Origin of the sequence: Halobacteriovorax sp. HFRX-2_2 (genome assembly GCF_043196705.1) — a bacterium.
In the GTDB taxonomy this organism is placed as follows: Bacteria; Bdellovibrionota; Bacteriovoracia; order Bacteriovoracales; family Bacteriovoracaceae; genus Halobacteriovorax_A.
Genome location: NZ_JBEBMT010000003.1, coordinates 387767 through 445437 on the forward strand (window position 1 = coordinate 387767; position 57671 = coordinate 445437).

Annotated in this window: 52 protein-coding genes and 1 pseudogene (1 of these 53 cut by a window edge); 30 read left to right on the top strand and 23 right to left on the bottom strand. The window is 37.9% G+C overall.

Features of this window, described 5'->3' with window-relative positions; all coding sequences use genetic code 11:
• Positions 1 to 250 precede the first annotated feature (250 nt).
• Entirely contained in the window at positions 251 to 1864 is a 1614-nt protein-coding gene (locus ABMA79_RS12320) for a YiiX/YebB-like N1pC/P60 family cysteine hydrolase (RefSeq protein ID WP_393092985.1), read from the top strand.
• Here ABMA79_RS12320 and ABMA79_RS12325 read toward each other — a convergent pair.
• Together ABMA79_RS12325 and ABMA79_RS12330 are read right to left on the bottom strand one after the other, a co-directional pair.
• Positions 1859 to 2347, bottom strand: a complete 489-nt coding sequence (locus ABMA79_RS12325) for a dihydrofolate reductase (protein WP_392860780.1) — start codon at positions 2345 to 2347, stop codon at positions 1859 to 1861. The two genes, ABMA79_RS12320 and ABMA79_RS12325, sit on opposite strands and share 6 nt — an antisense overlap.
• A complete protein-coding gene (locus ABMA79_RS12330) occupies positions 2344 to 3141 on the bottom strand; it encodes a thymidylate synthase (RefSeq protein ID WP_393092987.1) in 798 nt (265 codons plus the stop codon). Before ABMA79_RS12330 ends, ABMA79_RS12325 begins: the two co-directional genes overlap by 4 nt.
• Before the next feature lie 134 nt (positions 3142 to 3275).
• On the opposite strand from ABMA79_RS12330, the gene ABMA79_RS12335 reads away from it, so the two are divergent.
• Positions 3276 to 4460: an exo-beta-N-acetylmuramidase NamZ domain-containing protein gene (locus ABMA79_RS12335; protein ID WP_393092990.1), complete on the top strand. Its 1185-nt coding sequence runs from the start codon at positions 3276 to 3278 to the stop codon at positions 4458 to 4460.
• A gap of 43 nt (positions 4461 to 4503) precedes the next feature.
• Here ABMA79_RS12335 and ABMA79_RS12340 read toward each other — a convergent pair whose 3' ends face one another.
• Complete coding sequence (locus ABMA79_RS12340; RefSeq protein WP_393092993.1) at positions 4504 to 6027, bottom strand: alanine/glycine:cation symporter family protein; 1524 nt, start codon at positions 6025 to 6027, stop codon at positions 4504 to 4506.
• A 166-nt stretch (positions 6028 to 6193) separates the two neighbouring features.
• Here ABMA79_RS12340 and ABMA79_RS12345 point away from each other — a divergent pair, with 166 nt between their 5' ends.
• Together ABMA79_RS12345 and ABMA79_RS12350 are read left to right on the top strand one after the other, a co-directional pair.
• Positions 6194 to 6403 (top strand): hypothetical protein, encoded by a 210-nt coding sequence (locus tag ABMA79_RS12345; RefSeq protein WP_392860784.1) that lies wholly within the window; start codon positions 6194 to 6196, stop codon positions 6401 to 6403.
• A gap of 145 nt (positions 6404 to 6548) precedes the next feature.
• Positions 6549 to 6881, top strand: coding sequence for a hypothetical protein (locus ABMA79_RS12350; RefSeq protein WP_393092995.1), 333 nt, complete (start codon positions 6549 to 6551; stop codon positions 6879 to 6881).
• A gap of 55 nt (positions 6882 to 6936) precedes the next feature.
• On the opposite strand, the gene ABMA79_RS12355 is transcribed toward ABMA79_RS12350, so the two are convergent.
• Both ABMA79_RS12355 and ABMA79_RS12360 read right to left on the bottom strand, forming a co-directional pair.
• Entirely contained in the window at positions 6937 to 7647 is a 711-nt protein-coding gene (locus ABMA79_RS12355) for a hypothetical protein (protein ID WP_393092998.1), read from the bottom strand.
• An 83-nt stretch (positions 7648 to 7730) separates the two neighbouring features.
• Positions 7731 to 7952, bottom strand: coding sequence for a hypothetical protein (locus ABMA79_RS12360; protein ID WP_392860788.1), 222 nt, complete (start codon positions 7950 to 7952; stop codon positions 7731 to 7733).
• A 115-nt stretch (positions 7953 to 8067) separates the two neighbouring features.
• On the opposite strand from ABMA79_RS12360, the gene lysS reads away from it, so the two are divergent.
• Entirely contained in the window at positions 8068 to 9645 is a 1578-nt protein-coding gene (gene lysS, locus ABMA79_RS12365) for a lysine--tRNA ligase (protein ID WP_392860789.1), read from the top strand.
• Positions 9646 to 9664: 19 nt separating this feature from the next.
• On the opposite strand, the gene ABMA79_RS12370 is transcribed toward lysS, so the two are convergent.
• Positions 9665 to 10177, bottom strand: a complete 513-nt coding sequence (locus ABMA79_RS12370) for a hypothetical protein (protein WP_392860790.1) — start codon at positions 10175 to 10177, stop codon at positions 9665 to 9667.
• A gap of 263 nt (positions 10178 to 10440) precedes the next feature.
• Between ABMA79_RS12370 and ABMA79_RS12375 the strand changes: the two genes are divergently transcribed.
• The 3 genes from ABMA79_RS12375 (at position 10441) to ABMA79_RS12385 (ending at position 13717) form a co-directional block, all read left to right on the top strand.
• Entirely contained in the window at positions 10441 to 11100 is a 660-nt protein-coding gene (locus tag ABMA79_RS12375; protein ID WP_393093001.1) for a hypothetical protein, read from the top strand.
• A gap of 131 nt (positions 11101 to 11231) precedes the next feature.
• Positions 11232 to 12566, top strand: coding sequence for an aminopeptidase P N-terminal domain-containing protein (locus ABMA79_RS12380; RefSeq protein ID WP_392860794.1), 1335 nt, complete (start codon positions 11232 to 11234; stop codon positions 12564 to 12566).
• The gene (locus ABMA79_RS12385; RefSeq protein ID WP_392860795.1) at positions 12566 to 13717 is read left to right on the top strand and encodes a hypothetical protein; all 1152 of its coding nucleotides are present in this window, start codon (positions 12566 to 12568) and stop codon (positions 13715 to 13717) included. The genes ABMA79_RS12380 and ABMA79_RS12385 overlap by 1 nt, the downstream gene beginning before the upstream one ends.
• 16 nt (positions 13718 to 13733) lie before the next feature.
• Here ABMA79_RS12385 and ABMA79_RS12390 read toward each other — a convergent pair whose 3' ends face one another.
• A complete protein-coding gene (locus ABMA79_RS12390; protein ID WP_393093004.1) occupies positions 13734 to 14714 on the bottom strand; it encodes a polyprenyl synthetase family protein in 981 nt (326 codons plus the stop codon).
• A 108-nt stretch (positions 14715 to 14822) separates the two neighbouring features.
• Here ABMA79_RS12390 and ubiE point away from each other — a divergent pair, with 108 nt between their 5' ends.
• The 10 genes from ubiE to ABMA79_RS12440 all read left to right on the top strand — a co-directional run bounded on the left by ubiE (position 14823) and on the right by ABMA79_RS12440 (position 23276).
• Positions 14823 to 15536, top strand: coding sequence for a bifunctional demethylmenaquinone methyltransferase/2-methoxy-6-polyprenyl-1,4-benzoquinol methylase UbiE (ubiE, locus tag ABMA79_RS12395; RefSeq protein WP_392860797.1), 714 nt, complete (start codon positions 14823 to 14825; stop codon positions 15534 to 15536).
• On the top strand, positions 15537 to 16910 hold the full coding sequence (locus tag ABMA79_RS12400) for an isochorismate synthase MenF (protein ID WP_393093006.1): 1374 nt from the start codon (positions 15537 to 15539) through the stop codon (positions 16908 to 16910).
• Positions 16892 to 18613 (top strand): 2-succinyl-5-enolpyruvyl-6-hydroxy-3-cyclohexene-1-carboxylic-acid synthase, encoded by a 1722-nt coding sequence (gene menD / locus ABMA79_RS12405; RefSeq protein WP_393093009.1) that lies wholly within the window; start codon positions 16892 to 16894, stop codon positions 18611 to 18613. The genes ABMA79_RS12400 and menD overlap by 19 nt, the downstream gene beginning before the upstream one ends.
• Positions 18614 to 18617: 4 nt before the next feature.
• Positions 18618 to 19526, top strand: coding sequence for a 1,4-dihydroxy-2-naphthoate octaprenyltransferase (gene menA, locus ABMA79_RS12410; RefSeq protein ID WP_393093012.1), 909 nt, complete (start codon positions 18618 to 18620; stop codon positions 19524 to 19526).
• A complete protein-coding gene (locus tag ABMA79_RS12415; protein ID WP_393093014.1) occupies positions 19514 to 20482 on the top strand; it encodes a hypothetical protein in 969 nt (322 codons plus the stop codon). The genes menA and ABMA79_RS12415 overlap by 13 nt, the downstream gene beginning before the upstream one ends.
• A 41-nt stretch (positions 20483 to 20523) precedes the next feature.
• Positions 20524 to 20721: a hypothetical protein gene (locus ABMA79_RS12420; RefSeq protein WP_392860805.1), complete on the top strand. Its 198-nt coding sequence runs from the start codon at positions 20524 to 20526 to the stop codon at positions 20719 to 20721.
• Positions 20722 to 20822: 101 nt separating this feature from the next.
• Positions 20823 to 20993, top strand: a complete 171-nt coding sequence (locus tag ABMA79_RS12425; protein WP_393093016.1) for a hypothetical protein — start codon at positions 20823 to 20825, stop codon at positions 20991 to 20993.
• A 137-nt stretch (positions 20994 to 21130) separates the two neighbouring features.
• On the top strand, positions 21131 to 22297 hold the full coding sequence (locus ABMA79_RS12430; protein ID WP_393093017.1) for a hypothetical protein: 1167 nt from the start codon (positions 21131 to 21133) through the stop codon (positions 22295 to 22297).
• A gap of 100 nt (positions 22298 to 22397) precedes the next feature.
• Entirely contained in the window at positions 22398 to 22649 is a 252-nt protein-coding gene (locus tag ABMA79_RS12435; protein WP_021266560.1) for a GlsB/YeaQ/YmgE family stress response membrane protein, read from the top strand.
• A gap of 66 nt (positions 22650 to 22715) precedes the next feature.
• Positions 22716 to 23276: a hypothetical protein gene (locus tag ABMA79_RS12440; protein ID WP_392990121.1), complete on the top strand. Its 561-nt coding sequence runs from the start codon at positions 22716 to 22718 to the stop codon at positions 23274 to 23276.
• A gap of 7 nt (positions 23277 to 23283) precedes the next feature.
• On the opposite strand, the gene ABMA79_RS12445 is transcribed toward ABMA79_RS12440, so the two are convergent.
• The 7 genes and pseudogenes from ABMA79_RS12445 to ABMA79_RS12475 form a co-directional block, all read right to left on the bottom strand.
• A complete protein-coding gene (locus ABMA79_RS12445; protein WP_392860812.1) occupies positions 23284 to 23856 on the bottom strand; it encodes a 2Fe-2S iron-sulfur cluster-binding protein in 573 nt (190 codons plus the stop codon).
• 40 nt (positions 23857 to 23896) lie between these two features.
• Positions 23897 to 24181: a hypothetical protein gene (locus ABMA79_RS12450; RefSeq protein ID WP_392860814.1), complete on the bottom strand. Its 285-nt coding sequence runs from the start codon at positions 24179 to 24181 to the stop codon at positions 23897 to 23899.
• Between the two features lie 27 nt (positions 24182 to 24208).
• The gene (dut, locus tag ABMA79_RS12455; protein WP_392860816.1) at positions 24209 to 24676 is read right to left on the bottom strand and encodes a dUTP diphosphatase; all 468 of its coding nucleotides are present in this window, start codon (positions 24674 to 24676) and stop codon (positions 24209 to 24211) included.
• A gap of 188 nt (positions 24677 to 24864) precedes the next feature.
• Positions 24865 to 26952, bottom strand: a pseudogene (gene pnp / locus ABMA79_RS12460) (polyribonucleotide nucleotidyltransferase); the annotation flags it as partial.
• 230 nt (positions 26953 to 27182) lie between these two features.
• Complete coding sequence (rpsO, locus tag ABMA79_RS12465) at positions 27183 to 27452, bottom strand: 30S ribosomal protein S15 (protein WP_393093094.1); 270 nt, start codon at positions 27450 to 27452, stop codon at positions 27183 to 27185.
• Between the two features lie 77 nt (positions 27453 to 27529).
• Positions 27530 to 28567 carry an RNA polymerase factor sigma-32 gene (locus tag ABMA79_RS12470; protein WP_392860818.1) on the bottom strand — a complete coding sequence of 346 codons (1038 nt, stop codon included), beginning with the start codon at positions 28565 to 28567 and terminating at the stop codon, positions 27530 to 27532.
• 12 nt (positions 28568 to 28579) lie between these two features.
• Positions 28580 to 30280, bottom strand: a complete 1701-nt coding sequence (locus tag ABMA79_RS12475) for a hypothetical protein (protein WP_393093020.1) — start codon at positions 30278 to 30280, stop codon at positions 28580 to 28582.
• A gap of 80 nt (positions 30281 to 30360) precedes the next feature.
• Here ABMA79_RS12475 and ABMA79_RS12480 point away from each other — a divergent pair, with 80 nt between their 5' ends.
• Positions 30361 to 31791, top strand: coding sequence for a hypothetical protein (locus ABMA79_RS12480; protein WP_393093023.1), 1431 nt, complete (start codon positions 30361 to 30363; stop codon positions 31789 to 31791).
• Between the two features lie 5 nt (positions 31792 to 31796).
• Here ABMA79_RS12480 and ABMA79_RS12485 read toward each other — a convergent pair whose 3' ends face one another.
• The 4 genes from ABMA79_RS12485 to ABMA79_RS12500 all read right to left on the bottom strand — a co-directional run bounded on the left by ABMA79_RS12485 (position 31797) and on the right by ABMA79_RS12500 (position 38450).
• Positions 31797 to 33623: a hypothetical protein gene (locus ABMA79_RS12485; RefSeq protein ID WP_393093025.1), complete on the bottom strand. Its 1827-nt coding sequence runs from the start codon at positions 33621 to 33623 to the stop codon at positions 31797 to 31799.
• Positions 33624 to 33738: 115 nt separating this feature from the next.
• Positions 33739 to 35220 carry a SpoVR family protein gene (locus ABMA79_RS12490; RefSeq protein WP_392860824.1) on the bottom strand — a complete coding sequence of 494 codons (1482 nt, stop codon included), beginning with the start codon at positions 35218 to 35220 and terminating at the stop codon, positions 33739 to 33741.
• Between the two features lie 24 nt (positions 35221 to 35244).
• The gene (locus ABMA79_RS12495) at positions 35245 to 36366 is read right to left on the bottom strand and encodes a DUF444 family protein (protein WP_392860825.1); all 1122 of its coding nucleotides are present in this window, start codon (positions 36364 to 36366) and stop codon (positions 35245 to 35247) included.
• A 29-nt stretch (positions 36367 to 36395) separates the two neighbouring features.
• Positions 36396 to 38450 carry a PrkA family serine protein kinase gene (locus tag ABMA79_RS12500; RefSeq protein ID WP_393093028.1) on the bottom strand — a complete coding sequence of 685 codons (2055 nt, stop codon included), beginning with the start codon at positions 38448 to 38450 and terminating at the stop codon, positions 36396 to 36398.
• 265 nt (positions 38451 to 38715) lie between these two features.
• Between ABMA79_RS12500 and ABMA79_RS12505 the strand changes: the two genes are divergently transcribed.
• From ABMA79_RS12505 to ABMA79_RS12525, 5 genes are all read left to right on the top strand, one after another.
• Positions 38716 to 39465, top strand: coding sequence for a Stp1/IreP family PP2C-type Ser/Thr phosphatase (locus ABMA79_RS12505; protein WP_393055786.1), 750 nt, complete (start codon positions 38716 to 38718; stop codon positions 39463 to 39465).
• Between the two features lie 123 nt (positions 39466 to 39588).
• Positions 39589 to 40713: a M23 family metallopeptidase gene (locus ABMA79_RS12510; protein WP_392860829.1), complete on the top strand. Its 1125-nt coding sequence runs from the start codon at positions 39589 to 39591 to the stop codon at positions 40711 to 40713.
• Between the two features lie 15 nt (positions 40714 to 40728).
• On the top strand, positions 40729 to 43293 hold the full coding sequence (gene secA, locus ABMA79_RS12515) for a preprotein translocase subunit SecA (protein WP_393093031.1): 2565 nt from the start codon (positions 40729 to 40731) through the stop codon (positions 43291 to 43293).
• Positions 43294 to 43298: 5 nt separating this feature from the next.
• Positions 43299 to 44690, top strand: coding sequence for a hypothetical protein (locus ABMA79_RS12520; RefSeq protein ID WP_393093034.1), 1392 nt, complete (start codon positions 43299 to 43301; stop codon positions 44688 to 44690).
• A 13-nt stretch (positions 44691 to 44703) separates the two neighbouring features.
• Positions 44704 to 46017, top strand: coding sequence for a glycerol-3-phosphate dehydrogenase/oxidase (locus ABMA79_RS12525; protein ID WP_393055795.1), 1314 nt, complete (start codon positions 44704 to 44706; stop codon positions 46015 to 46017).
• A 28-nt stretch (positions 46018 to 46045) separates the two neighbouring features.
• Here the strand turns inward: ABMA79_RS12525 and ABMA79_RS12530 are convergent, their stop codons facing one another.
• Together ABMA79_RS12530 and ABMA79_RS12535 are read right to left on the bottom strand one after the other, a co-directional pair.
• Positions 46046 to 47167, bottom strand: a complete 1122-nt coding sequence (locus ABMA79_RS12530; protein ID WP_393093036.1) for a hypothetical protein — start codon at positions 47165 to 47167, stop codon at positions 46046 to 46048.
• Positions 47168 to 47176: 9 nt separating this feature from the next.
• Complete coding sequence (locus tag ABMA79_RS12535; protein ID WP_393093039.1) at positions 47177 to 48691, bottom strand: hypothetical protein; 1515 nt, start codon at positions 48689 to 48691, stop codon at positions 47177 to 47179.
• 150 nt (positions 48692 to 48841) lie between these two features.
• Here ABMA79_RS12535 and ABMA79_RS12540 point away from each other — a divergent pair, with 150 nt between their 5' ends.
• Positions 48842 to 49027 carry a hypothetical protein gene (locus ABMA79_RS12540; protein WP_392860838.1) on the top strand — a complete coding sequence of 62 codons (186 nt, stop codon included), beginning with the start codon at positions 48842 to 48844 and terminating at the stop codon, positions 49025 to 49027.
• Between the two features lie 26 nt (positions 49028 to 49053).
• Positions 49054 to 49983, top strand: coding sequence for a thioredoxin-disulfide reductase (gene trxB, locus ABMA79_RS12545; RefSeq protein WP_392860840.1), 930 nt, complete (start codon positions 49054 to 49056; stop codon positions 49981 to 49983).
• Positions 49984 to 50013: 30 nt separating this feature from the next.
• Here the strand turns inward: trxB and ABMA79_RS12550 are convergent, their stop codons facing one another.
• Positions 50014 to 51936, bottom strand: a complete 1923-nt coding sequence (locus ABMA79_RS12550) for a hypothetical protein (RefSeq protein WP_392860842.1) — start codon at positions 51934 to 51936, stop codon at positions 50014 to 50016.
• 113 nt (positions 51937 to 52049) lie between these two features.
• Between ABMA79_RS12550 and ABMA79_RS12555 the strand changes: the two genes are divergently transcribed.
• From ABMA79_RS12555 to ABMA79_RS12570, 4 genes are all read left to right on the top strand, one after another.
• Positions 52050 to 53774 (top strand): hypothetical protein, encoded by a 1725-nt coding sequence (locus ABMA79_RS12555; RefSeq protein ID WP_393093042.1) that lies wholly within the window; start codon positions 52050 to 52052, stop codon positions 53772 to 53774.
• Positions 53775 to 53900: 126 nt separating this feature from the next.
• Positions 53901 to 54716, top strand: a complete 816-nt coding sequence (locus ABMA79_RS12560; protein WP_392860846.1) for an enoyl-CoA hydratase/isomerase family protein — start codon at positions 53901 to 53903, stop codon at positions 54714 to 54716.
• Positions 54717 to 54890: 174 nt separating this feature from the next.
• On the top strand, positions 54891 to 55277 hold the full coding sequence (locus ABMA79_RS12565) for a hypothetical protein (protein ID WP_392860848.1): 387 nt from the start codon (positions 54891 to 54893) through the stop codon (positions 55275 to 55277).
• A gap of 29 nt (positions 55278 to 55306) precedes the next feature.
• A complete protein-coding gene (locus ABMA79_RS12570) occupies positions 55307 to 55696 on the top strand; it encodes a hypothetical protein (protein ID WP_392860850.1) in 390 nt (129 codons plus the stop codon).
• Positions 55697 to 55732: 36 nt separating this feature from the next.
• Here ABMA79_RS12570 and ABMA79_RS12575 read toward each other — a convergent pair whose 3' ends face one another.
• Both ABMA79_RS12575 and mvaD read right to left on the bottom strand, forming a co-directional pair.
• On the bottom strand, positions 55733 to 56635 hold the full coding sequence (locus ABMA79_RS12575) for a mevalonate kinase (RefSeq protein ID WP_392860852.1): 903 nt from the start codon (positions 56633 to 56635) through the stop codon (positions 55733 to 55735).
• A protein-coding gene (gene mvaD, locus ABMA79_RS12580) for a diphosphomevalonate decarboxylase (protein ID WP_393093044.1) crosses the window boundary here: on the bottom strand, positions 56635 to 57671 show its 3' portion. 49 nt of this gene lie beyond the right edge of the window; only the last 1037 of its 1086 coding nucleotides appear in the window; its start codon lies beyond the right edge, outside the window; it ends in the stop codon at positions 56635 to 56637. Before mvaD ends, ABMA79_RS12575 begins: the two co-directional genes overlap by 1 nt.

Here is a 57671-nt window from a genome sequence, read left to right on the forward strand (position 1 = left end):
ATAAGCCTCTATGGAGCTGTGGTGCTTACAAGTTAGAGACACTAGGAATCGCTCTTTTTGATACTGTCGAGTGTCCTGATCATTCATCGATTATTGGCCTGCCACTGATCTCACTTTCAAAAATCTTAGAAGAATTTGGGATAAGAGTATTATAAGTTATTGAAAAAGCTCAGAATTACAATATCAGACTAAACAACTCCTCTAAAGGTGCCGATAAATAATCGATATCTATTAATGTGAGGGAGTTATCATGATGAGAAAAAGCGCCATAGTTGTCGTTATGGCAACCAGCTTAATTGTTTCAAGCTGTACCAAAGACTATGCGAATATCAATAGTAGGAAGATCTCCTCTGTGAGCCTCTACGGCCCAGAAGTTGAAACCTATTATGATCATGAAGAATTAGAAAACTACCAAAATAGAATTGAAGAGATTCTTGTCTGGCGACATAAGGCCATTGACTTTATTATAGATATCCAAGAACAGAAAGTATTAAGAAGTGATCAAATCACTACGATGCATGAAGAAGGAACCGAAACATATAAAAGCTTCAGAGACGCAGTCTGGCCTAAAGTAGAAGAAACAATGTGGGTTGTTGATAAGTACAATGAAATCACTATCACTTCAAACAAAGCTTCTCAAGTTTTAGAAAAGAAGAAAAAAGTAAAAAGGCCAGGGGCCCCTCATAAGAATGAATCGAATAATTACCGATGGGTAAAGTACAAAGAAATAACAATCAACCCTAATGATGAATTAGGAAAGACTCTTATCTATGACATGAAAATGGCCATCGCCACTTCCCTTGTTATGTATGACAATTACATGATCGTTCTTTCACAGATCCAAGAAATGAAAAAGATCCGCCACCTTATCAATTACGACAACGCCGAACTTAAAAATCAGCTAGCTAAGATTACCTATAGCTATAATAAATATGATAACTATAATCGTATTGAAAGAGGGCTAGGCCTATATCACGATCTATTAAAATTCAATCATGACAATAAAGTCGTAGTTGACCGTGCAAATTACTATCTTGATTCACTCATCCAATCATCACAAAGTTTTGAGAAGCTAAATAAAGAATTTAAGAGAGGAATTTTTGGTCGCAAGCTATCAATGATCTGGCGCTATATTGGTGACTACTTCAAAGAAAGTAAGAATAACGTTACTCACGTTGTTTCTAAAGGTTTTGGAAATACAGCAGGGCTTGTTCAAACAAGACGTGGAAAACTTTATGATCCAACACCTGAAAGAATTCAGGAGCTTGAATCACAACTTGAGCCTCTTGATGTTTTACTAGAAAAGACTCCATTTAGACTTACGGATAAATTTATTCCAGGACACTGGGGACACGTTGCTATTTGGACGGGAAATAAGGCCCAGCTACAAGAGCTAGGAATCTGGGATCACCCAGAAGTTGAGCCATTCCACGATGAGATTGAAAATAAAGGAAAGAGAATTATTGAAGCGCTTAGACCTGGCGTTCAATACAACACCCTTCACCACTTTATGGATATTGATGACCTTGCAGCAGTTCGCTACCAAAGAGAACTTACTCGCGAGCAAAAACAAGATTACTTAATCAATGCTTTTAAACAAGTTGGAAAGGTATATGACTTTAACTTTGATGTTGAGACAGATGAGAGAATCGTTTGCTCGGAACTTGCCTACGTAACATTTGATGATATGGAGTGGCCAGTGGCCAAGGCCGCTGGACGTTATACCATTTCACCAGACAACGTTGGAGAGAAAGTCGGCGACGACTTAGACTTTAAAACAGTTGTTCTTATACACGATGGAAAAGAAGTCATTGGCGACTTAAATGCAGGCTTTAGAAAACTTATGAAAGACAGTAGTCTATAATCGATTTAAGACAGAGAATTTCCAAGCTGGGGAATTCTCTGTTTCTTCAAAGAATGCCTCATCACTTACTCGAAATTCACTTCGGTCAAATTTAGGAAAGAAAACATCGGCCTCTCCTTCATATTCGACTTCTGATAAATAAATACGATCAACCTTTGGAAGATAGTATTCATAGATAAACGATCCACCAATAACCACGGCCTCTTCAACGCCTGATTCTTTGAGATCTTTTAAAACAACTTCGGGATCCGTGAAAACATCACAACCTTCAATTTTAAGTGAAGGGTCGCGAGAGATAACAATATTGCGTCTCTTAGGCAGAGGTCTGCCGATTGAATCATAAGTCTTTCGTCCCATGATAATCGGCTTACCACTTGTTATTTTTTTGAAATTTTTAAGGTCTTCGCTAATATGCCAAAGCAAATCATTGCCCTTACCTATTTCGCGATTCTTTCCTATTCCAACAATTAAAGAGAGAATCAAACTGATACCTCACCTTTAATATGTGGATGGGCCTCATAATTTTCTAAAGTGAAGTCTTCATATTTAAAATCAAATATCGACTTAACTTCAGGATTGATCTTCATTGTCGGTAGCGCATGTGGCTCGCGAGTCAGTTGAAGCTCAGCTTGTTCGATATGGTTTAAATAAAGGTGAGCATCCCCCATTGTGTGAACGAAATCACCAAGCTTTAAGTCACAAACTTGAGCAAGCATCATTGTCATTAGTGCATATGAAGCAATATTAAATGGAACACCTAAGAAGATATCGGCAGATCTTTGATAGAGCTGACAAGATAATTTCATATCAGGTGATACATAGAATTGAATAAATGAGTGACATGGAGGAAGGGCCATATTATCAACATCGGCCGGATTCCATGCTGTTAGGATGTGACGACGAGAAAATGGGTTTTCACGTAGACCTTTAACAAGATTCGCAACTTGATCAACCTCTTCTCCACTTGGAGTTTTCCAGTGACGCCACTGATAACCATAAACTGGCCCTAGGTCACCATTTTCATCTGCCCATTCATCCCAGATACGAACTTTATTTTCTTTAAGGTAAGCAATATTTGTATCACCTTTTAAGAACCAAAGAAGTTCATGAATAATTGAACGAAGGTGACACTTCTTAGTTGTCACTAAAGGAAACCCTTCTTCTAAATTATAACGAGCTTGATATCCAAAAACTGAAATTGTCCCCGTACCTGTACGGTCTTCTTTCTTCTGACCATTTTCAAGCACGTGTTTCATTAGATCTAAGTATTGTCTCATCCGTGTGTCTCCCTAGCTATGTGTGTAATTTGGTGTGTTTTGTCTAAAGTTTATTATACAGAATCAAGCACAGTTTTAATAGCTTGCAACTCGTCAAAAAGGCCCATAAAATATTACAAATAAGGGAATATATTATGATAAAAATTGGACTAGAGCGTCTAAGAGATGACGCAACTTTACAAAATAAAATAACAGGTAATATCGCACTACTGTGTCACAGCGCAAGTGTTGATTCAAAATTCAAAGTCGCCCCAATTATTTTCAAGGAAATTTTTGGAGATCGATTCAAGAAACTCTTTGGGCCACAGCATGGCTTTGTTAGTGACGTTCAAGACAATATGGTTGAGACAGATCACTACACTCACCCATTCTTCGGTGTCCCTGTTTACTCACTTTATAGTGAAACAAGAAAGCCGACTCCTGAGATGCTTGAAGGAATAGATACTTTTGTTGTTGATCTTCAAGATGTGGGAACACGAGTTTATACTTACATCACAACAGTGACTTATCTTTTAGAAGAATGTGCCAAGAATGGTATCAAGGTAGTTATTCTCGATCGCCCAAATCCAGTAGGATTAGAAAAGATCGAGGGAAATATTCTAGAGACAGAATTTAAATCTTTTGTTGGTGCACTTGAAATCCCACAGCGCCACGGCCTTTCAATGGGAGAATACGCCCTTCTTGCTAAGAAGAAACTAAGTATTGATGTCGAACTTGAGATTATCGAAGTCGAAGGACTTACGCGATCAATGTTTTGGAAAGACACTGGACTTGCTTGGGTTAACCCATCACCAAATCTTCCGACACCAGAAAGCTCGCTTACTTTTTGCGGAACTGTTCTTTACGAAGGAACAAATTTAAGTGAAGGACGTGGGACGACACGTTCCCTTGAAGTTGTGGGCCACCCTGCAATTGAGGCCTACTCGTTTGTCGACTCACTAAAAGAAAGCCTAAAAGAAATCGATAATGGAAGTTTCATTTTACGTCCAGTTAACTTCATGCCGACATTTAATAAGCATGCTGGTAGTGCTTGCGGAGGTGTTCATATTCACGTCACAAATAAAAAAGAGTTTAACTCTTGGCAAGTCTCTCAATATCTTTGCCGTGAATTTAAACGCGCCTTAGGAGACAAGTTTGAATGGGATGCCAAGGATTATGAGTACGCCTTTGGCAAGCTTGCCATTGATCTTATTAATGGATGTGAGTTTGTAAAAGACTGGGCCAATCGACTTGGCAGCATGAGTGAGCTACGTGAATTTGAAACGAGGGGCCATGCTGAATACTTAAAAGAAATCGAATCAATTAAAATTTATAAATAAAACAAAGGCCCGACTTTTAATTTTATGTCGGGCCTTTTTATTTTTAGTTATAAGTTTTCATTTGTCCTGAATTAAAGCGTGCTAGATAGTCATTTACTTTTGCTTTAAGTAGATTAGAAAAACAAATCATCCCAATAATATTAGGGAAAGCAATTGAAAGCAGCATTAAGTCAGCGAAGTCTAGGACGTGACCAATCTTAAGAACAGGCCCTAGGATAATGATGAAGACATAACAAAGACGGTACATCTTTACACTTTTAAAACCAATCCATTTTTCAAAGAGAAATAAAGTTGCTCTTTCACCATAATAAGACCATGAGATAACTGTTGAGTAGGCAAAGACACAAATTGCCATAAGAAGACAATACGGGGCCCAGTCACCAAGTGTTGAAAAGGCATAGGCCGTCATTTCCACACCCTTACCCGCAACAGCTGGGTTTTCATATGCTCCAGTTACAAGAAGAGTAAGTGCCGTAATCGTACAAACAATATGAGTGTCAATAACTGGCCCAACCATAGCAACGACACCCTCTCTTACAGGCTCACTTGTTTTGGCCGCAGAGTGAGCAATAGCAGCAGAACCAAGTCCGGCCTCATTTGAAAATGACGCTCTTTGAATCCCAACTAGCATAACTGCAAAGGCACCACCAAAGGCCGCATCAGGAGTCATGGCCTCTCTAAAGATCATAGAAAACATATGTGGAATATTTTGATAATTAGAAAGAATAATTGCTAGACATGTAAAAACATAGAAAGCACACATAATCGGTACAAGTTTTGAAGTTACATTACCAATTTTCTTAATACCACCAACTAGAACAACACCGGCCAGGAATGCAAGAACAATCCCAACAACCCATGGGGATGCGTCAGGGTGCTGATCAGCAATGATTTTAAAAGTTTGATTTGCTTGGAAAAGGTTCCCACCACCAAATGAAGCACCAATAGTCATAATTGCATAGAAGATACCAAGAAACTTTCCAATCCAAGCAACTTTCGTCAGCTTAAACATTTGAGTAAGGTAAACCATTGGCCCACCTAGCATGTCACCACTTGAAGTCTTGTGCTTAAACATTTGGCCAAATGTTGATGAAGCAAATTTCATCGACATTCCAAAGAAGGCAATGATCCATAGCCAAAGAACAACCCCTGGGCCACCCTTACCAATAGCTAAGGCCACACCTGCAATATTTCCTAGACCAACTGTTGCAGACAGTGCAGAAGTTAGGGCCTGAAAGTGAGTGATATCACCCTCATCCTCAGGGTTATCATACTTACCGCGGATAACATCAATAGCGTGCTTAAATAGGCGTACATTGATAAAACCCATGCGAATCGTGAAGAAGAGTCCACCAAAAACCATAACAAATAAAATAAGTGGCATTTCGATGAAAGGGATTTCCCAGAATAAGAACGGATAATACTTTCCGTTAATTATGCCAAAGAATTCGTTAATTCGCTCTTGAAGGTCAACTTCCGTTTTACCATAATCCTGAGCATACGTACTTAGGCCGATGATAGAGAAAATGAGTCCCATCATCGCTCGTGACATTGCGATTTTAATCATTAAACAATCCTTTGTTTTAGTTCTACTCTCTCAAAATATGTATGTGTTTTTTATTGTCTTACAGTAAATTTTATAGAAACTTTATTGATCTTGTCACCTTTTTTATTTTCTGGCCTATCAAAATCGTGTATTCTTATCTCTATTAAAGATTTAAAAGGAGTAAAAAGTGAGTAAGTTACCAACGCTTGATGAAGCGATTGAAATTGTAAAACCACTTGTGAAGTATTCAACAATTGATAATCAAAAACATATCGACCTTTCTGTTGCAACAGCAGATAAGAGATTTCTTAGCCAACAGGCCCTAATGGTCATCAAAAGCTCAATTGAAGCTGGCCAAGCAGATGAAAAAGAAGTGAACGCTCGTCTAGGGCTATAAGCTTAAATCAGTGCAGATTTCCTGTTAAGTGATGAAAAACACTTGCAGGAATCTGCGAAACTGAAACCTTGTCTACCACCAATACACCCTTGTAAGCCTTACACCATTTAAAGAATGTCATTTTAGAAAGTGCTAAAATGAAAATATGAAAGCACTACTACTTGCACTATTCATTTCAACTCAGGCACTTGCAGCTATCCCACTTAGTGGCGATGATGAAAGATCAATTAACAATATCTCTCAAATGCTAAAGCAGGACCAAAAGCTTAAAGAGATGACTAAGAGGCTTAACCTTGCCATTTTAGAATATGCAAATATTAAAGATCTTGCGGATCAAGACTACGGGCCAGAACTTAATGATATGGCCAATGAGCTGACACATTTAAATGATTACGCGAACGAGATTTCGCCAGAATACTTAAAAGCATTAGAAGAAGATATTGAATATATCCATCAAGATTTAATCGAGATGAGATAACCCCTCCCCCCAATGAATATGAAATAAAAAGACCGAGGTAACTCGGTCTTTTTATTTAATCTGCTCTAAGAAATTTTTGATAGATTAATTTATAATCCTTACCTGAGTGGTCACTAATAAAGATCTCACTCTGTTCTATGGCCATACCATAGTAGCGAGAGGCCTTATTGATATCAAAGCGGTATTGATATGATCGATATAAGTAATATTTTGAATCATTATGCTTAGTATAGATCCCGACATCAAAACGATCGTCAGAGACAACATTATAAACATAGTAGCGAGAGCCAACTAACTCTTGAACCTTTGGAGCTGGGCCAACATTATTTAATGTATAGTCACATAGAGAGGCCATATAGAGATTATTTTCAGTCGGAATTTGTGTGATAAAATTCTTAACGACTCCCCTCGTTCCTTTAAAGACCGGAGTTGATTGATAATCATTAGGAACTTCAATATAGACACCAATATTTGAAATATCTCTTACTGTAGGATCACCATAAATTTTTTGACGACGAGAGAAGATAAAATCTTCCGAAAAACGACTTCTTAAAATATTATCGTGATACTCTTCAAGAGCGTCACACATTTTAGTTAGACGAGTTAAGCTTACACCAGTTAATAATGTATTTTTAATTTCTAAGGCCTGACCAGCGCGAATGACACCGCGATCACTATCTCCCCCTTCTCCGTAATCATCGCAAGAAGAGAAAGTAAGGGCGATTGCAATTGGCCACAGTAAACCTGAACCGATTTTTTTAAGCATTAGAAACTCCAATTAAAATATAAATTCATCTCTTATTCTAACGAATAAAAAGAAGTTGAGTTCTGATAATTTCTTACAATTATTTAATCAATAACACGATAATCGGCTTCGATCACATCTTTATCATGAGATGAGCTTGGCCCTTGTTGAGACTTATGTGCAGAACGGTAAGCGGAATGCTCGTACTGCTGGTGTTTTTGTGCTGAAGGCTTAGAATCTGAAAGCACACCAGAGTTTCGAAGAAACTTTCTTATCTGGATAAAGATAAAATAGAAAATGGCGGCCTTAATTAATGCTGCAAACATGCTTAAAATCTAGCATAAAAGTGGCCAAAATATCATTAAAAATCTTAACTACGTGAAATTATTTTGTTATAGTGTGAGCAATTTCGATTTATATAGTTTAAGCAGTAGGTATCATATGACACAAAAATTAAATCTTGTTCACTGGGCCGATATGACGGCAGACCGCATCATCCGTCAACACGGCGATAAAGACGACTATGTTGTTGCCAGTGGGATCACACCTTCAGGTGTTGTTCACTTTGGAAACTTTAGAGAAGTAATCACAACTGACCTTGTAGCACGTGGACTACGCGCTCGCGGTAAGAATGTTCGCTTCATCTTTTCTTGGGATGATTACGATACATTTAGAAAGATTCCAGCAAACCTTCCTAAACAAGACGAGTTAGCTCAGTACCTATTTCAACCAATCGTTGATACTCCAGACCCATTTGGAGAACATGATAGCTACGCTGCTCACCACGAGCACAACTTTGAAGAGCAACTCAAAAAAGTTGGCGTCGACGTAGAGCCAATCTATCAAGCAAAAAAATATCGTGCTGGAGATTACAAAGACCAGATTAAACTTGCTCTTAATAAGAGACTAGAAATTCGCGATATTCTAAACCAATACAGAAAAGAGCCATATGGTGATGACTACTATCCGGTATCTGTTTACTGCGAAAAGTATAAGACTGATAAGACGACAATTCTTTCATGGGATGGAGAGAGCAAGTTACGCTACAAGCATAACGAGCATGACTATGAAGGTGAAATCGATATTAATACAACAAGTCTTGTGAAACTTCCTTGGCGAGTTGACTGGCCAATGCGTTGGGCATTTGAAAAAGTTGACTTTGAACCAGGTGGAAAGGATCACTCTTCTCAAGGTGGATCTTTCACAACAGCAAAAGACATTGTAAAAATCTTTGACTGGGAAGCGCCAATTTACCTTCAGTACGATTTCGTATCGATTAAAGGTCTTGGTGGGAAGATGAGTTCTTCAAAAGGTAACCTTGTTACTGTAAATGATATCCTAAAAGTATATGAGCCAGAAATGGTTCGTTGGATTTTTGCTTCTTATAAGACAAATGTCGACTTTGCGATCTCATTTGATCTTGATGTTCTTAAGACTTACGAAGATTATGATCGTCAAGAGCGTCTAGCTTATGGGCTTGAGCAAGGTAACGAAAAGAAAGTTGCCATGGCAAAGAGAGTTCTGGAATTATCACAAATTGGAGAGCATCCAGCGCAGTGTCCATTCCAACCATCTTTTAGACACCTTTGTAACGTTCTTCAAATTAATGATGGTGACATTGAGGCCGCTCGTGCTTTCTATGCTGACCAAATTAAAAATGACAGAGACGAAAGACGCTTTAGAGAAAGAAGTGCTTGTGCTCTTCACTGGCTACAAGAAAACGCTCCAGAAGAATTTAAATTTGCTATCAATAAAGAAGCTGTTGATATGCCTCTTGAGCAAAATGTTCGCACATACCTTGATAAGTTAGTTGCTCTTTGTGAGTCTGAGTGGGACTCAATTGCAGATGATAAAGAGTTCAATGATAAGATGTATGAAATTATGCACGAGCTAGAACTTAAGCCTGCAGATATTTTTGCACCAATTTATCAAAAACTAATTTCACGTGAAAAAGGACCAAAGCTTGCAGGATTTATCCGTACAATTGGTAAAGAGCGTGTGATTAAGCTTCTAAAGTAATCAAAGCTTACTTAAAGAGTTATTTAAAAACTTTTTTAAATACTAGGCCATCCTTTGCGATGGCCTTTATTTCAATTGGATAATCCCTAAATTGTTTTAAGCGTCGCGCGACTTCAAGATCGCTCTTTGATAATAAACAAAGTTTAAATTTATTCTTATCGATATAACATGAGCTTAAATGTGTATGGCCAATCTCGGCCTTAATTATCTCTAGGCCACACTTACGAGCTTCGCTTTCAAGCTCCAGCATTGCATTCATAATCGTCTTATAATCAGAAACACTCTGGGCAGTCCCTTTAAAAATTTTTGATTCTAAAATAACGTCGCCGGCCAAGTGAAATCGTATTTGCATCACTTCCCTTTTGATGACCCCATAAAGAGCATAGGAGTGGCGCAAAAGCTTACGGTCCCACATTGTTGGACTACAAATCAGCTGATCATTGCAGTATACCTGCTGCCCAACAGTCTTCAGGTTTACGTACTCATTGCTTAAGGCGTGAATTTTAACTCGATCAAAGAAGCTCATTTCCATATTAAAATGATCGGCGTTGCCAAAAGTAAGTGTGAATAAATTTTAAATATTGATCATAATCGGCAAAATAGTGACATTAGGGGCCCAAAAACAGGGCATTTTTGTAAAATGTACAACTCGAAAATGTCATTTTTTGTGAAAATTCTTAGAATTTCTTACATTCGGCCTATTTTCTGGCCCGCTAAATTATTGAAATTGTCACTTTTGTTCTTTGTTCATAAAACTAACTTAACAAAATAAAAGAAACGAGAGGGGTTTTATTTATGAAAAAATTTTTAGTTGCTGCTGCTTTATTAGTTACATCTGCAATGGCCATGGCCGAGACTTGTCATGTTGATATGGTTGCCAGAAATGGACGCTCAATTGATAAATTCTCATCGTATGATTACAACTTTGAAGCTGCTTGTCGCCAGGCCCTAAGGCAATGTACACGCGAACAAGACAGAAGGTCATATGATCGCGTTGTTGCTCGTGCTACATGTACAGTTACATCAAGAAGGCCAGTTCCACCACCACACCAAAGAAAAGAAGTTTGTTCATTTAACTTAGTAAACACACAAAACGGAAGAGTTGTTAATACATTTACAGCTCAAGCAAATAACGAGCACCAAGCTTGTCGTAAAGCAGATGATAAGTGTTTTGATGCAAGATACACAAAACAAAACCCATGGAAATTCTCTTGTGAAAAGGTTCGTGGAGGTTCTAGGCCACCAAGACCAAACCCAACTGTGACAAGATTTTGTACTGTTGATAGAATTGCAAATGGAACAATCTCAGGTCGTGTTGTTCAAACATACACTTCAAGTGCAACAGCGAGAACAGCTTATGAAGCAGAAAGTCGTGCATGTCAAAAAGCAACAAGTGACTGTGCAATGGATGCAAGATATAGCCACCGTCGTGACACTTGTATGAGAAGATACTAATCTAAAATTTTTCAATAAATCTAATACTCCATTAGATTTTGGTTGTAAGAAGGGGGCGCCTTTTCCAGGGCGCCCTCTTTGCGTTTTGGGCATATTTTGATAGGATAACTCCATAAAAAGTGAGGTATTCAATGACAAATAATGTCTATATAAACCGCCGTAAAAAGCTACTAGAAATGATGGATGATGGAATTGCAATTATTGCTTCCGCTACATATGCTCATAAGAGTAATGACACAGAATTCCCATTTCGCCAAAACTCAAACTTTCGTTATTTAACAGGCCTAAATGAAGCCGATAGTGCTCTTATCCTTTCAAAGAAAGGTGGGGTTGAAAAACAGATTATCTTTGTTCGTCCAAAAGATGAAATTGCAGAGATGTGGGCCGGAAAAAGACTTGGCCCAGTAAAGGCAAGTGAGCTTCTTGGAACAGATGAAGGTTACTCAATTGAGGAACTTGATAAGAAACTAGAAGAACTTCTACCAGGACACAAAAGTCTTTACGTTCACCTAAGTGAGCGCACTGATATTGCAGATAAGGCCAGAAAAATTGCAGCTTCACTATTTCACAAGAAAAGAGCGCAACAAGAGCTGCCACCAGATACATTTAAAAATGTAGGCCACTTAATTGAAAAGATGCGTTTTATTAAAGATGAAACAGAAATCGCCACAATGAGAGAAGCAATGATCGTTACAGATCGTGCTCACCGTGCGGCCATGGCACTTGCTCGCCCAGGGGCAACAGAGCAAGAAGTAAATGCACTTATGACTTACCTTTTCATGAAGGGGCCATCTCAAGGAAGTGCATACGATAATATTATTGCAGGTGGAAATAACGCAAACTGCTTACACTATATCAAAAATGATGAAGTTCTAAATGAAGGTGACCTTCTTCTTATCGATGCAGGAAGTGAGCTAAATGGTTACGCAACAGATATCACAAGAACATTCCCAGTTAGTGGAAAGTACACAGGGATTCAAAAAGAAGTTTATAATATCGTTCTTGAATCACAGCTTGCGGCCATTGAATTATCAAAACCGGGTAATAACGCAACAATCCTTCATAATAAAGTTAGTGAAATCCTAACTCAAGGTCTAATTGATCTTAAGGTTCTTGAAGGAAGTGTTAGTTCAAATATTGAACAAGCAAATCACAGAAAGTACTTCCCTCACGGAACAGGTCACTGGCTAGGTCTTGATGTTCACGATCAAAACCCATACTTAATTGAAGGGACAAAAGATCCAATGACTTTCACAAAAGGTTGTATCTTTACAATTGAGCCAGGACTTTACTTCAATAATGAATTCTCAAATATTCCAGAAGAGTTAAAAGGAATTGGAATTCGTATCGAAGATAATATTCTTATCACTGATGATGGATACGAGAATCTATCTCACATGATTCCAAAGACAGTTGAAGAAGTTGAAGAAGCTTGTGCAAAAGACGTAAAGGAATTCCTACTGTAATGAAAACGACAAATCTTCTTTTAATAACTCTTTTTATTTTAATAGGTGCTTCTTGTGCCTCCAATGATAGACGAGATGATGAAATTCATCTCGTTCATTGGAATATTAAGGAACTTGATACTGCGAAACTAAGTAAGAAGAATGACCAACTTACAAGTGTTAAAAATATTCTAGAAAAACTTGATTTCGACGCTATTAGCGTAAATGAGATTCAATACGACCTTCCTAATGGAAAGAATCTAGAAAAGCTCTTGGGTCAATTAAAAGAAGATACAAGTGAATTTGCCTTTAGCTTCACTCAGGCAAACACTGGAAACAAAGCAAAGAAAGTAAATGGAAAGTACTCTAAGGATCGCAAGAATGCCGACCAAGTAAATTACGGACTTTTCCCAGGTCAGTACTCAACAGGTTTCGCTTCAAAGCATCCAATCAAGGAAGAGATCATCGTAAAGGATCTTCAGTGGAAGGAGTTTAATCCCGCCGCAGACTTTTCAAAATTTCGCGATGGTGGCGGAAAGAAACTTCCAAAAGAGATGCAACTTTTTGATAAGAGCTTCACTCACCTCGTCATTGAGGTCGCAGATAAAGAAGTGCATATTATTCTTCTTCACACAGTTCCAAGTTATCACTTTGGAAATCGCCAGACGCCAAACTATGAAAGAAACCGTGACCAACTTCGTTTTCTTGAGTGGTATGTAACTGGTGCAACAAATTTCAATGTGAAACTTCCAAAGAAGTATGCTCACTTAAAACCAATTCATAAAGAAGATCGAGTGATCATCATGGGTGATTTCAACACTTCAATTTATATGAATAATCCTGGCTCTGTTGTCCTTAGAAGATTATTTAATCACCTAAGTCCTTGGCTCAAAAATCCAGGGCCAACAAATGAGCGCCAAACTTTTGCCGGCAATCGTAATCCACTAACACTAGATTATATTGCTTACAGGGGCCTAAAGCTTATGGATTCTGGAATCTATAATCCAGAGACTCTTGTTAATAAAGGCAATGTCTTTTGTACGCCACCAAGTGAGCTACCAAAGTATATGGTTAAAGGATTAGATAAGCGTGTGACTTGTATTGATGACGATGCCATTGAGCTAAAGAAGGCAAGTGATCACTTCCCTATTTGGGCAACGTTTCGATTATAATTTAAAAATAAAGTAATTAAACATTACGATTGAGGATAAAGCCACCGATTAATTCAAGTGGTTTTATCGTCTCTTGTAGTCGCTCTTCATTGAATCCACGTGCAATTAATTCAGTGCGGATTTCGTGAAGGATATCACGGGCCTCATCAATTAGTGCCGTTGCCTCATTTTTGATATTGTATACACTGCCAGCGATCTCATCGAGATTTACAATATTCTTTAGCTCACCACCTTTTTGGTAGGCTTCCATCTTAAGAGGATTGGCCGCAAGATAGTCATAGACAACTGAGTTAACTAAGTTTTGCTCAAGGTCGAGGTGAGCATCTTTTAAGCTCTCTCCGTCACTGAAATCAAGTGTGTCATCGACCATTTGGAATGCAATACCAATGAGATGTCCAAAGCGTGCGGCCTTAGCTGCCAACTCTTCATCTTCAACACCAAGGTAGGCCCCAGACCAACAACACCACCCCATAACAGAAGCTGTTTTATGGAAGGCGATATTTTCAATAACTTCTTTTGAGTATTTACGAGACTCAAGAGCATCAGACTGAACCCATTCACCAATGGCAAGGTCTTGAATAACTTGAGACATGCTTTGTAGAACTTTAATTGAACCAATTTTTGAGAGACTTAAGATAACATCTGCCAGTAGGTAGTCTCCAGCAAGTACGGCCTTCTTATTTGATGCTTCAACATTAATTGAAGGATTTCCACGCCTTTGCGTTGCGCCATCGATAACATCATCGTGAGCAAGTGAAGCAGCGTGAACCATTTCAATCGCACGAGCACAAATCGTCACATCCTCTTTCTCATGCGCATTAAAAAAATCTGCCATTAAAAATGTCAGCATTGGGCGCAGGCGTTTTCCACCAGATAAAACAGTTTTAGCGAGAACTTCCTTAATGGATTTAAGGCAGTTTTCAGACTTAATATCAAGGTCAATATTGACCGCTTTCTCTAAAATTTGTGGAGGGATGCTTTCAAAAAATTCGTTCATAGTTTTTTCCGTTTTAATAGTAATACCACTTGTCGAAAGGGGCCGTAAATGATTAATATAACGCAAATACTATTGATAAACACTGCACTGCAGAAGGACTGATTAAATATGAGCAATAAAGAACTTGCTACAAGAAAAACGAAGTCATTTGAGATCTTTGATAAGATCGCTGGTACATACGATTTACTAAATCACATCCTTTCATTTGGTATTGATATTTACTGGCGTAAGGTGGTTATTGCCAACCTTCCAAAGAGAGAAAAACTACAATGCCTAGACCTTGCTTGTGGAACTGGGGATCTTACAATTGCCCTTGCCCGCGCAAAAAACGTCGAGAGCGTTACAGGAATTGATCTATCGAAAGGTATGATTGAAATCGGTAAGAAGAAAATCGTAGCAAAGAAATTAGATCATAAAGCCAAGATGCATATTGGTGATGGCGTTGAAATTCCAGCGGCCGATGAAACATTTGATGTCACAAGTGTAAGCTTTGGTATAAGAAACTTCCCTGATTTCAAAAAATCTTTACAGAATATGTACAGAGTTATTCGTCCAGGTGGAAGAAGCTTTGTCCTTGAGTTTTCAATTCCAAAGAATTTTATCTTTCGTGGAATTTACTTCTTCTACTTCAGATACTTACTACCATTTGTTGGAAATTTAATTTCAAAGCATAAGGATGCCTACACTTACCTAAATCAAACTGTAGAAGACTTTCCATATGGACAGGAATTTGCGGACGAAATGACTAAGGCAGGATTTAAGAATGTCAGATTTATTACTCTAACATTTGGAATTGCCACTCTTTACATTGGAGAGAAGTAATTGCGTTTATCTGCTAATAACCTTCAAATTGATATTATCAATGCCTTGATTAAGCTTGATTGCTCAAGTGAAGATTTAATCAAAGGCAGTGAATATAGCCTCTATAAGTTTGAAGCTGGCTTTAATAATATTTCATCTATTATTGATCACTTTCAAACTTTTAAGAAGTTTTACTTTTTAAACAAAGACAAGGACACAGAAATCTTGGCCCTTGGTTCATGGCGTGACTTCAACTCTCTTTATCACTATGAAGACATTGAACGCCTTATTGAGTCACATGACTTCTTAAAAATCTGTGGAGCACAGCGCTTTAAAGCTGAAGCAGACTCTCTCGAATGGCACGGCCTTGAAGACTGCTCGTACTTTGTTCCCAAGGTTTTAATTGAATCAACTCCTCAAGGAGTCGATATCAATGTGATTCTACCAAACTCTTTCTTTGCGGATGAGCAAAATAAGAAACAAGCTCTCCATGAGTTAGCGATCACTTTAGATCCGAATCCTAAGCATACCCTTAGTGATTATAATCACATTACAAAGAATGTGTCTGAAACGAGCAAGAGTCAGTGGAATAAAATTGTAAAGGCCGCTGTTTCAAAAATAAATCGTTCACAGATATCAAAGATTGTTCTCTCAAGAAAACTTAAGGTTTCTTTTAAGAATCCAATTTCTTCTTATGGACAATTTAAAACATTAAAAGAAAACAATAGTCACAATAGCTACAATATCTTATTTCAATTTTCTCCTCACCAGTGTTTCTATAGTGTAACTCCAGAGACTCTATTTAAACTTGATGGTAGAAAAATCTTTATTGATAGTCTTGCGGGGACGACAAAAAGAGGTGTAAATAAACAAGAGGACGATGCTCTTGAGCAAACACTTCTAACAAATACAAAAGAGCTAGAAGAACACAGACATGTCTCTAGCTATATTGAAGACACACTTGCGAGTCTTGCAAGTGATATTGAAATCACAAAGAAAGAGCAAATCTTAAAGCTTAAGTATATTCAGCATATTCATACTAAGTATGAGGCCATCTTAAATGAAAATGCAAAACGTAGTGATTTAATCACACACCTGCATCCAACTCCAGCTGTAGCGGGACTTCCAAAGCCACTAGCGATGGATCTCATTAGTGAACTTGAGACAAATTCAAGGGGGCTCTATGCTGCACCAATTGGTTATTTTTCAAAAGATAGAACTGAATTTGCTGTAGGACTAAGATGTGCCCTTGTGGATAAAACAGACCTTCATATCTATGCGGGTTGTGGAATCGTCAAAGATTCTTCAGCAGAAAAAGAATGGAATGAAACCACAAATAAAATGAAAAACTTCACTGAAGTTATCAAGGCCAAATCATGGACAAATTTCCAATAACAGAAAATCTTTCAAGACTTTGGGCATCCATTATTGTTGATGAGTTAGCAAAGAACTCAATCACACAATTTTATACAGCTCCTGGTATGCGAAATGCACCAGTTCTTGCAGCTGCCCACTACCATGAGTTAGTCGATACCTATTCTTACTTTGATGAAAGAGCACTAAGCTATAGGGCCCTAGGGCGCTCAAAAGTTTCGGATTCAATTCCCCTTCTGACTTGTACTTCAGGAACGGCCATGGCCAATTTCGCGCCGGCCATTATTGAAGCAAATAAATCGGGGCTTCCACTAATTATACTTACGGCAGATAGGCCAAGTGAGTTAGTAAAAACGGACTCGAACCAGACCATTGACCAACTTAGTGTCATCGCTGATCACACTTGCTATAACTTAAGCCTTGAAGCACCAAATGAAGCATTAAGTGCCACAAGACTTAGAACTCTAATTTCAACGGCCATAGGTCGAGCAAAGATCAACAAGAGACCAGTGCATATCAACCTACCTCTTAGAGAGCCTCTTGACTCAACAGCAATGCCTATTTCCAAAGAATACCTAGAAAAGGCACGAGAAAGTTTTAATGCAAATGGAGCAAAGGTTATCTCAAGCGCCTATCAAACATATCAAATGGAGTTTGAATTAGGTCAAAAGCTAGTTGAAGCAAAGAATATTCTACTTGTTATTGGTAAGCTTGATGGAAAGAAAGATCTTGAACACTATCAAGACGCTCTGATGAAAATCAAAGTCCCAAAGTATCTTGATCTAACAAGTGGATTAAAGTATCAGTTTTGCTTAGAAGACTACCTAACACCTAATTTTGATCATCCAGAAGTCTTAGATGTCTATGAGCAGAACCCGCCAGATATCATCATTCATATTGGTGGACGCTTAGTTTCTAAGCACTACTATAATTACTTAGAAAGAAATAATTGTGAGCTTATCCATGTAACAAATGTGGACTTTGATCACGACCCTGGTTTTTCTAATACACACAAAATCATCTGTGACCCACTCTCATTTCTAAATGGGCTTGTTAAGCTAGAATTAAACCAAGCACCACCTGTGATGTGGCATGACTTTGTCGAGAAGAAAAGGGCCATCATTGAAGAGCAAGAGCTAACACAGCCATTTATTTCTAAGAATATCATTGAAAATATCGACGACAATTATGACTTACTTGTAGGTAACTCAACTATTGTACGAAGCTTTGATAACTTTGTATCTAGCAACTACAGATCAAATGTTAACGTTTTTAGTAATCGCGGTGTAAGTGGAATCGAAGGCTTTGTTGCAACTCTTGTTGGACTAAGTGATGAGAACGATAAACCAAAACTTCTCGTTCTAGGTGATATCTCGTTTAAGCATGACCTAAATTCACTTTATATGCTTGAAGAAGCGGCCAGTGCCGGAAAGAATCTAACAGTTATTATAATTAATAATTTCCAAGGTGATATTTTTAATCTTCTTCCAATTGCAAAAGAAAAAGAATTTCTTCCTCTTCTGACAACACCACACAAAGACCGCTTTGATCGCCTTATCAAGGCATTTGATGGACTCACTTATCAGTGTTGTGAAACCAAGAGAGACTTTAATAAGCTAGTGGCAGATGCCCTAAGTACTAAAGGTGTCAATATTATCGAGGCCATCACTAATAACGAGTCAAATTTGGCACTCTTTAAAAAATTAAAAACAGTAAAAAGGTAAAATAATGAGTCAACTTGTAAAAGGATTTATAACTGCAGCAAGGCCCAAGACATTACCGGCCGGGGCCTCTCCGGTTATCATGGCCACGGCAGCGGCCTATTTTGATCAAGGTGATATTAGTTGGATAATATTTGCGATCACTCTTGTCTGCACTCTCCTCTTACAAATCTCTTCTAATCTAATTAATGATTACTACGACACCCAAACAGGTGTTGATACACAAGAGCGTTTAGGCCCAGAGCGTGTCACAAGCACAGGCCTTGTAACTCCACAGACAGTAAAGAAGTTTTTCATTGCTACATTGGCCATGGCCTTCTTACTTGGAATCTTTCTCATGAATGTTGGAGGACTGCCAATTATCATTGTTGGCCTTGCCTCAATTCTTGGAGCTTACGCCTACACAGGTGGCCCTTTCCCACTATCTCACTACGGCCTTGGAGAGCTTCTAGCTCTTGTCTTTTTTGGCAATATTGCAGTTTGTGGAGCTTACTATCTTCAGGTGGGCACAATTAATGATTCAATTATCCTTCTTAGTCTCTATCCGGGCCTACTAAGTGCGGCCATTATGGCCATTAATAATGCTCGTGATATCGAAAGTGATAAGGCCGCAGGTAAGCTAACACTTGGAATTTTACTTAATAGAATGATGAAGAATGCCTCAAGCTGGCTGCCTTTAATCTTTGTTATTATTGCCTTTGCCGTCTTATGCGGACATTCTCTTCTCATTTTAAGAAGTGGTCAGGCCATGGCCCTCGATCTTATTCTTTTCATTTTAACTTTGGTATTTTTAAAAACATGGACGTATCCTATTAAGAATGGGCCATCGCCGGCCTATAATGAAAGTCTTGCCCGTACAGGTAAGTATCTTTTCATTTCAACTCTTATTTATAGTGGGGTCATGTGGCTAAGCTAGTTCTTAGACCTATATACAAAGAAGTTCATAATATGCGCCTACCTCTTAAGGCGCGTGCAAAAGAATATAAGAAGATTGATTACTTTGAAGTAGAAGTCTACATTGAAGAAGAAGTCTTCACTTCCTATATCACCCAATTTGCCTTCTTCTATGAGAATCAAGAACTCGAACACGAGTATGAGATCGACTATCCCCTTGATGAATTTATTAAGGGCGATTTATTTGAAGCTCCTATAATTAATGAGAAGGAGATTCCAAATAATGTTATCTTGGCCTTTGAGTATGCACTTATTAAGTACTACCGAAAAGTAAATGGTAACAATGATTACTTTAATCAGGCCAATAGCGTGAGGATCAATTTACTTTATCAAAAAGGCCTAGACTTAAAATTCCATTCACATGATATTTTAAAATATAAAATTTCCACAAGCTCCAACACTCATGATGTGATCTCAGACCTTAACTCATTGGCAGCTAAGGGTGTAAGACTGCGCTTAGATGGAAACCGTAGTCTTGATAGTTCTGTTTTAGAAAGCATCCTTTATAATCTTGAACCTAAGACAATTGAAGCAATTGAGTATATTGAAGAGCCATTTAGTGATCTCGGACTATGGGCCCAAAGCCTGTGGAGTGATCGCATTGCCCTGGCCCTTGATGAGAGCTTTGAGTTTCAATTTAGAAAGAATATTCCAGAAGAAGTTAATCATATAATTCTTAAATTTGGTGTCAATATCAACGTTTTTGAATTCTTCCAGTTAAGGCGCGACAAGAGAAATTGGCAGATTATTGTCACAAGTGGACTTGAGTGCCCTCAATTATTTAACTTTGTTATTCATTTAGCAGCTTTAGAAAATAATTCCGCAGGCCTTTCAACCTTCAATTTCTACCAAAATGGGTTAAAATTATTTAAAGAATTTCAACCTGAAAAGAGTTTGCTAATAGCAAGGCCTCTTTAATCTTTGTGTTGAAGAGTTTTAACAAATTTTAAGGAGAAGTTATGTTTAAAGTACTTGGTTTAACAGCACTACTAGTTATGGGATCTTGCTCATCATTTCATTCAGATAAGTCTGGAAAGTCATGTGATCGCTCACAAAAGAGCTGTTGTGCAAAAAAGAAGAAGGATTGCAAGGACTCTAAGAAATGCGAAGGTAAGACATGTGATCGCAAGAGCAAAAAAGCTAAAAAGAAATCTTAATAATCGATTCTATCGATCATGTAATAGAGGGCCTGCACATTTTGCAGGCCTTTTTTTTATCCCTATTCGAGTTATAATATTGGCAGGAAAAGGAGTTTTTCATGAAAAAAATTATCTCTCTACTTACCCTGTCTACACTAGTTTTATTTAGCGCCTCGTGCTCTTCAAGCACAACTCGTGATGTCGCTTCTGAGCGAAAAGATTGTAAGGAAACATCTGTTCCTGACCACGAACAATATTACGAGAATTACGAAGACTGTAATCAGCTTTAAAAGACTGCAAAGACAAATTTATATTGTAAGTAATTCATACTTAACACAATTCTGTTTTTACACATTGTCACTTAATTGATACATCTCTCTTATTAAATCGCCAATTTATAAGCCAATTTGAGAAGAGAGAGTAGACAATGTTTAAAAAATCCCTACTAGTTTCACTTTTACTACTTAGTAGTATTACTGCCCAGGCATACGACTTCAATGTTCGTGCCTTCATGGTTTTAGACCTAATGACACTTGAGAAGATCGGTGGTAACAGCACTCGTGCTGAAATGGGTTACGGAACAGCAGATATTAAAGTTTATTTCAACCACGAGCAGTGGAGCGCCAAATTCAAACTTGATATCGATGCAACAGAAGAAGCTGGGACAACAGTTGACCTGATGGAAGAGGCCCTACTTACTTACCGTTTCAATAATAATTGGAAGCTAACAGGTGGTAAGGGTAAAGTTCCTTTCTACACAATGCACTTTGGTATCACTGAGAGAAACCTAATGGACGGTGGATACCTAACACAAACATACTCAGGAATGAGAGCTGGATACTTCAAAAGAAAGTATCTTCTAACTCTTCGTTATGGTGGTTGGAGACAAGGTCAAACTCACGATGTGACTTTCTTTGGTTCAAATCAACAAGCAAGACGTGACAGAGATAATCAGTCGATCCCATACCTTGGTGGAGATCCAACATCTGAGCTTTCTTACGATACAGAAAGAACATTTAACACAAACTTCCAAAGAGGTTTTGCTTATAAGGGACGTTTTAACCCATCTCAAAATCATGAAATCATCTTTGGTGCTTTCACTTACTGGCGTGATATTGATCCTGAAGCCGATCACGGATACTCTGTTGCTTACCAATTTGAAAATAATAGCTGGGCATTTTGGACAGAAGCTCTTTACGGATACTTCTCAAAGCACCCTAATGATCGCTATGCAACTCTTAAGCAAGAGACTTATAACGCTCAAGCAGGTTTCCTATATAAGATCGATGACAAGTGGGCCGCAGGGATCAACGCTGAGTACTCATTTGTTTACGACCTAGCTCACGATGCAACAGACTATCCTACAGGTAGTGATGGATTCGGACAGTCGAGATACAATGACGGAAATATCAGTAGAACAACGATCTACAAGCTGGATATCGGTGCACAATATAAGCTATCAAGAAAGGTACAACTTAATGGTGGATTCCTTGTTGAGCGCCAATACAGAGAAGAAACAAATACATCAACAGATGGTAATGCGGACGAAACGAACGGATACGCAATTAACTTCTCACTAAGTACTTGGCTTTAGGCCCAGTACTTAGAGCTTAAAAGTTTTACTTATTTAAGTTATCTTAACTAACAATCAATACGATACATCTCCTAAAATGAATTAATTTAGGAGGTGTTTCGTGGCCATCGAACAATTTATCATAATTTTATTTATTGGTGCCATCTCTGGCTGGCTAGCAGGAAGTCTCTACCGTGGAGAAACCTTTGGCCTTGTGGGTAATATCATTGTGGGTATTATGGGCTCCTTCGTAGGAAGCTTCACATTCCACCTGGTAGGCTTTGCAAGTTACGGGCTTATAGGAAGTATTGTTATCTCCACCATCGGCGCTATCGTCTTCTTAGCGACTCTCCAGCTGTTGCAGAAGTTGTGATGATATCTTTTAATTATCTGGTAGACTATTCGCAGACCTGTGACTAAAATACGCCACATGGGCCTAATGTTTATATTTCCAGTATCAAAAGAAGAAAAAGATCGTATCACAATCAACGAAGAGGGTTTAACTCTTAAGACCTATGGACTACCGATGGTTTTTTGGGGCTACCTTCTAGCAGCTGCAACAGTCGTTATTGCCATGTTTATTGGTGTTAAAGGACCGATGATTAAGCTATATAACACAGGTGATAGCATCAACCAGGCACTGGTTATTGCGGTTGCGGCCACACTATTTCTTATCCCTTTCATCACACTTTCTTTCTATATGTATGAGAAATTTATTATCAAGCAAGATGATAAGCTTGTTCTAAAGCATAGACTTTTCTTTATCCCAATCTATAAGAAAACTTATAAGCTTGCGGCAAAGGATGCTTTTTCAATTGACCACTTCATGGACTCTCCAAATGTGGCAAAGATGAAGCAAGATCCAACAATGCGTGGCTTTGAAAATAAGGGCTACTTTCAACTTTTTGCAAAGCTTGAAAATGGAAATTATATTTTTGTGGATCGTTCAAATAGAAAAGCAGACCTGAAAAAGATTCAGGCCCTGCTATCAGAATTTTAATTGGATTTTACTCGCTATCGTCTTCTTTGTAGTTTTGACGAATTGTTTTAGGGCGGCGACCACCACCAAGGCGTTTTTCTTTTGAGCTGTCGCGTCCATCACGCTCCCAGTGGTTCTTCCATTCCTCTTTCTTAGAGTTCTTTTCTTCCCACTTTGCTTGGCGCTCAGTCATAACCTTTTCAACTTCATCTTTCTTTCTTACTTTGAAGTTTCCAGATTGCTTAAGCTTTGAAAGTTTCTCATTAACAACTTTCTTATTCTTAGCTTCACGCTTGGCCTCAACACCTGCTTTCGTGTGCCCTGACATATCCACAGTAACTTCACCGTTAACGAGTGTCTGACAAGACATACGCTCTTTAGTGATGTGGAATACATTCCCTAAAAGTTTTTGCTCAACTTCCGTCGGCTCATTTAGGTTATCTGCTCCAGCAGTGATTCTCACAATACAGTCAGTACATGTACCGTGTCCTCCACAACTAGAGTTAACATAAACTCCATTCTTTTTCAGATGCTCTAATAGAGACATCTCATCATCAACGTAAATTGTCTCATTTGATGGAGTAAGATTAACTTTGAACATTTTAAGCCTTTATTAAATTTATTGAGAACGAATAACTCGATTAAACGGTCTTCTTGATCTTATTCTCAATGGTTTCTAAAATTTTTCCTTTAAGAGGCTTTAGCATAAAAGATAGGTCAAGATCAACTAGACAGTAAGAATCTTCAAACTTTAGCTTCAATTCAAAGCCTTTTCCTTTAGCTTGCATGGAAAAATTACCATCATCTGTTGTGACATCAGCCTTTACATTGAATTTTGCCACGTACTCAGGCGTTACGGCCTGCTTTCCTAGATTATAAGCTTCCTCTTGATTTGAGGCCTGACTATAGTTTACCTTTAAACTCATTGAAATAATCCTTATTGTATAGGTTTGTTACTTAGTTCCTGTTGAACCGAAGCCTCCGGCCCCTCTTTCAGTATCAGTCAACTCATCCACGGCCGAGATTCTGGCCTGCCAAACAGGGGCCATAACCATTTGAGCAATACGCTCGCCATGCTTAATGATAAAATCTTCTTTGCCGAAATTCCCAAGAATGATCTTAACTTCCCCGCGGTAATCACAATCGATTGTCCCAGGTGAGTTAACAACAAGTAGGTCTGTCTTAAATGAAAGTCCTGAACGAGGTCTGATTTGAACTTCATATCCATGAGGGATCTCAAAGCTTAAACCTGTAGGAACAAGAACACGAGCACCTGGAGCGATAACAAGGTCATCTTTGTTCTCAAGGTGAGCACGAAGATCTGCTCCTGCAGCTCCAGTTGTTTCATATTGTGGAAGATCGAAGCTAGAGTCGTAATGCTCTAGCTTCTTAACTTTTAAATCAACTACTCTATCGATCATAAGTCTCAATCTGCCTATTAGTCTTTTTTGTCACCACGTGGCTTTCTGTCACCGCGAGGTTTTCTGTCACCTCTTGGGCGACGATCACCTCTGTCACCGTCTCTTGACTCACGTGGCTCGCGCTTAGGAGCATCTTTTTGTGCTTCAGCTTCAGTTTTTCCATCTTTTCTCTTAAGAGCTTCAACAGCTTTGATAGAAAGCTTAGCGCGTCCCATTTTATCGATTTCAAGAACCTTGATCTTAACTTCCTGACCTTCATCTAGGTAGTCAGCAGCATCAGTGATTCTCTCTTCAGCGATTTCAGAGATGTGAACAAGTCCACCAACACCAGCAGCGATATCAACGAATGCACCGTAATCTTTTAAAGATGCAACTTTCGCTTCGTATACTTTTCCAACTTCTGGTCCATTCATTTGTAGAGCAACTAGTGCCATACACTCATCGATTGCTTCTTGGTTAGTTGAGATGAACTTAGTTGTTCCATCTTCATCAATCTCGATAGTAAGATCGAAATCTTCTTGAAGCTTCTTGATATTCTTCCCACCAGGACCAATAAGGCCACCGATTTGATCTTGCTTAATTTGCATAGACTTCATAACAGGAACACCTTCTTTAAGTGTCTTTCTTTCTACGCTAATCGTTTTTGCCATTTCACTTAGGATGTGTAGACGACCTTCACGAGCTTGTGCCATTGAAGTCTCAACGATTTCTTTTGTAAGACCAGTGATCTTAATATCCATTTGAATTGCAGTAATACCTTCTGTTGTACCTGCAACTTTAAAGTCCATATCACCTAGGTGATCTTCGTCACCAAGGATATCTGTTAGGATTTTGAATCTCTCACCATCAGTTACTAGACCCATTGCGATCCCTGCAACTGGAGCAGCTAGAGGAACACCAGCGTCCATAAGTGCCATTGAACCAGAACAAACAGAACCCATTGAAGAAGAACCATTTGACTCTAGAACCTCACAAACAAGACGAGTTGTATATGGGAAGTCTGTAGGAATTACTGCTTTAAGAGCACGTTCAGCAAGGTTACCGTGACCTTGTTCACGACGTCCAACACCACGTACACCACGTGCCTCACCTACTGAGTATGGAGGGAAGTTATAGTGTAGGTAGAATTGATCTTCACTTGTTCCGATAATACGATCACTCATTTGAGCACCTTTGCTACCACCAAGTGTAACAGCGGCCATTACCTGAGTTTCACCACGTGTGAATAGAGAAGATCCGTGTGGAACTTTAAGAACATCAATTTCTGTTTCGATTTCACGTACTTCAGCAAGACCACGTCCAGCAATACGCTTATCTTCGTCTAGGATATCTCCACGAAGCATTTCATACATTAGCTCATCAACACCTTTGTATGCTTCTTTTCCAAAAGCTTCGTCTTCAGCAAGACCAAATGCTGCAGGATCCGCCGCCATTGCGTCTTTAACTTGAGCTTCAATCGCTTTAACAGCTTTTTGTCTTTCAAGTTTATCTGTAATTTTTAGGGCCTCACGCGCAGTTGCCGTGTAGTCTGTTCTAATTTTTTCTAGCATTGTTTCGTTAGCAGCAGCAGAAATGAATTCACGCTTTTCTTTACCAACTTCTTTTTGAATATCTTTAAGGAATGAAACGAAACCTTCGATTTCTTTTTGTCCAAAGAAGATTGCATCAAGAACATCTTGCTCAGGAGCAACTTTCGCTTCCCCTTCAACCATAAGGATTGCATTGTCACTTGCTGCAACAACGATTTCCATATCAGACTCTTCCCACTTATCGTGGTCAGGGTTGATTACGAATTCACCGTCAATACGCCCAACCTTACAAGTACCAATTGGACCAGCAAATGGGATATCAGAAATAGTTAGAGCTGCAGAAGCACCAAGTGCTGCTAGAACCTCAGGGTCACCTTCTGGTGAGTAAGAGATAACTGTACAAGAAATAACAGTATCAAACATATATCCATTAGGGAAAAGAGGTCTAAGTGGTCTATCAATTAGACGAGCATTTAGAGTCTCACCTACTGAAGGGCGACCTTCTCTTTTTAGGAATCCACCAAGGAATTTCCCTGCTGAGTAAAATTTTTCTGTGTATTCAACTAGAAGTGGAAAAAAGTCTTGTCCGTCTTTCACTTGAGTTGCAGATGTAGCAGTAACTAGAACTTGTGTACCACCACTAGATACGATAACTGATGCGTCAGCTTGCTTGGCCATACGTCCAGTTTCAATTGTAACTTCCTTACCACCAAAGTTGTAAGTAAACTCTCGTTTGTTGTTTAACATAAATAACTCCATTTATATTTTTGAATGTCTATATTAAGAAATGTGTTAGTTGGAATGTATGTGAGAAGAAATCCAAAGAATATGAAAATCTAAAACCACCGAAATCAGCATGTTTTTAAATTTTAATATCCCTTAAATCTCAAACTCTCCTCTTAACCATTTCCGTACTAAAATTTTAACTTTTTAAATAAAAAAAAGGAAGCATAAAGCTTCCTTTCTTTTTATTTGGTTTACTTTCTAAGACCAAGTTTCTTAATAAGTGCTTTGTAGCTTTCTTCGCTGTTAGTAGCTACATACTTAAGAAGACGACGACGACGTCCAATCATCTTAAGAAGACCACGGTTAGATGAGTAATCGTGGATGTGTGAACCAAAGTGAGCTTTTAGGTTGTTGATTCTTGTTGTAAGAATAGCAACTTGAACCGCTGCACTTCCGCTGTCTTTTTCACCTGCACCAAATTCAGCTACGATGCTTGCAGTTTCTGCTTTTGTAATCATAATTTTCTCCGTACTTACCCAAAACCGAGCAAGGAAGTTATTTTCCAGGCCAAGTGAGGGGCGCTATAATTTTGAGCATATTATCTTATAATTTCGCTCATGTAAACCTTTAAATTCTCGAGCAAACGGGCCTCAATTTGGCGAATTCGCTCTCTAGACACCCCGTAATCGTCAGCAATGGACTGGAGTGAGCGCGGAGCATCATTTAAGAGTCTCTCACGAAAGATTTCTCGGTCCCTAGGCTTTAGGCCTTGAATGAATTGGTCCAGATTATCTTGTAATAATTTCAAGGATTGCTGAAATTCAATATCCTCAGCAAAGTCACCAGAATCAGGTAGCAGATCACCCATTGTTGATGATGACTCTCCCACAGGAGTATCGATGCTGACTTCTGAGCCACCTTCACCAAGGCGCATATCCATCAGGGCCACGGCCTTCTCGCTTACATCAAGGTTTTGAGCAATGGTCTTGTGGTCGGGTTTAATCCCCTGGGCCTCGAGGCGTTCTTTTTCACGCATGAGGTTATAAAAAAGCTTCTTCTGTTCATTAGTTGAACCGAGCTTAACTAACTTAAAATTATCGAGAATGAACTTCAAGATATAAGACTTAATCCACCAAGAAGCGTAATAAGAGAGCTTGGCACCCTTATCTGGCTCAAAGAGTGAGACGGCCTTCATTAAGCCGATATTTCCCTCTTGGATAAGGTCCATCACATTGGCATGAGCACTGCGATATTCCATGGCAATCTTAACCACAAGGCGTAGATTTGAGACAACAAGCTTCTTTGCCAGATCAATATCCCCTGATTCACGAAATTGCTTAACGAGTAGCTTTTCTTGTTCAGGTGAAAGGAGTTCGTAGCGAGAGATCTCTTTTAGGTATTGATTAAGTTTATTATCTAGCTTGGAAGGAACCGGCAGGTTCGAAGCAATGGCCGGTAGTGTCTCTTGAATCAGCTGGACTTCTTCATCAATTGTCAGCTTCTTTGGGCCGATATCAACGTAGTCGCCTTCCTCATCAGATATTGAATGAGGAGTTACGATAAGATCGGAATCTTCGACAGATGGAAGAACCTCGACATCGAACTTTGGTTTATTATTGTTTTTAACTTTTGCCATTAAGGCTATTTATCATTTTTTGGCTTCGACGGCCATAGAATCGATATTATTTAGGGTTTCTAAGGACTTAATTTCATTTAAGTCCCTTGTTGATAAATCAGTGACAATCCTTTTATTTCGTATTGCAACAAGAGCAAATGGAGCAATGCGGATGTTAACTCCAATCTTTAGTTGCTTTGCTTCATCACCTTTTGGCAGCTCGATATAGTCAATAATATCGAATTGTCTAATAAGTTCATCGGTCATCACTTGAGTGAGATCTGCATTTACAGAGAACTGCATTAGGGTATTTTTAATATCCTTATAGTCATTTTCAATATAGAGACTTAGACGTTTTTTTAGCTGTTCAACTTTCTTGTCGTCATTTCCAACATGAGCGATTTTGTACTGCTCATAAATCCACTTAATATCAGTACGTGGAATATTGATATCGAAGTGGAGATTAATCATATTAGTTACATCACTGGCCTTATCAAATTCACCATGAAGAACATTGAAATTTATTTCAGGAAAGCTTTTGCGATAAACAAAGTAGTTATTTACTTCTTTATCAACTTGCATAACGAGAGCTTCCTCGTAAGAAAGTTTTTTAGAATTTGATTTTAAATAATCAAGGGCCCAAAAATCCCATAGGCCATCATTTGATAAAGAGATATAATCTTTGATCGTTTTTGAATCATGTGTCCAAACGTTAAAATCAGGCACTCGTGTGACGAGGGCCAAGAATTGACCAATAAGGCGAGGCTTTTCATCCTTAAATTCATCAAGCGCTTTAACAAATTCGCTATCAACCTCAGTGGAGTACTTTGGTGATGAGAAACGAAATTTTTCACAATAGGCCAGTTTATAATCAAAATTAAGATTAGCTGAACCAACTGGACGAATAATATCTTGTTGAATTTTGGAGATGTTTTTTGGGCGACAGATTTGATTTCGGCAAAGGGCCCCTTTTTTGTCTGAGAGCTTATCTTTAAATGCATATGTATCAAGACCGCTAAGTTCGCGAATGATATAGCTCATGACAGCAGATGAAGATAAGAAATTTGCAAGCTTTCTTGGGTAATTAACTTGCCCCCCCCATGAGCATGCGTATGAGAAAATACCAGTGGTGTAGTATAACTCATTAACTAGAATTTCATTTTCACTTTGTAGTTTATTTAACTTATCTGTATAGAGCTTCTTTCTTTGATCAATTGGTAAAAAGATTTGGCCTTCGTCTTTAAAGTAGTTTTGGAAAAGATATTTAATTAGGCGGTGGCCCATCAATGTAATATTTTGAGAACATTTTGAAACGAGAGAGTTAACAAGATTGTCATATTGCTCACTATCAAATTGAAGCTTCTTGGCATAAGTTGCAATGGCCTGCATCGAATAATTCATCATCTTATACTGAAGTGTGGCCATTATTGTTCGGTAGAACTCGTCTCTTTCTAGGCCATTATTGAAGTAAAGTTTTGCACTATTTTCACGACAAAAATAATCAAGCTTTTCATCTTCGAGATAGAATTTTCGGTAATTATTTAGAAGGTCGAAATTTTCTTTTGAATTTTTAACACGAGATTGCTCAATAGACTTACCAAGATTATCAAATATCTTATCTCCTTGTTTGTTAAGAACAAGAGAATCAGCTGATAGTGCTTGTAGCGATATCATTGCCAACAATGAGCAGGCCAACAAACGCATATACTTTAAGAATTTTGCAAAAACATCCATGTAAAATCCATTTAAACTTTCGCTTAAGTTATCGGAATTATTCCCGAAAGGTTTAATGGGAAATTTAAAAGAATTAAAATATGAAAATAATTTCACTTAAGGCCATTCTCTTACTCATAAGCTTATCGTTATTAAGTGAAGTCATTCGTGCGCAATCTAATGCAAATATTATTTCAAGGCAGGCCAAGCGTGAGCTAGATCCACCTTATAATATCTATCACGAAATTGAGGCCGCTTACTTCAATGAAGGGCTACAACTAGATGATCGCAAGGATTTTCTTGATCAATTGAGGGTTGCTAAATCCCTTTTAATTGATGGCCATTCCAATGATGCCATCCTTGTTCTAGAAAAACTTTCGGCCAAAACAAATAGTTATAAGAAACAACTTCTCATTAACCGCTTCCTTGTACTTGCATACTTCTCCGATGCACGGGCCAAGGAGACACGCGAGACACTGGCCTCCTTACAAGATAACGCCTCTTGGTTTTATCAAAATTGTACAATGAGAATGGTGAGTGCCCTTTCAATGCCAAAAGAAATGAATGAGAAAATTGAAGAAATCTTCAATAATTGCATTGTCAGAATCCACAACAAGAATCCATATCAGGACAATACTTGGCTTAACCTTGTCTTAGAAAAGCGTCTTAAAGGTTATGTTAGATCAACACGAATCAGAGACCTAATGGCCAGCAACAATATCGATATCATAAAAACAGTTCTTCGTTATGGTATCTTTTTTAAAGAGCACGAAAGAGTTTTAAAACACTATGGAACAATACCAGTTGAATTCTATGCTGACCCAATGCTTAGAACACTAGTTTCAGTTAATCTTTATAACGCTGGAAAATATGATCAAGCATTAAAACTTGCTCAATCAATTGATAATACAAATACAAATAAAATTAAAGGCCACATGGAGATTCATAAAGATGATATCAAGACGGCCTATTCTCACTATATATCAAACTTAATTCAAAAGCCTGAATCAATCGTAAATAATAAGCTCATACTTACCACAGCATGGCTTAGTGGGAATTTTAAGAATGCTCGAATCGCACTTTCAAAAATTCCATTATCAGACTCACTTTCTCGTGAAAAAGAACTTTTAAGAATCAATATTCTTATCAAAGAAGGAAAGTTTAAAGAGGCCGTTTACCTAATGAATAATCTGGATATTCGTTATAACAAGCGTCTACCTTATGAGGCAGCGATTCTTAGTACATATTTAAAATTATTAAATAATGATCAAAACTGGATTCAGCTAAGTGATAAGTCATGCCTTAACAAGAATATCATCAGTTGCTGGCTGCATATGCAATCGAAACTATGGGATAATTTTACAACTGAAGTGATTCGAAAGGATCAAAAGATGGAATCAAAAACGATACAGGATCGACTTGAGTCCATGATTACAGCACCAGCACAAAAGAAATTTAATGAGCCAGTGCTTATTTATCAAAAAGATATTTACGAACTAGACTTAGCACAGTACCCAGACCTTGGGCACTGATCTCGTTAGAACGAATAGCGATAACCAAAGTTAATCATCGCGCCACTCATATCAACATCGCTGTCATTACCGCCACCAGAAATAGAGAAAGAGTGTGTTAAATACTCTAGCTCAGCGAAGACGAAACTATAACGATTAAGCCAATAATCAAGCTTACCTCCGAAATAAAGGCCCATACCACTTTCAATATCAAAGCCATCATCAGCATTGGCCAAGCTATACTTAGCACCAGCTTTAGCAAAGAGGTCTAGCTTTTTCAAATTAAGAACCTTAACGCCAAACTCTCCGATAAAATTGGTAAGAGTTGCACTGACAATACTAGAAGTAGCATTTAAAACAATAGGCTCTTCATCAATTGAAAGCTGTCCACTAACGTAGAAGATCGAACCAAATTGATAATCGACACCAAGATTCATTTGATAGAATCGTTCAATATTATTCGAAAGACTTGAGCTCGCAAAGTTTTCATTCAATAGTCTAAACTTGGCAAATGGACGAAAGCTTCCATTACCCATAAGGGCCAAGCTAAGCTCAATCCCCCTCTTGCCTAATTCATAATCGCCACTATCATAGCCGAATGTATGGCCCTGATTCACAAGAGAGAGCCCTATAATATTTGAAGAAAACCTTTCGGCCGTCGTCATTTTCTTTCCACTAACATTCTTATAGCTTGCAAGAAGTAAGTTTGATTTTAAGAGGTCATTTAATTCACTTTGTTTTTGAATTGACTCATGAGTGTTATTAACAACAAGAAATCCGCGGTTTGGATCAAGTGTAAGATTCTTTGGGGAAATAAAATTCCCATTGGAGCTGTTGATACGTCCAATTTCTCGTGCTTCATAGACACGATAATTCTCATTGAAGGTCGCATTCTTTTCAGGTGGAATATAAATACCAGAAACCAGATCAACTAATCCACCGGCCTTTGGCGCATACCTTTTTTGTGAGCTTGAATACTGGCCACGATATGAGCTTCTCTGCTCAGCAGGTTTGAAGAGATTATCTGTAAGTGGATAAGGAGATAAGTTAATTTCCTCACTATCAGTATCTTCTGAATAGACTGTCATATCTAAACGATTATTAGGATAAAGTTTTGATAGCTGTAGCGGGTTTAACTTAACAGGCATGGAAACAGGCCTTGACTCGTGAAATGTAGCACTATATTGGCCACGTGCAACTGTTGCCACGTCCTTTAATTTTTCACCAAAGAGAACATCATTAATCTCTTTGCTAAAATTTCTGATTTCATTATTTGTACGAAATTTAAATTTAATTTTTTGTTCATTAAGACTTCTTCTAAAAACAAGTCTTTCACCCGCACTGAATTTATGAGAGCGATTGATTCGCTTCATATTTGCTTTACCAGTAAAAGTCAGCGTTCCAGTTACGTTATTATAGATATTGTAGAGAACAAGAGAGTCAGTGTCTTCAAGGCCAACAAGAGCGCTATTAGTTCTTACAAAAATACGATCAAAGCGAGTGTCCCTAACCTTTCTTTGTTTCTTAACTTTAAGTCTTATGATCCCAGCGTGAAGTGAGACAAAGTCACCTTCAGGTGCATTGATAAGCTCAATTGTAACCTTTGAATTAGGCCCAATGATAAATAAATCACCACGTTCATTTGAAAGTCGAGCATATGAATTATCTTCAGTAATAATAAGAGTGTCTTGAGAAAGATTTATATCACTAGAGATTTTAGTTGCATCTATTTGGCGTGATTGATTCTTACTTATCAATGAAATATCACCACGTCCTGAATTGAGCTTTATTGCAGCTAATGTTTGGATTGAAACACAAAGTGATAAAACAAAGAAAGTACTTTTTAAAAGCATGTATATTCCTAAATTGACTTAAATTCTAAAATTTCTAATATTGAAAGTTACTTCAATTTTACTTGAAACTATTTTTAGGTCAACAAGCAATATAGACAACTCATTAATAAAGCGACTACTTATCTTCTTTAAACTCAACACCATCAAATTGATAAACAATAGACTTATCTTCCACAACAGTTGTGATTGAAACAGGTCTCTTCCAAATCTTATAGATATTTGCCATCGTATCTTGGGCCTGAGTTAAGTCTAGATCGACACCCTGGTGAACATGGCGAAGAAGTAACTCTCCACGGTTCTTATGATTAGCAGACTCGACCTCTATTATTGGAGAACCAAAATTCGTTAGTTGATTTAGAAGCTTTGCCTTAATTTCTTTGAAGTCACGTGTTTCGATCTCATTTCGGCCAGTGCGTGAGTTATACTTATAAGTGAAAAGCTGCATACGGTTGCAAAATTCTTCAGTGAAGAACTCATCGATAAAAGTAATATCGTTATGAGTACGTCTTACTTCAAAAATCTTTTCGCGTCCTTTATTCGTTTCGATATGCCAATTCTCTTTCTTGTGTAGATCTGTACACTCTTGGTATTCTTTACCAAATTTTCCAGTATCCCAACGGTACTCAATATCGCGCATCAGCTCAATACCGATTTTATATGGATTAATATTTTGCTTACTCATGGCCATAACACCAGAGTGAATATCTGCAAAATCAATAATCTCAGAACTATTCAATGCCTTCTTCGTTAGGATCTTAGAGTGCCAATAAGAGGCCCATCCCTCATTCATAATTTTTGTCATTCTTTGAGGTAGAAAGTAATACGCTTCCTCTCTAAGAATACCTATGATATCCGCTTGCCAATCTTCAATTGGAGCATGATCAATAAGAAATTTCATGATATCACGTGTGCCGCGAATTTCTTCATCTAACAGCTCTAGAGGCGTCTTTTTAACTTCGTCCTTACCTTCTTCAAGTCCAACTCGTCCCATTTTAGAATTCATGAAAGAGCGCAGAACTTGCGAGCGATCATCTTTGAATTCAAAATCCTCGTCGGCCGATGTTTTTTGTTTTTCTTCGCTTTGGAAAAGAACATTAACATCCAGTAAGTTTTCAAAAGAAAGAACTGTATCAATGAATTCTTCCACACGATCTTGGCCATACTTATCCATGTAGCGACGCACTTTTGTCCCATGATTGGCCATAACATCCATCATGCGACGATCTGTTCCTCTAAACCAAGCGTTATTTTTAAAGAAGTCAGCATGGCCATAAACGTGGGCCATAACTAGCTTTTGATCAACATAACGATTAGAGCTAAGAAGATAGGCATAACAAGGGTCTGTGTTAATCACAAGTTCGTATATTTTTTGAAAACCGTATTTATTACCTTTAGCAAGGCGGTCGTACTCTAGACCGAATCTCCAATGAGGATAGCGTGAAGGAAATCCTCCATTTGCGGCAAGAATACAAACGGTATCATAGTCACAAACTTCGAATACAACAGGATAGAAATCAAGTCCGTACTCGACTGCATAGCCGTGTACTTCATCTCTTAATCTTGCAAGTTCACCACTTAGTGGTTTTGTTCTTTCCATACTACTTATTACTGGAGTCACGCCTTACTTACCTTTTCCTAGAAAATCTTTTATTGAATCTAAGATTGCTTCTTTATTTTTAATTTTACTTAAAATGACATCCTCATGTTTTTCACCGAACTCTTTGGAAAGGTCTTTATAAAATTGACCTGAACCATAACGAGACTCAACTTGTCCGTAGAAGAATGCATTTGAATTTGGAATGATTGAATTCTTTAAAATATCAAGACAAACCTTTGTGTCTTCGGCCGACCAGTTATCACCATCAGAAAAATGGAAAGGATAAATATTCCATTCATCCGAATTATAATCACTAGCGATCATATCCTTACAAAGCTTAAGTGCCGATGAAATCAGAGTTCCACCACTTTCACGCGTTCTAAAGAATGTCTCTTCATCAACTTCTTTTGCCGTTGCATCGTGGATGATATAGCGAATTTCAATGTCTTTATACTGAGACTTAAGCCATAGGTTAATCCAAAAAGATTCTGTGCGAACAATTTCTTTTTGCTCATCACCCATTGAACCTGAGACGTCCATCATATAAATAACAACCGCAGAGTTTTCAAATTCAATCTTTGAATCACTTGAGCGGTAGCGCATATCACTTTTAATTGGAACAACCACAGGATTCTTTGGATCATAAGTCCCCATTGCGATTTGACGCTTTAGTGCCTCTTTAAAAGATCTCTTATAATGCTTTAGGGAATCTGGCCCAACTGTACCGATACTAGTGTAGCGATCCACAGTTGACTGCATATTCTTCTTCCCCTTAGGTTCAATCTTAGGTAGCGCGAGCTCATTGCCAAGAATTGAAGCAAGCTCATCGAGACTCATTTCAACATCAAGGGCCTTCTCACCTTCCCCTTCACCAGCTTCTCCTGGCTCTCCTTGACCTTCTTGTGGTTCACCTTGTCCATCGACTGGATCCCCAGGTTGGCCATCACCTTGTCCTGTTCCACCTTGACTTTTGTCGCCAAAACGAAATTGTGGAGTGTTGATAGAAGGCATTGGAACTTTAAATTGGCCATTACCTTTTGGAATAGGCATCTCACCGCCGGCAATATACTTTCTTAGATTATCACGCACCTTTCCTTTAATAATTTTACGAAAACGTGCGTGGTCTCTTTTAATCGGGTGATCCATTAACTCTCCAATTGTGGAGGTGCTAAGTCCTAAGACTTAGCACTGTCTCCTTTTGCAAAAATACTAGCGACATAATTAAGAGCATCAGTTGCTGAGATTTCACAGTAACCGTAATTCTTAATTAGACGAGACTTGATAACATCAATCTTCTCTTGTGTTTCTTTATCAACAACATTTGAGATGATTGTTGTAAGCTTAATCGCATCTTTTTGATCTTCAAAAAGCTTAAGTTCAAGTGCACGGTGTAGTCTTTCATTCATCTTGTAATCAAATTGCTTACCTTCGATTGCAAGAGCACCGATGTAGTTCATGATCTCACGTCTAAAGTCATCCTTGCGTGATTCAGCAATGTCGATTTTCTCTTCGATGCTTCTCATGAAACGCTCATCAGCTTCTTCAAGCTTACCAGTGTACTTGTTGCGAACCTTCTCTTTTTGAGTGTAGGCCTTAACGTTATCAATATAATTTGCACATAGAGTTTCAATTGCAGTTTCATCAAGAGAGATCGCTTTTTGAACATCATTTTTAACGATGTCAGTATACTCTTGGCGAACAATTGCTAGCATCTCACGATACTTATCTACTGCTTCTGGATTATTTGCCATTGAATGCTTAAGCCCAGACTCTAGTTCGTTGAAAACCATGAATGGATTTAGAGAACCAGTGTGTCCATACTTAACAAGTGCATTTGAAATTTTATCTTGAATATAACGAGGAGAGATCCCTTCAAGACCTTCTCTAACAGCTTCTTTACGAAGTTCTTTTACGTTATCTTCATTATAACCAGTTAGCGTCTTACCGTTATAAAGCTTAAGCTTTTGAACAAGAGTTAGATCGGCCTTCTTTGGCTCTTCCATTCTCGTTAAAACGGCCCACATAGCTGCCATATCTAAAGTGTGTGGGGCGATGTGAACATGAGGAATCTTTTCAGCGTTAAAGTCACGCTGATAAATTCTCACTTCATTATCAAGACGAGTGATATATGGAATATCAATTTTTACGGTACGGTCGCGAAGTGCTTCCATAAATTCGTTATTTTGTAGCTTTCTAAATTCAGGCTCATTTGTGTGACCAAGAATAACAAGGTCAATATCAGTTTGAGCGAATTTCTTAGGCTTAATCGATTGCTCTTGAGAAGCGCCTAGTAGGTCATATAAGAAAGCAACATCAAGTTTTAACATTTCGATAAATTCGATAATACCACGGTTCGCGATATTGAATTCACCATCAAAGTTAAAGGCACGTGGGTCAGAGTCTGATCCATATTGTGCGATCTTTCTGTAGTTGATATCCCCTGTTAACTCAGTAGAGTCTTGGTTCTTTTCATCTTTAGGTTGGAAAGTACCAATACCTAGACGATCTTTTTCTGAAAGAATTAGTCTTTTAACACGGATATGGTTTTCCATAACCTTCATGAAGTCACCATCATACTTAATCATGTATTCATTCAGGATATAACGGTCAGCAGGACAAACTTCACCACGGATTTTAATCTTGTGGTCCTTATTGCCCTTATTCATATTTTCTAAGAACTCTTTTCTTACTTCGTGTGGAATTAGCTTTAATGGATCTTCATGCATTGGAGATGGAAAAACTTTTTGTCCACCAAGAATGTCAGATTCTTCTTCGTCATACCATTCAAAAGTATAAAGAGCACCTTCATCTGTGCGTGAATAGTGTTCTAAACCTTTTTTAAGATTTCTTGCAATTGATGACTTAGCAGAACCAACAGGCCCATGAAGTAGTAGAACCCTTTTTTCAGTTCCGTAACCAAGAGCTGCGGCCTTAAAAAAGTTAACTAATTTCATTAGGTGTACATCAATTCCAAAAACGGCATCTTTACCATTTCCAATTGGGTCATCAAAAAAGTGATAGCGAGTGATTTCTTTTTTATATTCTAGATAAGTACTCGTTCCAAAAGTCATAATCATATCGAAAATTCTTTGGAATGAATTGCGTCCGATTCTTGGGTCTTCAGCTACAAGATCTACGTAATCCTGAAAACTCCCCGTCCAGTGTAAGTGAGCAAAGTCTTCAACTTTGTAGTTCTCACTCATAAAGTCTTTCATATTCATTTTAGTCATATCTTCTCCATCCATGAGTTGCATTCGATGCAAGCTAAATTCCTAAATATATTATAACGTGAAAAACTAAGTAGAAGCAAAGGTAACTATAAAAAAAATATGTAGTGACTTTTTGACACCGTAAAATAATCAGGTACTCACTAAAATTACTAGGCAAATATTTGGCAAAATGAATGCCCAACAAAAGCATTTGACTAAAATCTGTATCCAATTGAAAATATAGGAATTACAGATTTAGCATTGTTGAGGGATTACAAGGGTGAATATGGATATTATTTGTGCCGGCGTATCAGATATTGGACGCAAGAGAGAGACCAACCAGGATTCAATTTACGTTGGGAATTCAAGTAAACTCTATGTCGTGGCAGATGGCATGGGTGGACACTCTGGCGGTGAACTGGCCTCAACAATGGCCATCAAATATGTTGCAGAGAAAGTGAAAGAGCTCAAAGCATCAAACACTGATACTTCTTCTGTCCTCAAAGACTCTGTTCACTTTGCTAACGAAAAAATTAAAAATTACGCTGATGAAGAACCATCTTTAAAAGGAATGGGAACAACTGTTGTTGGAATTCTCTTTGGCGAAGATAAAGCAAGTATTGCAAATGTTGGTGATTCACGTGCCTATGTCATCACTCAAGGACAGATCTTTCAATTAACAAAAGACCACTCTGTCATCCAAGAAAAAATCAATTTTGGAATCTATACTCGTGAACAAGCTGCTAATGATCCAAATAAGAATTACCTGTCTCGAACGGTCGGGTTTGAATCAGGAATTGAAGTCGATCTTTATGATTACAAACCGAATAAGGGAGATATTTTTCTTCTTTGTTCAGACGGGCTTCATGGAAAACTAAGTGACGAAGATATCCTCTTTATCATTAGCGATATGATAAAAAAGAACGACGAACTAAGTCATCAGCTCATTCATGACTGCGCACAAACACTTGTGAGGCAGGCCAATGAACACGGTGGACAGGACAATATATCTGTAATCTTAGCTGTAGTTAATTAATCTTAACCAGCTTAATCAGGACGATTATTTCGTCTCGATGTGTCATGGATTAATGTCTTGCAAACTGTTATCAAGAAACCTACAATAAACATCAGAAATTATTGAAAATTCAAGGAAGTAATTTTGAGTCGTTTTTACACAATTATGGTAATTCCTGAAAAGGAGAAGGGAGTTAAGTCATTTCGCATTCCACGAGTGATCTTTAACTCAGTTCTATTTTTCATCGTTATCATTGTAGCAGTTATTGGTATTCTTACTTTTGACTATATTAAAATTCTTAAACAAGTTTACGAAAACCGTCACCTAAGCATTGAGAACCGTCAGCTTAAAGAGCAAATCCAACTCTTTAATATGAAACTCAATACCTTAACTGATGATATTGAACGTATTCAAAAAATTGAAAGTAAATTAAGAGTGATCTCTGGTTTTAAGGACTTTGATCTAACAAAGCCAGTAATGCAAAACTCTGATGAGCACGAGGCACAAGAAGGCGATCATGGCCATAATCACACGGCCCCTTCAAATCCTTCGCGCAACCCGCAATCTGTTCTCATCCCCCAACGAGACCAGGAGTTAATGAATAAAGTTAAGTCGGAGCTAATTGACCTTAAGAATGTTGAGGAGTTTAGCGACATTAATGATCTTTACGAAAGAAAGATCGCAACAAACTTTGGGTTAACTTCTGGTTATAGCTTCACAAAAGAATGGAGTAGCTTAATTAAACAAAGTTTTAAGTTAGCTGAAAACTTTGCGTTTTTTGATTATCGATATTCAATCCTACGCAAGATTTCAGGTGATTTAGAGATTCGTGTAAATGAGCTCGATCAATTCTTACTCGATCGCGAGTCTTTCTTAAGATCAACACCGACACTTCTTCCGGCCCGTGGCTGGATTACTTCGTACTATGGGCCTCGTATGAGTCACTACTCAAAACGAGTAAAAATGCACGAAGGCCTCGATGTTGGTGCACCAATTGGAACAATCATCCTAGCTCCAGCAGATGGGATCGTTAAAGTATCAAAGAAAAATTACGGTTTTGGAAACCACGTTGAAATAGATCATGGATACGGTATAACTACAGTTTACGGACATAATTCAGAAAACATCGTTGTAAAAGGCCAAAGTGTCAAACGGGGGCAACCAATTGCAAAAGTTGGTAACTCCGGTTTATCCACAGGCCCCCATTTGCACTACGAAATTCGCATTAATGGAACACCGGTGGACCCACTTTATTATGTACTGGATTAATTAGGAGAAATTTAAATGTTTAATCCGCTTAAGTCTTTTTTTGGCACGAAACACGATCGCGATATCAAGAAGCTCATGCCAATCGTTAATGAAATTAATTCTCTTGAAGCACAAATGGAAAAACTTAGTGATGACGAGCTTAAGGCACAGACGACTAAGTTTAAGCAACGCCTAAGTGAAGGAGCGACTCTAGACCAAATTCTTCCTGAAGCATTTGCAACAGTAAGAGAAGCTGCTAAGCGTGTCCTTGGTATGCGTCCGTATGATGTACAGATCATCGGTGGTCTTGTTCTTTACAAAGGAATTATTGCGGAGATGAAGACAGGGGAAGGTAAGACTCTTACTGCAACTCTGCCTCTTTACCTAAAAGCTCTTGAAGGAAAAGGTGCCCACCTTGTAACAGTTAACGACTACCTAGCAAGTCGTGATGCTCAGGAGATGGGTGTTCTTTATAATTGGTTAGGTCTAACGACTGGTTGTATTATTGCAGATATGGAAGATGAAGATCGCCAGACGGCATATGCTTCAGATATCACATACGGTACAAATAACGAATTTGCTTTCGACTACCTAAGAGATAATATGAAATTCTCTTTAGAAGAATATGTTCAAAGAGATTTTCACTATTGTATCGTGGATGAGGTTGACTCGATTCTAATTGATGAGGCCAGAACTCCCCTACTAATTTCAGGTCCAAGTGAAGGTGACTCAACTCTTTACGGAGTTGCAAATAAAGTTATCCCACAACTTACTGTTGAAAAGCATTTCACAATTGATGAAAAATCAATGTCAGCTGTTTTTACGGAAGAAGGGATTTTAAAAGTTCAAGAGCTGATGAAAGTTGATAATCTTTATGATATCGAAAACTCTGCTCTACTTCACCACTTAAACCAAGCACTTCGTGCTCATCACCTATTTAAAAGAGACGCTAACTACATCATTAAAGATGGTGAAGTTATCATCGTTGATGAGTTTACAGGACGTCTAAAAACGGGTTCTCGTTGGTCAGACGGTCTTCACCAAGCTATCGAAGCAAAAGAAGGTGTTGAGATTAAGCAAGAAAACCAAACTCTTGCCTCGATTACATTCCAGAACTACTTTAAAATGTACTCAAACCTAGCAGGTATGACAGGTACAGCAGATACAGAAGCGGAAGAATTTAAGAAGATCTATGATCTTGACGTAATTGTTATTCCTACAAATCTTCCAATTGCTCGTGTTGATGAAGCGGACGTTATCTATAAGAACAAGCAAGCAAAATATAGAGCAATTATTAAGCTTCTAAGAGAACTAAACGAAAAAGGCCAACCGGTTCTAGTTGGGACAATTACAGTTGACTCTTCTAACCTACTTTCGCAAGAGCTAGAAAAGGCAGGAATTGAACACAATGTTCTAAATGCCAAGCAACACGGTAAGGAAGCCGGTATCATTGAAAATGCTGGCCGAAAGGGATCTGTCACAATTGCAACAAATATGGCCGGTCGTGGTACCGACATTAAAATCAATGATGAAGTAAAGGCCCTAGGTGGTTTATATATCCTTTGTACTGAAAGACACGAGTCTCGTCGTATTGACAACCAGCTTCGTGGTCGTTCAGGACGTCAAGGAGACCCTGGTCGCTCAAAATTCTTCCTTTCTCTAGAAGATGATTTAATGAGAATTTTCGGAAGTGATCGTATCGCGAAAGTGATGAACACTCTTGGCATGGAAGAAGATGAGCCGATTGAGCACAAGATGATTACTAATGCCATCGCTAAAGCTCAAAAGAAAGTTGAAACGCACAACTTTGAAATCAGAAAGCACCTTCTTGACTTTGATAATGTTATGAATGAACAACGTCGAGTTATCTACCGTATCCGTCGTGATATTCTTTCAGATGAAGACAACCTTGGATTCGTTAAAGAGATGACAGAAGATGTTGCTGACAACCTTCATGAAACATATCGTCCACAAAAGAAAGTTCCTCTTGAGGACCTTCCTTGGGAAGAGATGAAATCAGGATTCTGTGCCACTTTTAATACAGAATACGAAGTTAGTGCGGTTGAATGTTCTGACAAGTTCGAAGGTAATGTAAGCAAGTACTTTGAAGAAAGAGCAAAAGAAATTCTTGAAACAAAGCTTGCTGGTTATGACGAAAGACAAGTGACTCTTGCTCTAAGAGAAATTCTACTTTCAACTTTTGACCAACACTGGAAAGATCACTTAAGAAATATGGATCACCTAAAAGAAGGGATCAATCTTAAGGCCTACGCACAAAAAGATCCTCTTACTGAATATAAGAGAGAAGCTTTCAACCTATTCGAACAAATGCGTGTTGATGTAAAAGCAAGTGTTGTTCGCAATATGTTTACTGTACGTCTATATACTCAAGAAGAGATTGAAGAGCTAAGACGTCAACAGGAAGAAGAACTACAAAAGCAACTAGAAATTCTAAAAGCAAAAAGAATTGCTGAAGAAGAAGGACGTGATGAACCAGCACAAGCGCAGGCTCCTCGTTCACGCGGACAAGTTAAGGTAGGACGCAACGACGCCTGCCCATGTGGTTCTGGAAAGAAATTTAAACACTGTCACGGATCATAATTAATATGTCAGATGGCGATAACAAAAACGATTTAACACGTATTGAGGACTTGTCTGAGTTTCTTCATCAAGGTGATGATGAGCTCGACAAGCTTCTTTCTGATCTTGATGAGTCCAGTGAGGACTCTAATGAAGAAGACGAAGCTGAAATCGAGTTAGCGCCATTTGAATATTCAAATAATTCAGATGAAAATTCGGATGACGACACTTATGAGTCAGAAGAAGAATTTTACAATGACAATAATGAGGACGACTCATATGACGAGGCCGAATACGCCTTTGATGAGTCAGGCTTCGACGACGATGTCGATCATGAAGACGATCAGGAAGTTGGACAAGAAGACGACCAAACAGACTTCAACGAAGACTTTGAAAGCAACTTCGAAAATAACTTTGAAGACGACTTCCAAAATGACGACTTCGACAACAATCAAGACGAAAATGTCGAATATGCAGAAGATGACCAAATAGAGGACCAAGAAAGCGAAGGAGCTGAAGAAGCTGAAATCGAACTATCTCCTTTCGAAGAAGAAACTGAAACTGAATCTGAAACTGAAGAAGACAATAACATCCTTGAAGAAGAACTTCCTCAGCAAGAAGAGCTCTCTACACCAGAAGCACAAGCCTATGAGCAAGTAGAAACTCCCCTTACGGCCACACCTGAAACCGTAACACCTGAAGTTAAAATGGCCCAAGACTTTGCTGAAGTAAGAGACTTTGCGGCCAACTCAACATACGGTAAGGTTGCAATTGGTGGAAATCCACCTTTTTCCATCCTTATGCAAGGAATTATTCCTGGTGAATATGATGAGAGTATTCTTGCCATTTTAAATGAACATGGACTCTTAGGTGATAACGAAGATCTTTATCGCACAGGCCTAGAAAGTGGACAGCTTCTGATTGCACAAATTGGCGAGTTCAGTGCCATTTACTTAGCAGGAAAATTACGTCGCTATTGCCGTGTGATCAAGCTTGGACTGGCCCATGAAATCCATGCTAGCCCTAATTATGACCACAATGATCAGAGAGGGCTAACAGGGCCTCGCTCAGTCAACCAAAATAAAACAAAGCGTTTTGTCAGAAATGATGAAGACTTTAACCAAGAAGATGTTCTTCTTAGCTCTTCTCACTTCGTCCCAGGATACCTTATCACACATAGCTTAGGGCCAATGCAGATAAATGAAGTCATTGATGGTAACGAGTTTAATGATATTAAATCAATTAACCTCATCGAATACTTCAGTGACCAATTCAAAGAAAGCGCCTTTAAAAAGGGTGCCAATGCAATTATTTCGATCCATTTTACAGTAAATCATCACAATAAAGACTCAGCGTCTAATGATATTATTATCATGGCCCACGGGGACTATGTCGTTTTAGAAGAAAACAAGGCATAGAAAATAGACAATTATGATTAGCAATTTAAGCGATACAAAAGATTTTTACAGCACCATCATTATTGGAGGCGGCATTGTAGGGGCCGGAGTTTTCCGAGACCTAAGCCTACATGATGTCGATACTCTTCTTGTCGACAAGAAGGACTTTGCCTCTCAAACGAGTTCTAAGAGCTCTAAAATGCTTCACGGTGGAATCCGCTATCTTGAAAATTTTGACTTTCCCCTAGTATGGGAGGCCTTACATGAGAAGAACCTGTGGCTAAAACTTGCTCCTCACCTTTGCTTTGAAGAAAAGTTCTATCTACCGATCTATTCTGATTCAATTCGTCCAAAGTGGATGATTAGAATTGGCCTTTTCTTATATGATCTTCTTTCAAGTTTTCAAAACTCTCCGTATGAGATGAAGAGTAAAATTGAAACTCTTGAAACAAATGCGGATTTAAAAGAAGACGATTTAAAAGGAAGCGGCGTTTATCATGATGCTGTTGTACACGATGGGCGATTAACGATTGAAGTCCTAAGAGATGGGGCCTTCAATCCTAAGTGTCATGCTCTAAATCATGTGGCCTTAGTTGATTATGAATTTCTAGCAGATGGAACAATCAGAGTTGTTCTAAATGATGAAATTGAAGGGACAACAAAGGAAGTCTACTGCAATGACATGATCTTTGCGACAGGACCTTTTACAGACAAAATCCTCGCAAAATCGAAGCAAATCCACTGGCATCCACAACTACTACCATCACGTGGTAGTCATATTTGGATCTCAAAAGAGCGCTTAAAAATAAAGAGTGCAATTCTTTTAACACCAAATGATGGCCGAGTTATTTTTGTCATTCCACAGGCCGATAAAATTCTAGTTGGTACAACAGAAGCAAAAGTAGAAGAAGATTATTTTGATCTAAAACCAACTCAAGAAGAGATCACTTACTTACTCGCCAACTTAAATCAATATTTCCCAAAGGCCAAGATTGAAGAAAGTGATATACTCTCAAGCTTTGCAGGAATTCGTCCACTGGTAAAAGATGATTCCACGGCCGCTCTAGGAAAGACTGCGCGAGTCCACAAATACTTTCAACCATTGAAAAACTGTCACGTTCTCATTGGTGGAAAATATACGACATTTAGAACAATGGCCCAAGATGTAGCAAGAGCAATCGTTCACAAACATAAGAAACCATATATTCAAGATAAGACCCTTGCAGAGTTTCGCTTTAAGATGCGCTACAATCCTTTTAAGCAAAAAGGCTTCACACCTGAGCAGGAAGTTGAAGTTAGAAAATACGAATTTGTTCGTTGTGAAGAAGATTTTAACAGACGCCACTAGAGTATTAAGTCGCGTCTGTTAAGAGAAACTAGAAGCGTAAGTAGGCTCCAGCAATTGCTCTAAAACCACTTAGAGAGATCGTGTTCTCAACTGTCGATCCACCAGTTTCTATACTGAAAGTTGATGAGCTGCTAAAGTAGTCACCTTTTGCATAGAAACCAAATCCTGAATCAAGTGTGTACTTGATCCCACCACCAAAATTCATATATGTCCCTGAACCAGAAAGGCTTTCAGTTGTTGAAGAACCAGCACTCTGTGGGATTTCATTAAGTGAAGTCATCGATAGACCAAAACCAACTTCAACGTAAGGAATAAAGCGGTTTGTTGCAAGAGGATTGAAAATATGGAAATTGACGGCCCCACCTAAATCAATTGAAGATGAAGTTGAGTCAGAGATGCCATTACTTCCAGAATAGTAACCAACACTTGCTTTAAGTGAAAATTTTTGTAGAAAACTTTGAGACTTCGGAAAGAATAACTCAAACTCTCCAGCAAAACCAAGTGAGCTAAGTTCAGCATCAGTGCTTACACCAACATTTTCATATGTTCCGCTAAGCATATTAAAGCCTGCTGAAACATTAAAGGCCATATTCTTATCCAGAATCTTACTTGGCGTCGGTTTAGACATTGTTTGATTACTTGAAAATGATGTCGTTTTAATGGCCTCAAGCTCACTCTGTTCCTCATAGCTATTTGAAGCAGTAGATTGAGTATATGAACTTCTTTGTTGTGGGGCAGAACGGTTAACATCAACAGGCTCCCCCATCTGCTTTCCACCTGGATACGTTGCCTGTAGAGACTTCGATCGATCATCTGTCAGTTTCACAGGAGAAGAAATCTTTAAGTTTGCAACCTTATCACGTTGGATTTCATTAGGTTTTACAATTCGATAAATACTCCATACAGAACGTGAAGGAGTGGCCTTAATACAGACAGCTCTAGCAAAAACACCTGTCGTAATAAAGAACTTTGCATGATCCCCGATAACGAGGCCATCTTCAAGGCCTCGATTCATAAGAATCGTTTTCTTCGATGTTGAAGTCTGAAGAATTCTGAAAGTTAACTTCTCATCAATATCCAGAGCCAGTGTACTAGAGCTCAATAGTGTAATTAGTGAGAAGGTTAGAATTTTTAGTAAACGTCCTGTCATATCATATCCTTAAAAAAATATACTTAAACTAGCGATAAATTTTAAATTATTAACTGTTTGGTTAAGTGCAAAATTATTAGCGTCCGTTGCATTAACTTCGCTTATAGGAGACAAACTTAGTAGTTCATAGTTTAACTTGGCCCCTATACCATAGCCAAACATATTTCCTTTTTCATAATCTCTAAATGTAGAAATTCTTGTTTTAATTCCAAGAGTAATTGAAGGAAGAGCGACTGATTCATAGTCATAGCTGTAATTAGCAAAAGAGGCAGAGGTCGTCTCACCTGTTCCACGCTTCATTCCAAGGCCTACAAAAGCAAGAAGTTTATTTCGCACGTAAGGAGCATTGTAGAAGTAGTAATTAACATGTGCGCCAAAATTCATATAAGTCATACGGCCATTGATACCACCAAGATCAACATTTAGGTTTGAAACGTCGAGACCAAAGTCAACACTCCACTTCTTGAGAGAATCATGTGCTCTAATAAGATGAAATTCATAAGAAGCGGCAAGGCCATAACCAAGGTTTTGGTGGTTACTGTCACTATCCGTATAATTTGGCATAAGGTTTGAAATAAAGCTTAACTGAACTTCATTACCACTTTCGATTGAAAGAACATTTTCTCTTCTAAATTTTTCACGAGCAATACCAGATGACTTTAAGTAGCGACTAAGTTGCTCACTATCCATATCAGCAGACCATAGTGGCCCTTCTTTATCGAGAACTGCCTTTGCCGATTTTGTCACACGATTCTTGGCCCTTTCTCTTGCAAGGCTTTCTTCCATCGCATTTGGAATTGAGAGATTTGAATTAGCACCAGTTAAGTCAGGTCGCCCACTATAGAGCATTTCTTTGTAGCCATCTTGGGCCGCAGAGATCTTACTTAATTGATCTTGATTTTGGCGCGCCATTTGAGCATCAAATTCTTCGGCCGTAAGTTTTGCTGTATCAACAGGCTCTAGCTGAGAATCGACATACTTATAACGAAGTCTACCATCTCTAACGATAATCTCGTCACCATCTCTTAACTGAGTTTTCTTTGTGACCTTATAAATTGTCGACTCATCAATTCTTGAGTCATAATTCTTATCACTTGGAGTCTCTTTATCTTGCACAAGATCTGTCGGAACTTCACCATCGATGGCGTGTTGATTATTAAATTTTGTTTTCTTTGACTCATAGGCCTTAATTTCGTAGACAGGTTTTTTCTTATAACGGCCACTTGCGGTTTGAGATCGAATTTGTAGCGCAATAGTTGCATCCGGAGCGAAATTAGCACGGTTTAGCTTATCTCCAGAAATATCCTTGAAATACCAATAAGATTCTCGATCTGAAACCTTTAGAAGCTCAATACTTCCAAGGTAGAGGTATTTTGGTTTTTGATAGTCGCCAATACGTATTGATACGTCTGCCACATCACCAGTTTTTAGTCCTGTAAGCTTTCCGACAGACAGCTTAATTGTGCGTCCAGACTGGGAAAGGGCCACAACTTTTGCTTGCATCATTGCATAAGTATTTGCCATCAATAAATTTAGCAAAAGTATCATTACGAATTGTTTATATTTATCCATATATTTAATTATAACGAATGGAAGTATTTGAAACAATATGGTAAGGTATGTATATTTTTACAAAATTATGCCACGGTGCACCACGAGTGAACGGAGGAAAATATGGCCAAAAGAAAGAAGAATATTCAGATTTTTCGATACGAATGCCAAATGACTGGCGAAGTTTACAAAACAACTAAGAAAGCAGCTAATCCTGATGATCTAGTAAGCGTCAACGCATACTACGACATGAACCCTGAGGAAGATGATCGTCCTGAGGAAATTAAGAAAGAATTAGGAATTGAATAAAATTTAGAAAAAAACGGAGTTTTTGAATGGCACACCACAAAGTCATTATTATTGGATCAGGTCCTGCTGGTTATACAGCGGCCCTATATGCATCACGTGCAAACCTTGAGCCTCTTGTTATTGAAGGGCATGAGCCAGGTGGGCAATTAACGACGACGACTGATGTTGATAACTTTCCAGGATTCCCAGAAGGAATCATGGGGCCAGAGCTTATGGCCAATATGAAAAAACAAACTCAGAGATTTGGTACACAATACCTGAGTGGTTTTGTCACTGGGCTTGATACGTCAAAGAGACCTTTTACTCTTACAGTAGATGAAGATAAAACTTACACTGCAGATGCTGTTATTCTTGCAACTGGTGCATCGGCCAAGTATCTTGGCCTTCCAAATGAAAAAGAATTAATTGGTAAAGGTGTTAGTGCTTGTGCAACTTGTGATGGATTCTTCTACCGCGACCGTGTTGTTCACGTTGTTGGTGGTGGGGATACTGCAATGGAAGAAGCAACTTTCCTTACAAAATTTGCTTCTAAAGTATATGTTGTCCATAGAAGAGATGAGCTTCGTGCATCTAAGCCAATGCAAGAGCGTGCTTTTAATAACGAAAAGATTGAATTCGTATGGGATAGCGCTGTTACAGAAATCATCGCAGATGCAACAGGTGTAACTTCAATTAAGGTTGAAAACTTAAAAACTGGTGAAGTTACTGAGAGAAAAACTGATGGCCTATTTATGGGTATCGGACATAAGCCAAATACAGACTTCTTAAAAGGTAAAGTTGATCTAGATGATCACGGTTTTATCATCACTGAAGGAAGACACCCTGATACAAGTGTTGCTGGTATTTTTGCTTGTGGTGATGTTCAAGACTCTTACTACCGTCAGGCAATTTCTGCGGCAGGTTCTGGATGTCAGGCAGCAATCAGAGCAGAAAGATTCTTAGAAGAAAACGAATAATTTAAATTCATATCGTGGCCTAGAGAAAATCTAGGCCACATTATCTGAAATATACAACTCAACTCTTTCAACAGTTTCATTAAATAAGCGCTTTACAACCTTACTACCATTTTTAAGGCGGCCAACCATATCTTCGTAGTCGATTAAGGAGCCTTTTGCCACAGACTTAAGCCCTACGGCACCTTCTTTTAATTGCTTGGCCACGAAGAAATAAAGATAGAGGTCTGCACACTCCTGTTCATTTAGGTCATGTTCATCAAAGGCATTAATTTTTAAATCATTGGCCTCAATTGATATTTGTGGCTGTATGTCCTTTTCAAATAAAGGAGTGATCTCACTCGTTCTAATCGTCAAATTTCCACTGCCTTTATTAAAGATCATGAGTCTTGCAATACAGGCCTTGAGTTCAGAAATATTTCCAGGCCAGTCATAATCGAGAAGCATTTTTTGAACACGATGAGAAAGACGTTTTTTGGTGGTATGATTTTTAAGGCTATATTGTGAGATAAAGTAATTTGCAAAGAAGAGAATATCTTCCTTTCTCTCAACAAGTGAGATGGTTTTAAAGCTTGGAATCATTAACTCATTCAAATAAACAGTACCAGTAAATAGAATTCTAAACGATTCTCTCTGATCAACAGTCTCGATAATATAGTTGGCCACCGTAGGTGAAAGTTTATCAAGGCCCTTAAAGATTACATGGCCATTAATAACACGATCTCTAATCTTATCAACAACCTCATCAATATCCTTCTTTGTCATCTTGGCATAGCAATTAACAACTTCGATATGAGTATTGGCAGTATTAGACTGGCGAGCAATTTTTTCACAAAGATAGAACTTACCACTTCCCTCGCCGCCGTAAATATAGACAGGGCCCTTTTCATTAGGTGCGCTATATTGATCTAAGAACGATTGGGCACCTTTGGCAAAAACACTTATTCCCATTGAAGTATTTAAAGCAACTTCATTTTCGTAATCGTCCCCATAATCACCACTATTATATTCTTCATACTCTTCAATCTCATCACTCTTGTAAAAGTAGAGAAGGCCAATAACTCGAGCTAGGAACATTGCCTGTTTTAAATCGTTATCAGTAAAGAGTTCGTTCTTTTCTTTATTTGAAAAATTTAAAATCCCAAAGATATTTTCATTATGATCGAAAATCGGACACATCATATATGTTGAGATCGTTGTATTATTAACAACCTCGTACATATTAAAGAATTCATCACTTGATAGAGATTGAGAGAATTTTGATTTAATACCACGAGGATTGTTATACAACTCCTCAAGTATTCCAACGATAGGATACTCAATTTCTTTTAGCTGATTCGTGTGAAAATCAAACTCACTGAAAGTGTGTTCATCATGTCCTACAATAAAAGCCCTAGCATCTCGTGCCTTAACAATTCTTTGGACTTCAATAATGAATAATTTTATCAATTCAACTTTATTACGATAGTTCTTAAAAATGTGAAATAAATCAAGAATCATTGAAACAGAAACATTATCATCGATATCTTTATCGAATGTATTATCAGAATCATAATTTCCGGCAACTGCTTCATTTAAAACCATATCATACATAAGGTTTCGAAGACGTCTCTTGCCCATTGAAGAAACAAGTTCTGTCATAAGGTTCATAATGCTTTCAACCTCGTAGTCAATAAACTCAAGGCCTAGGTAGTTATCACCAACATTATTAAAATTTGGACGATATCGTCTTAGCTTAACGGTTTGGAATAATCGTATTTTTTTAAACTTAATTTCAATCTTAAAAATTTGACTATCAACATACTCTCCGATGAGAACACCAATACCTGTTGTTGATATATTGTCGACGGCCACATTGAATGAATTTGAAGTTGAGTCTCCAATCATTTCATAGAGAATACACTCTATATTATCCGACTCTTTTAGTTTAATACGATAATTTCTAAGTTTCTTCATATGAATATTTATCGTCTAGTAAAATTACTAACTTTAACTCTCAGAGATATAAAAATTCTAAAGAAATCGACGATAAGAAGATATCTGAAATCGGACCCATCATTGAGGAATAATTGAAGTTTAATATTCAAAATTACAAATTTTTCAAATCATATCGCTTCCCAATTCACGAGGAAGATAAAGTTAGTGCTGAAGTGATCACAATAGATCGCGAAAATATCAAACATAATAATGTTCGCATTGACTCAATAAACCTCTCAGGCCTAAATTTCATTTGCTCGCAAAAATATTCAATTGGCGAGAAAGTTAAAATCAAAATCGCAACTAAAAGACTTTTTAATAACTGGGACTTTGAGCTAACTGGAATAATCATCCGCTCATTCATCTATTGTGAGGATGTGACAAAGACGATATACGGAATTTCAATTGAACCAAATTCACAAACAACAGTTTTAAAATACTTTTTAAAAGACTTCTTATCACACTATCGAACGGCGAAGCTCAAAGACAAGCTCTTTCAAATCTGCCAAAATAAAATAAAGATCAATCGTGATGATGGGGTTGAGTTATTTTCACTCTTTCAAAGCTTAATTCAAAAAACCTATAGTGGTAAGATTATCGATATCTTAAATGAGCTTCCTAGCATTTTCCGTTGTGAAAACTATCATATCTTTCTCTTTGATGCCAAAACAGGTGAATTCGAAATTGAAAGAACCAATAGTGACGTTACACCGAGGGATCATAGCTTTAACAGCATTCTAAAAGAAGCCTACTTTAATAAAGTAATCATTAACAAAAGTTTTCATGAGAAAAAAGCAACCGGTGTCGATCTCGACATTAAAAATATCCTAATGTCCCCTATTGTTAATCACAATGGAGAAAGCATTGGCATTATTTGTATGTCTAATAGTGTATCCGGTGGTAAGTTTAATTTTACGATGATTGAAAATATAAAGATTATCGCTAGCCTTATCTCTTATTTTTATGCAGGTAAAAAGCATACTATTAGTAGTGAAAAGGTAGAAAACAAACTTCCAGATCACTTCATTTTCAGTGATAAATCACAAACCGGACAATCGATCATTAACACTCTAAATACAATTAAGAATACTAGAGAAAATCTCTATATCCACGGAGAAGTAGGCCTTGGAAAGAGAGCCTACGCACGTTATATTTGTGGCGATAATGAAGAGAATGTCATTGACTTTAATGACGATGAAATTGCTAATCATAAAAAACTTGAACAAATAAGTGAGCTGACAAATAAGGGAATAAAAGATTTAATCGTAAAAAACCTTGAGATGCTAAGCTACGATGAACAAGCAACCTTCTACAATATTATTAGGTCGCTTAAAATTAGAATCGTGACAATTGCAACCAATGATCTGAAGGCACTTGAAAAGAACGACATTATTTTAACAGACCTCTACAATCTCATCACAACAGTAAAACTCAATATTCCACCACTTCGACTACGTCGAGCAGAGATTGTTGAAATCGCTAAGCACTATATTAAATATGAATGCACTAAACGCGGCATGAGTGTGAGAAAACTTTCACAAGAATCAATAAATGATCTAGAGGCCGCAAACTGGGACTTCAACAATAGCACCCTTCACGCAATAATAGTTAAGGCCTTATTAAAATCTGAGCCAAACGAACAGGTAATTCAACTAAGGCTTAGAACAAGGGATTCCAGAAGAATAGTAAGTAGCGACCAAAATACTCAACTACAAGAATACATCCTTAACACCTTAAATTCATGTGATAAGTCTATTTCTTATAAGAATACTGAAAGTATTTTTGTGGAAAATTTAATGAGAAAAAAAGCTTCTTAGATTTGACAGACCCAAAGCAAAATTGAAATAATTTTATTAACAGATCACGGATCGATCTGAGAGTTTACATTTAGTAACTAGAAACTGCATCGGATAGCAGTTTTAAAAAGACCAGGGAAGGTATCAATGAGTAATTTCTTTAAGTACAATACACTCAATATTTCACTATCTAGACAAACTCGTACATGCAACGTTGTTATCGCCAACGATGAACAGTTTTTCAATACTTCGACGTACTTAAATGAACTTGAACACTTCTTTGACTGGTTAACTAATAAAATTGAAATTCATTCAGTAGTTTTTAAATTTGCTAGTGATGATATTGAATTATTCAAAAAAGAAGAACTTAGGTTTTTCGATGAAGTAAACCTTGGTAATACTCTACAACAACTAGCAAGACTTAGCTGGGGACAATTGCTATTACCACAGACGATCCTTTGGTCATTTCAAAAATCTGCTTGCCCATTTAGTCTAGAATTAGCAATGGGTGGAGATATCCGCTACTGCGCTCCTTCTTTTAGTGTGACTTTTAATCAACTCGATAAGGGAATCACACCAATGGCAGGTATGAATACTCTTACTAACGAAAAAGCAAATAGTGCAAAGCTTATGCAATACCTACTATCTTCTCAAAGCGTAGGTGCCGATGCCCTTATAAACGCAGGCCTTGTCGGAAAAATTCTTTACAGCGAAAATGAACTTGAAGATATTGTAACTCGTATCTCTAAGCAGTCACCTACTGCAAGAATTCAAACAAAGAGATCATTTAACAACGCTCTTATTAAGGCAATGGAAGATGACCTTTTAGAGGAAATCACTTTTGCTAACTCTACATTGGCCACTGGTGACTTTAAAAACTATGCAAATGGAAAGGATTTCATTAATCCACGCGACTTTGCCCGTGTTTTAAAACAAGCTCCTACTGTTGCAGAGGCCATCTAGCCTAAGAATGGCCCATCTCGTCTCCAAGAGAGTGGGCCAAATCACTGATTTCACATAAATTTCTCTCGAAAACATAGCTCACCATAAAATATTTACACAAAACAGTGCAATACACTTTTTTCGTGTTATAACCTCCTCGAACAAGAAAACAAAAAGATTGAATGAGGAGAGAATATGAAAAAGTTAATTTTTGCACTATCACTACTTACAGTAACAAGCTCTTTTGCTAACTGTAAGCAAATCTCTAGGCACGTTAAAATTTATGAATGTAGAGATCTAATTGCACAACACGTACTTAAAAAAGGAAGATGTTGGTACAACGATAATATGTATATCGAATCTTATAATGCATTTGCAGGGGTAGCATTTGTTGAAGAAGTTTACCTAAAAGATGCCAATCACAATCTTCTTACTGAAAGAAGAACTGTTCTTAGTACAACGAGTGGAACAGGTACAGGTGTACAAGCAATGGATTCTTATTGGGACTGTCGCAAGGCCATGGGAGAGCTTGAAACATACAGCTTAGAAGAAGTTAAAGATCTTTACGGAATTCAACAGTAAGAACTCAAACAGAAAAAATGGAGAAGAACATGAAAAATATTATTTTACTACTATCGATTTTAGCGACAACAAATATCCTTGCAAGCACATGGTGTGAAAAAGGTAAGCATGACGAAAATTACAAATGCCGAGTGAGTGTGAATGAGTATGCACTATCTGTCGGACAATGTAGTGCCTTTCCATGGCCAAATGGAGATGTTGAATATAGTGCCAAGGCAATGGCGGTTGAAGTTTTTCAAGAATTTGAAGTAAACGATAATAACGAAGTTGTCTCAGATATAAGATATAACTACATAACAAAACAATCAGTATTTTCTGGTGTCTATGCCATGAAAACAATGAAGATATGTAAAGATAAAAGAAAAGTAACACCAACACACAAGCTTGCTGATATTAGAAAAATGTACGGTATCAGATAAGAAACTTAAAGGCCCACTTGTGAATGTGGGCCTTATTTATACTGGTCTAATTTCAAAATTAGCTAATTGTGAAGGTAGCTTAGAAATATCACGGGCCAGACCTAGAAGAAAACCTCCCCCACCGGCACCACAAAGCTTCAAATAGAAATCATTCGATTCAAGACCTTCTGTCCATAGATCTCGATAAAGAGCAGGAATCATCGGGTTGAAATGTTCAAATTGAAACGAAGATAACTCTTTAAACTTCTTCCAGAGCTTTTCACGATCGTCATTAATATAATACTTTATACACTCATCAGAAATTGGCGTTAAGACGCGATCGCAAAGATAAGCAAAGTCCTTAGAAGAACACTTTTCCATGAATAAGTTTACAAGTGGCTCTGTTCTTCTGGCACGGCCTGTATTTAAAAGAAATAGCCCTGGGCCTTTGGATTCATTTTTTAAAACAACTTCAGTCAGCTGTTTCTTACTATCAATTAGAAGCGGAACATTTAAGTAACTTATCAGTGGATCAACTCCAGATGAAGATCCGTGAAAGTGTGATTCCATTTCTTTAAAACAATCCTTTAAGAAGGCAATATCGTTTTTTTGTTCATCACTAATACGAGCATAACGATCAAAGACGGCCGCACATAATGCCCCCGAACTTCCAACACCATAACCCTGAGGAATAGTTGATTTAAATCTAATGCCACTAGAGATATCAAAAGAAAAAGATTGGTGATCAAAATTAAAGCTTAGATTTCCCTTCTCATTTTGCTTCTTTAAATATTGAGAAAATGCAGATAACTCAGAATCAACACCTGTGTTTTGCTTTTCAGGAAAGTTTAGCTTTCCGTCAAAAAGTGAGTAAGGCATCGCTAATGCTTTTGACGAGCGAATGATTGAGTACTCACCAAAAAGAAGAATTTTTGCGCTAAAACTTCCGACACTTTCCATTATGAATCTCGATTTAAAAATTCCACTTCGACACCATTACCCATGTGATCATGGATAACAACGTTATTATGACAAAGGCCAGAAACTTCATCTTCAATAAATTGACGAACTTTAGCTTCATCTTCTTGTAGATAAAGAATATGTACATTTGGCCCAGCATCAAGAGTAAAACAGATCTTTGCGCCTGTTTGTGCTCTAAAGTTTCTGATCTTAGCGATGATTGCTAATGTATTTGGTTCCATCAGAATAAATGATGGTTTTGAATTCATCATTAGGCCGTGAAGTTCTAATGCCTCGGCCTCAACAATCTCTGCAAAGGCATCAAAGTCACCACTACTTAGAGCAAAGCAAAGTGAGTTAAAATTGTTGCAAGCATTTAAGAAACGAGTTTTTGCAAATGGATGCGTATTCATAAGAGCATGGCCAGCTGTAGAGCTTACGGCCTTCTCACTTGCACTTACAATTGCAATAGAATCACAAATTCCTTCAAATGACTTATCATAGCTATCAAGCCCAACAGCATACTCTTGAGAGCTTCCTTGAACCGACTTACCCCAAATCGACATTTTTGGGAAAAGTGATCGTGAAGCACTTCCAGAGCCTAAGCGGGCCATAAAAGAAGCTTTCTTTAGGTAATATTCTTCGTCGTGGTCTTCTTGCGTCACTATTTTTTCAATCTCACAAAGTGCACTGGCAAAATTTGACATTGATGCTGCTGAAGAAGCAATTCCAGACGAATGAGGAAATGAATTCATTGAATCCATTTCAATTCGACACTCATTGATAAATGGAAAGAACTCAACTGCTCGATTAAAAAACTTTTCAACACGGGCCTGGAACTTCTCATTACTCTTTGACTCAAATTTAAAATCTAATTCAAATTTATCAGATTTTGAAACTTTATAAGTTGTCAAAGTATGAGCATTATCAAGTGTGACACTTAGAGAAGGGTTTGAAGGCAGCTGCTCTCCATACTTTCCCCAGTACTTAATCAATGCAATATTAGAAGGGCTCTTTACATTGAAAGAGCGGCCTT

What these genes read in the sequence shown, in the direction of transcription:
- ABMA79_RS12340 (WP_393092993.1), bottom strand. Translation starts at nt 6,027, where the DNA reads ATGATTAAAATCGCAATGTCACGAGCGATGATGGGACTCATTTTCTCT.
- ABMA79_RS12420 (WP_392860805.1), top strand. Translation starts at nt 20,524, where the DNA reads ATGTTTAAAGTACTTGGTTTAACAGCACTACTAGTTATGGGATCTTGC.
- ABMA79_RS12375 (WP_393093001.1), top strand. Translation starts at nt 10,441, where the DNA reads ATGAAAAAATTTTTAGTTGCTGCTGCTTTATTAGTTACATCTGCAATG.
- ABMA79_RS12425 (WP_393093016.1), top strand. Translation starts at nt 20,823, where the DNA reads ATGAAAAAAATTATCTCTCTACTTACCCTGTCTACACTAGTTTTATTT.
- ABMA79_RS12385 (WP_392860795.1), top strand. Translation starts at nt 12,566, where the DNA reads ATGAAAACGACAAATCTTCTTTTAATAACTCTTTTTATTTTAATAGGT.
- ubiE (WP_392860797.1), top strand. Translation starts at nt 14,823, where the DNA reads ATGAGCAATAAAGAACTTGCTACAAGAAAAACGAAGTCATTTGAGATC.
- ABMA79_RS12450 (WP_392860814.1), bottom strand. Translation starts at nt 24,181, where the DNA reads ATGAGTTTAAAGGTAAACTATAGTCAGGCCTCAAATCAAGAGGAAGCT.
- ABMA79_RS12495 (WP_392860825.1), bottom strand. Translation starts at nt 36,366, where the DNA reads ATGGATCACCCGATTAAAAGAGACCACGCACGTTTTCGTAAAATTATT.
- ABMA79_RS12485 (WP_393093025.1), bottom strand. Translation starts at nt 33,623, where the DNA reads ATGCTTTTAAAAAGTACTTTCTTTGTTTTATCACTTTGTGTTTCAATC.
- ABMA79_RS12470 (WP_392860818.1), bottom strand. Translation starts at nt 28,567, where the DNA reads ATGGCAAAAGTTAAAAACAATAATAAACCAAAGTTCGATGTCGAGGTT.
- ABMA79_RS12475 (WP_393093020.1), bottom strand. Translation starts at nt 30,280, where the DNA reads ATGGATGTTTTTGCAAAATTCTTAAAGTATATGCGTTTGTTGGCCTGC.
- dut (WP_392860816.1), bottom strand. Translation starts at nt 24,676, where the DNA reads ATGATCGATAGAGTAGTTGATTTAAAAGTTAAGAAGCTAGAGCATTAC.
- ABMA79_RS12565 (WP_392860848.1), top strand. Translation starts at nt 54,891, where the DNA reads ATGAAAAAGTTAATTTTTGCACTATCACTACTTACAGTAACAAGCTCT.
- ABMA79_RS12520 (WP_393093034.1), top strand. Translation starts at nt 43,299, where the DNA reads ATGTCAGATGGCGATAACAAAAACGATTTAACACGTATTGAGGACTTG.
- ABMA79_RS12570 (WP_392860850.1), top strand. Translation starts at nt 55,307, where the DNA reads ATGAAAAATATTATTTTACTACTATCGATTTTAGCGACAACAAATATC.
- ABMA79_RS12505 (WP_393055786.1), top strand. Translation starts at nt 38,716, where the DNA reads ATGGATATTATTTGTGCCGGCGTATCAGATATTGGACGCAAGAGAGAG.
- ABMA79_RS12490 (WP_392860824.1), bottom strand. Translation starts at nt 35,220, where the DNA reads ATGGAAAGAACAAAACCACTAAGTGGTGAACTTGCAAGATTAAGAGAT.
- menD (WP_393093009.1), top strand. Translation starts at nt 16,892, where the DNA reads ATGGACAAATTTCCAATAACAGAAAATCTTTCAAGACTTTGGGCATCC.
- ABMA79_RS12560 (WP_392860846.1), top strand. Translation starts at nt 53,901, where the DNA reads ATGAGTAATTTCTTTAAGTACAATACACTCAATATTTCACTATCTAGA.
- ABMA79_RS12355 (WP_393092998.1), bottom strand. Translation starts at nt 7,647, where the DNA reads ATGCTTAAAAAAATCGGTTCAGGTTTACTGTGGCCAATTGCAATCGCC.
- ABMA79_RS12525 (WP_393055795.1), top strand. Translation starts at nt 44,704, where the DNA reads ATGATTAGCAATTTAAGCGATACAAAAGATTTTTACAGCACCATCATT.
- ABMA79_RS12540 (WP_392860838.1), top strand. Translation starts at nt 48,842, where the DNA reads ATGGCCAAAAGAAAGAAGAATATTCAGATTTTTCGATACGAATGCCAA.
- ABMA79_RS12330 (WP_393092987.1), bottom strand. Translation starts at nt 3,141, where the DNA reads ATGAGACAATACTTAGATCTAATGAAACACGTGCTTGAAAATGGTCAG.
- ABMA79_RS12500 (WP_393093028.1), bottom strand. Translation starts at nt 38,450, where the DNA reads ATGACTAAAATGAATATGAAAGACTTTATGAGTGAGAACTACAAAGTT.
- ABMA79_RS12530 (WP_393093036.1), bottom strand. Translation starts at nt 47,167, where the DNA reads ATGACAGGACGTTTACTAAAAATTCTAACCTTCTCACTAATTACACTA.
- ABMA79_RS12480 (WP_393093023.1), top strand. Translation starts at nt 30,361, where the DNA reads ATGAAAATAATTTCACTTAAGGCCATTCTCTTACTCATAAGCTTATCG.
- ABMA79_RS12550 (WP_392860842.1), bottom strand. Translation starts at nt 51,936, where the DNA reads ATGAAGAAACTTAGAAATTATCGTATTAAACTAAAAGAGTCGGATAAT.
- ABMA79_RS12370 (WP_392860790.1), bottom strand. Translation starts at nt 10,177, where the DNA reads ATGGAAATGAGCTTCTTTGATCGAGTTAAAATTCACGCCTTAAGCAAT.
- ABMA79_RS12390 (WP_393093004.1), bottom strand. Translation starts at nt 14,714, where the DNA reads ATGAACGAATTTTTTGAAAGCATCCCTCCACAAATTTTAGAGAAAGCG.
- ABMA79_RS12430 (WP_393093017.1), top strand. Translation starts at nt 21,131, where the DNA reads ATGTTTAAAAAATCCCTACTAGTTTCACTTTTACTACTTAGTAGTATT.
- trxB (WP_392860840.1), top strand. Translation starts at nt 49,054, where the DNA reads ATGGCACACCACAAAGTCATTATTATTGGATCAGGTCCTGCTGGTTAT.
- ABMA79_RS12575 (WP_392860852.1), bottom strand. Translation starts at nt 56,635, where the DNA reads ATGGAAAGTGTCGGAAGTTTTAGCGCAAAAATTCTTCTTTTTGGTGAG.
- menA (WP_393093012.1), top strand. Translation starts at nt 18,618, where the DNA reads ATGAGTCAACTTGTAAAAGGATTTATAACTGCAGCAAGGCCCAAGACA.
- ABMA79_RS12445 (WP_392860812.1), bottom strand. Translation starts at nt 23,856, where the DNA reads ATGTTCAAAGTTAATCTTACTCCATCAAATGAGACAATTTACGTTGAT.
- ABMA79_RS12350 (WP_393092995.1), top strand. Translation starts at nt 6,549, where the DNA reads ATGAAAGCACTACTACTTGCACTATTCATTTCAACTCAGGCACTTGCA.
- secA (WP_393093031.1), top strand. Translation starts at nt 40,729, where the DNA reads ATGTTTAATCCGCTTAAGTCTTTTTTTGGCACGAAACACGATCGCGAT.
- ABMA79_RS12380 (WP_392860794.1), top strand. Translation starts at nt 11,232, where the DNA reads ATGACAAATAATGTCTATATAAACCGCCGTAAAAAGCTACTAGAAATG.
- ABMA79_RS12535 (WP_393093039.1), bottom strand. Translation starts at nt 48,691, where the DNA reads ATGGCAAATACTTATGCAATGATGCAAGCAAAAGTTGTGGCCCTTTCC.
- ABMA79_RS12320 (WP_393092985.1), top strand. Translation starts at nt 251, where the DNA reads ATGATGAGAAAAAGCGCCATAGTTGTCGTTATGGCAACCAGCTTAATT.
- lysS (WP_392860789.1), top strand. Translation starts at nt 8,068, where the DNA reads ATGACACAAAAATTAAATCTTGTTCACTGGGCCGATATGACGGCAGAC.
- ABMA79_RS12440 (WP_392990121.1), top strand. Translation starts at nt 22,716, where the DNA reads ATGTTTATATTTCCAGTATCAAAAGAAGAAAAAGATCGTATCACAATC.
- ABMA79_RS12335 (WP_393092990.1), top strand. Translation starts at nt 3,276, where the DNA reads ATGATAAAAATTGGACTAGAGCGTCTAAGAGATGACGCAACTTTACAA.
- ABMA79_RS12360 (WP_392860788.1), bottom strand. Translation starts at nt 7,952, where the DNA reads ATGTTTGCAGCATTAATTAAGGCCGCCATTTTCTATTTTATCTTTATC.